This is a genomic window from Pseudotabrizicola alkalilacus (assembly GCF_003443995.1).
Lineage (GTDB): Bacteria > Pseudomonadota > Alphaproteobacteria > Rhodobacterales > Rhodobacteraceae > Pseudotabrizicola > Pseudotabrizicola alkalilacus.
The window spans coordinates 1-57,671 of the sequence record NZ_QWEY01000016.1 but is presented as its reverse complement, the minus strand read 5'-3'; the positions used below and the strand labels follow the sequence as shown (position 1 = coordinate 57,671).

Here is a 57,671-nt window from a genome sequence, read left to right as displayed (position 1 = left end):
CACGGCGAACCTGTCCGCGCGATCCAGAAAATCCCATCCAGAACAAGACGATGGTTTGTGGGTTTGCGCCTGTTCGGGGCGCGGATCGCCAGGATGAAGTGCTCATGAAACGCCCATTCTTCGTCCGACATTAGGTCTCGTGCCAAGCTGGTCTCTATCGCAGATACCAGCTTGAAGCACGATCAGCGCGTCCTGTGAATCCCTTTCGTAAACGCGGCCTAGGAAGCACCTTCGCGTTTTGTCGTTGCCGGCATCTTGGAGAGAAAGGCGCGCAAATGTTCGCCAAAAACCCGACTGGCTCCGCTTAGGGCTTTGCCGCGCAGGTGAACGTAATTGAAGTTGTAGTCATGTTCGGTGCCTTCTATCGGACGCCAACTGATGTTGGGGCGCCCGCCACGCACGACATAGCAGGGAAAGATCGCAACGCCGACCCCAGCACTTGCAAGGGCAATGGCCGTGTTGATCATCGTAACGCTCATGACATAGCGTTCACCAAGATGACCAAGTTGCTCGATCACTCCGGTGACATGACCGATGCCGAACTTGCTGCGCAGACCAATGCGCGGATACGCCGAGACTTGTTCCCATGCGACACGCTCGAATTTCTCAAGCGGATGACCGTGGGCAAAGCAGACGATCATAGGCTCGCGCACCATTGCGATCTCGGTAAGATCAAATTCTCCTGACAGTTCGTGATCCTGGTTCGGCAGCCCGCCGATCAGGCCAACATCGCTTGATCCGTTGGCGATGTGTTCGATCATCTGTTTGCGGGTCTGGCAGTCATAGAGAGAGAGCCGAACCCGCGGATTGGTTTCGATGAAGCCGCCCACAACCGGGGCGACGATCTGGGTCGACATGTTTGAAGCCGAACAGAGCCGGAGTTCGCCGGTCGAGCCCTGCGCGAGGCTCCGCAACTGGCCAACCGATTGCTCGAACTGCTGCAAGATCGCTTCGGCAGAAATAACGAAGGCGCGCCCTTCTGCAGTCAGTTCAAGCCGCCGCGTGGAACGATCGAGCAGGCGCACCGCAAGCTTTTGTTCAAGTTCAGCAACGCGCTTGCTGACCGCCGATTGAGTGATGTTCAGCATCCCGGCTGCGGCGGTAAAGCTTCCCGTGCGGATCAATGCCACGAAAGCCATCAAATCGCGGGTGGAAATGTTTTCCTTGAGGATGTTCACATTGGATTCCGAAGGGATGAGGCGCGGAGTGTGTCGACCGCGCCTCATTCTAATACGTTGTGAAGCGATTATGCAACTTCATGGGGGGGTTGCGGCTGCACGCCTTCAGGAATGGGAGAGACATAGGGTTTGCCCCCAAGCCGACGGTGCCACTCCGCTTTGGCGGCCTCCATCTGTGCCGGGTTCATCAGCAGCTCGGCCGCACCAGCGGCAAGTGTCTTGGCGGCATGAACCATTGCCTTGTGGGCTGCCGGGGTCTTGCCCTGAGCGACGACCTGCCAGGAATGACCCGGCGTGCCTAGCGCCCAGGTCGCCGTCCAGCATTGCGCGGTGGGAGTAACCCAACTTACATCGCCAACATCCGTCGAACCGGCGCGGAAATGCGGGGCACCTTCATAGCGGCGAATGCCGGTATGCAGAGGCGCGTCCCGATCAACCCGGTTATGCACCGCGTCTTCGGAAAAATGGTAGAGTTCGAGACAGGCATCGACGGCGTTGGGCGGGAATGTCTTTTGCAAGGCGGCGGCATAGGCGTGGTCGGACTCGTCGAACGGGATCGGGCCTAGTTCCAAGAGCTTGTTGTGCAACACGCTTTCCATCACCGGATTGGGGATCAGGTTGGAAGAGCCGCGCTCGACAGTGATTTCTACCGAAGTGCCGGTCATCAGCGCCGCGCCGCGGGCCACGTCATGCAGCCGTTCGGCAACCTCCAGAACGTCGGCCAGATCCGTTGCCCGCACATAGAAAAGCGTTTCTGCCGCCGCTTGCACGACGTTGGGCGAGCTGCCGCCGCCATTGGTGATGGCGTAGTGCATGCGCACGTTGGGGCCCACATGCTCGCGCAGGAAGTTTGCCCCGACATGCATCAGACCCATCGCATCCACGGCACTGCGCCCCAGATGCGCTGAATGGCTGGCGTGGGCAGAGCGGCCGCTGAACTTGTAATAGACGCCAATGACAGCAAGATTTTCATTGGAGCGCGCGCCGGTAATCGGCGCTGGATGCCAGGTGAAAGCGACATCGACATCATCGAACAGCCCATCCCGCGCCATGAAAGCTTTGCCGGAGCCGCCTTCCTCGCCGGGGCAGCCGTAATAGCGCACACGCACCGGATGACCGGTTTCCCGCGCGACATCTGTCAGGGTGGCAGCGGCAAGCATTGATCCTGCGCCAAGAAGATTGTGGCCGCAGCCATGGCCAGTGGCGCCCGGCTTGATCGGTTTCTGCTCGGAGGCGCCAGCCTCCTGGCTCATTGCCGAGAGTGCATCGAACTCACCGAGGAAAGCGATGACGGGGCCTTCGTCGCCTTTTTCGGCGATGAAGGCGGTGTCGATCCCGGCAACCTGCCGGCGGATGGTGAAGCCGTATTTTTCGAGCACGCTGATCTGGGCTGCTGCCGACTGATGCTCGACAAAGCGCAGCTCAGCATGGCCCCAGATCTCGTCGCTCACCTTGATAAAATCGTCGCGCAGCCGCTCGGCAGTCGCGGCCACAAGCGCGGTCGCACTTTGCTTTTCAGACATTGGAAACCTTTGTATTGCATGTGGTCAACGCCCGCGTGCGCAGTAAAGCATGCGGGCGTTAAGGGCTGGACTTAGTCCAGCGCGACATTCCAGAGACGCGGATAGCTTTCCCAGACGGGCATGCCGGTCAGGGATTTCGGAGCCAACCAGTTATAGACCATGTTGTAGATGAAGACCGAGGGAACCTCTTCCATCATCAGCAGGTGCAACTCGTCAAAGATCTGCTGGCGCTTGTCCGGGTCAGTCTCGACATAAGAGCGGTCCATCAGCTCGATTGCGCGCGGGTCTTCCCACATGCGGCTCGGATCGTCGTCCTTATTGCCGATAAAGAAGGTATAGGTGAAGGACGGGTCAAGCCGCGGGGTCACCGAAACCGACGAGATCTGGCCCAAGCCTTCGCGGCGCTGGTCGGTCTGGATCGCAAAGTCCAGAACCTCGATCTGCGCATTGATCCCGACAGCCTGCAGCATGGCCTGGGCGACGATGGCGGCCGGATAGCTCGGCACGTTGCCGCGGCGATTGGCCTTGATGGTGATCGGCTCTCCCTTGTAGCCAGCAGCGGCAAGGCGAGCCTTGGCGCTTTCCGGATCATATGCAGGGCGTTGTGCCTGAATGTCCGAATACCACGACGAGCCGACCGGGATCAGCGACATGTTCGGCGTGCCGGTGCCATTGGAGGCAGCGGCAACCAGTTGGTCAAGATCGATTGCTTCGGCGATGGCGCGACGGATTTCCACATTGTCGAGCGGCGTATTCCGGGTCTGGAAATAGAGGATGTTGTGTCCACCGGTGGGGACGTTAAGCAGTTGCAGGGTCGGGATATCCCGGAATTCGTCGATCTGCTCGGCGGCAATCGAGCCAAAATGGATGGCTCCCGACCGGATGCCAGCAATGACGGTCGCACCATCAGGCACCACCATATAGCGCAGAAAACCTACCAAGGGATCCTTGTTGCCAACGAGACCATCCGCCGTCCCCTCATTGGACGGAGAGACATAGTCGGCAAATGCTTCAAGCTGGACATACTCGCCCTTGCGCCATTCCTGCCACTTGAAGGGGCCGGTGCCGATCGGGAACTGGTACTTGCCCGAGTCGTCAACGCTGTCCGGGTGCAAAATTGCCGTTTGGCCGCACTCGGGACGCGCCAGAAGTGCGAGAAAAACCGGCGATGGTTCGGCGATGGTCATAACCACCGTCTTTGGATCGGGCGTTTCGACCGATGTCACTTCAACGACGCGCGACCCGTCAAAGTCCGCGCGGCAAGACCATTGGGTCGCCGGGTCCATGTAACGGTTCCAGCTCCAGAGAAATTCGGCCGAGGTGACGGACGCACCGTTATGGAACTTGAGCCCATCGCGCAGGACGAAAGTGAAGGTTTTAAAATCGTCCGAAACATCGACCTTCTCTGCCAGCATCGGCGCAATCGACATATCGTTGCGGGCGCCGACGAGACCTTCGAGAATATGCATCAGCAAGCCGTCGGAATTGCCGTCGCGGTTCACACCCGGATCGTTGGTCCGAAGATCGGCGTTAAGAGACACGTTCAGTGTCGACTGCGCCTGCGCCGCGCCCGCCAGCGCGAGTGTGGCCACTGTTGTCAGTAATAGATGTTTCATTCCATTCCTCCTGGGCGCCCTGCCCTCTGCTGATTTCGGTCGGCCAAATCGAACCTGGCCGGAGTGCTTTTGCGGCGTGTCATCCTGCGGCCTGACGCCAACGCATTTCGATGCCGCCGCCCGCTGTGGGGGCCAAGGCAGGGATCGCGGACAGCAATTTGCGCGTGTAGGCATGCTGGGGCCTGTCAAACACGTCGTCCCGACTGCCCTGTTCGACGATTTCACCGTGCTGCATGACGATCACGCGGTCTGCGACCTGCTCGACCACGCCGAGATCATGGCTGATGAACAGGCAGGAAAATCCGTACCGCTTTTGCAATGCCGCGAAGAGGTCCAGAACCTGAGCCCGCACTGTGACGTCGAGCGCGGAAACCGGCTCATCGGCGATCAGAAACCGTGGGTTGCAGATCAAGGCACGGGCGATGGCAACGCGTTGCCTCTGACCTCCGGAAAGCTCATGGGGAAAACGGTCGAGGAACTGTTCGCCCAGCCCCACTTCGGTCAGCATGGCGGCGACACGCTCGCGCTTCTGCTGCCGGTTGATCCGCTTTTCATGCCGCAGCGCCTCTCCCACCAGCGCTTCGATCTTCATGCGCGGATCAAGCGAGGAATAAGGGTCTTGAAACACCATCTGGCTGTTGGCCCGCCAATCGGCATAGCCGGAGGCGCCGGGCAAGACAGGCTTGCCGTCATAGAGCAATCGGCCGGATGTTGCCGGGACGAGCCCGGCAATGACATTGCCAAGCGTTGTCTTTCCCGAGCCGGAACCGCCGACCACTGCGACGATTTCGTTGGGCTGGACGGAGATGTCTATGCCCTTGAGCGCGCGTTTGGATTGGCTGCGGCTGAAGAGCCGCTGCTGCCCGCCATAGTCGACCACAAGGCCTTCGACCGCGATCACCGGTGTCTGCTGCATGTCGACCGCCCGCGCCGGGCCGCGCCAGGAAAGGGCTGCCAGCAGTTTGCGGGTGTATTCATGCTGTGGACGCGCCAGAATATCGCTGGCTGCGCCCTCTTCCACAATCTCGCCAGATCTCATGACAAGGATACGGTCGGCGTAGCGGGCGACCATCGGAAGATCGTGGCTGATGAGCAGGACAGCGGTATTGGCGCTGCGCGTCAGTTCGACCATCAGCTCCATCACGTCACGCTGGATCACCGCATCCAGTGCTGTTGTCGGCTCGTCTGCAATAAGCAGCGCCGGCTCCAGCAGCATGACAGAGGCGAGCATGATGCGCTGCCGCATGCCGCCCGAAAATTCGTGCGGATAGGCGCGCATGGCATGGTCGACATCCTGAATTCCGACCCGTCGCAACATCTCGGCCACCTTGGCGAGGCGTTCCTGCTGGGTCAGCTTGCGGTGCAGCTCCAGCCCTTCCAGCAATTGCCGCCCGATGGTCAGGGAGGGGTTGAGACTGGTCATGGGCTCCTGAAAGACCATGCCGATCTGGCTGCCGCGGATGGCGCGCTTTTCGCGGTCAGGCAGGGCAAAAATATCCTGCCCGCGAAAAAGGCTCTGTCCCGCGCGGCGGCGGATGGCGCGGTGGTTCAAGGCCATGACGGCGCGCGCCACCTGCGTTTTGCCTGAGCCGGATTCGCCGACGATGGCGACGATCTCGCCCGGTTCGACCGAAAGAGAAACGTTTTTGACAATCGCCAGATCGGTGCGCGCGATCTCAAGCGTCAGATTGCGGATTTCCAGAAGAGACATCAGACGGCTCCCCGCATCTGGGGATCGAGCCGGTCGCGCAAGGCGTCGCCGAGAAGGTTGATCCCAAGGAGTGTTAGTGAAATGCAAAGCCCCGGGAAGATCGCGAGCCAGGCGGCCTGTTCTATAAAGGGACGCCCGGCTGCGAGCATGTTGCCCCAGGTCGGGGCTGGCGGCGGAACACCGAGGCCCAGGAAGGACAGCGCGCTTTCCGAAAGCAGCGTCCAGCCGAACATAGAGGTTCCCAGAACGATAAGCGGTGCCAGACAGTTGGGCAGCACATGGCGCAGCATGGTGTAAAGCTCGCTGTTGTTCATAGTGCGGGAGGCGCGGATGAACTCCCGTTCGCGCAGTGACATCACAGCGCCACGGACCACACGTGCGACCGATGGCGTGTAGGCAAGGCCCAGTGCGACGATAATCCCGTATTGATTGGCACCAAAGACACTGAGCAATCCGAGGGCCAGAAGCATGCCCGGAAAGGCCAGAAGCGCATCGTTAAAGATCATGATGACACGATCAATCAAGCCGCGGTTGTAGCCGCTGATCAGACCGATCGTTGTGCCAAGCACCACGGCGAGGCCAACCGTCATCAGCGAGATAGACACGCTGGTGGCGGCGCCCATCATCAGGCGGCTGACGATGTCGCGGCCGAACTCGTCGGTGCCAAGCAGGAATTCGGCCGACGGTGGTTGCAAGCGCGAGGCGAAGTTCAGCTTCATGGGATCGTGCGGCATCCAGAACGTCTGAACAATCGCCATGAGGAACAGCAGACCAATCAGCAGCCCGCCGATCAGCGCATTAGGGGCAAAGCGCCTCATTGGGTCACCACCTTGGGGTCGAAGAAGGAATAGAGCAGGTCGATGCAGAGGTTCACGAGAACATAGATAAAGGCGATGAACAGCATGCAGCCCTGGATCACCGGATAGTCGCGGGCATAGATCGCATCGACCATCAGCCGTCCGAGGCCAGGAATGGTGAAGACGGTCTCGATCACCGCGATGCCGCTGAGCAGATTGCCGAGGATCAACCCCAGCAAGGTAAGCGTCGGTCCGAAAGCGTTCTTGAACGTGTGCCGCCAGAGGATCATGCCCTCGGAAAGGCCTTTGGCCCGTGCATGGGTGATGTAATCGAGTCCCAGCACTTCCAGCGTGGAGGCGCGCGACATGCGAATGATAGTGCCGATTTCGTGCAGGAAGAGCGTGACGACGGGTAGGACCAGATAGAGCAGGCCGCCCACGAAATCCGTGCGCATCGAGACGTAACCGACCACCGGCAACCAGCCGAGATGCAGGCCGAAGACCAGCAGCAGCAACAGACCCAGCCAGAAGGTCGGAACGGACAGCAGCAGCGTCGCGATCGAAATCAGACTGACATCGACCGCGCTGTTCTGCCGCGCTGCTGCAAGAATGCCGGCAGGAACGGCAACCAGCGTCGCAAAGATCACGGCCGGAATGACCACCTGCACGCTGACCATAAAGCGTTGGAGGATCAGCGGCAGCACCGGATCGCCAATCCAGATCGAGGTGCCGAAATCACCCGAGAGCAGGTTGAAGAACCAGATGCGGAACTGAGTCAGAACAGACTGGTCGAGGCCGAGCCGTTCGCGCAGCTCGGCGAGTGCAGCCGCGTCGCCATGGTCCCCCATAAGCAACGCTGCGGGATCGCCGGGCACCAGCCGGATCAGGAAAAAGACGGTGACGCTAACGATCAGCAGCGTGGGAATCGCCGACAGGATGCGGCCAAAAGCAAAACGCAGCATTGGCCTACCCCGCCTGTTTGGCGGAACGACGCGCCTGTGTCGCCGCGGCCAGAGCGTTGGCCTGCGCCACAAAGCTTGTCACGGCGCGGCTGAAGGCTGCCGGTTGCTCCCAATGGGGGAAATGGCCCGCGGCGTTGAATATCCGCAACTCAGTGTCGCGTTGGCGCACCGCCAGCAGTTCCATCAGATAGCGGGCGTTTTCAAACGGCGCGATGGGATCATCGAACCCCCAGACAATGAGCGTGGGGCATGGCAGTCCCTCGGCGTGGATACGCCGGTGCATCGCGGCGCGACGCATATTCCACTGGCCAACCTGCTGACTCAGATAGCGGTCCTCATCAGCCATGACGCGCACAGCGTCATGGGTCTTTTCCAGACTGGCGACCGCCGTCGCTTCGTCCATCCAGACATCGGAGACCGCAAGATGTGAACAACTCGTCTTTTCGTAGTGCCAGCGCAGACTTGCCGGCGATAGCATCGGCAAGACCGGATCAGAGAGCACAATGCTGCGCCGGTCCGAGCCGGGTGTCAGCGTGTTTGCCGCAACCAGCGTGACACTGGCAATGAGATCGGGATGGTCGAAGGCCAGTTGCGCAGCGATAAAGGCCCCCTCGTCATGGCCGACAAGATGGAATGGCCCGCCGCCGAGCGCTTTGAGAAAGGCCAGCGTATGGGCAGCACTGGCATCATGCCCATAAAGTTCGGGTCCGGCGGGATTGGCCGTGCGACCCTGGCCGAGCCGGTCCAGCGCGACAACGTGGAACTGTGCGGCGAAGCTGCCAAAAACGCTGTGCCACATCAGCGATGAGGCCACCTCGCTCGACGTACCGGCATGGCCATTGTGGAGCAGGACAACGGTTTCGCCGGTGCCGGCGCTGTAATACCGGGTTTCGATCCCGTCCAGCAGCATGGTTTGCGCGGTAGAGTGCATCGGTTCAATTGCCATCGTCGACAGCCTCAAGATGATTGCCAAGCACCCGCATGAAAGGCTCGAACCGCTCGCGATAGGCCGAATGGCCCGACTGGTTCACGACATGCATGGAGACGCGTGGCTGGTGACGGGCGATGAGCGCGAAGAGATTGTATCCCATCTCGATCGGCGCCGTGGGATCGTTGAAGGCCCAGATGATCTGTACCCGTCGCTTCAGCGGTTCGTGCTTGAGACGCATGAACAGCTCCTCCCGCGCCTTCACGAGACCGGGCAGATAATGCTTTACCCGATACCCGCCGGGCCCCATACGCGCGATTGCGGCACGGATCTTGGGCGTTGCCAGAATGTCGAGCTTTTTCTGCGCCAGGTCACGCGACAGCGCTTCGGGTGAAAAATAGTAAAGCTTGGTCGTGAACTCCATCGCCTCGATCGTGCCAGGGGGATGGGGATTGCGCAGATGAATGCCCTCGTTGCGCGCGCCACCGGGGGCCACGGTATTGCTGTCGCCGATGGTCAGAGAAGCCACCAGATCGGGACGCTCAAGGGTGGTTCTGGTCACGACATAGCCACCGCGCGACTGACCCACGAGATGATAGGGGCCAGCGTTCATCACTTCGAGAAAGCGGATGAAATGTTTGACCGACCCGTCCATGGTCCAGCCTTCGAGATCATCTTTGGACGGGTTGTCGGTATAACCGTGGCCCAGCCGATCGACGGAGATCGCGCGCCGGGTCGCTGAACAGGCTTGGACGAGCGGTAAAAAATCATCAGCGCTTGAGGCCGAGCTCGCATCCCCGATGGTGCCGCCATGCACGAAAACCACCGGCACGCCGCCGCTTCCCGCCTCCAGATAGCGGGTCCGGATCTCTCCGACACCGATAAATTGGTTCTCCATCATCCCTCCGCGAGTTCTTTGCGTAAATTCGGTGAAAGAGTTAAGGTAGTCAAAGGAATTAATTAGATGTATTTATTCCTTTATGGACTGTACTTGAGTGAACGCAGCAACACTGTGGTGACCCTTTGGTCCAGCCGTTGGGGTGGCTTTGGCACCATCGACGCTGCCGAAATCGAAAACGGATCAGGCGGCGAAACTGCCCGATGACCTTAAGCGCCCAATCCGCAACCAGCAGCCAACCGGATGCACAGAATAAACGGCCATCGCGGTGAGCGACCCGCAACTTGTGTGGGCGAGGTAGTTAAGCGCTTCGATGTGAAAACCGCGTTCAGGCGGGATTATTGCGGCCTACCCATGGATTGAATTTTATGGGGCGGTCATGATCGGTCGCAGACGCAATTTGCAACATGGTCTAGCGTTCAAACCGCACTTCGAACACCAGGCCACGTTCGTCAGAGTAGCATTGCGCATTCCCGTCATGCGCACGCGCCACATCGCTGACAATCGCAAGACCAAGGCCGCACCCGCGCGACTGGTCTTCATCAAGGCGGAAGAAGCGGTCAAATATCCGCTCTCTCAACTCCGGAGGAACGCCCGGACCGTCATCGGCAAACCGGATAGTTACCGATTGAGGTTCGAATTCAACAGACACATCCAGATGGCCGCCCGGCTGAAGCGCATATTTTGCCGCGTTGTCGAGCAGATTTGCCACCATCTCTTCGACAAGAACGGGGTCGCAGTCGACAGGTCGGGGATGCCCGATAACAGAAAACGCGACATCAACATCGCGCCGCAATTGTACTTCCGCAAAAGGGCGCACCCGGTTTCTGACCAGAGCCACCAGATCAACTGGTTGCATCAGCACCTTGAGACTGCGACCGCGCACACGCTCCAGCGAAAGCAATTGCGATGTCAGACGGCTTGTGGCTCTTGCGCTTTCGGTCAGAGCGATGACACGGGCGCGCAGTTCCATCTCGGTCGGAGCGCTGATCGCGGCCTCGGCCTGACTTTGAATTGCGGCCACAGGATTTCGCATCTGATGTGCAGCATCCGAGATGAAGCTGTCCCGCAGCGCGAAGGCTTTCGACAGCCGGTCAAACAGAACATTTGTCGTGCTGACCAGAGGGCGCAGTTCCGGTGGCACCCAGCGGCGGATCGGACGCAAGTCGTCGGCGCTGCGCTGACCAATGGCCTCACGCAGATCCAATAGCGGCTTCAGACCCAGTTGAATGCCGAACCAGAGGATCAGAGCTGCCGTCAGCAGGATCGAGCCAAGGAGCATGACAGCTTGCGTCACCAGCTCGCGCGACAGCGCATGGCGCTGGCTGATGGTTTGCCAGACTTCGACGGTCACCCAGCCGCCAAACTGCGGCTCGCTGATAAATTCCCGCAACACCACCGTCCGGACCGGACGCCCAAGCGAAACGCTGTCGAAAAAGACGGGTCTTCCGCCTTCGATCAGCGCGTCCTGTGGCAGATCAGGGGGGTCGGAGTAACCGGTCACGAATCTTCCACCTGGTCCTGTGATGCGATAATAGACCGGATCGCCCAACACGGCTGTCAGATCATCCAGCAGTTGTTCGGTCAGCATATCGCCTTCTGAAATGACCACATCGCGTGAAATCGTCAGGGCAACCACCAGCAGTGTGTTGTCATACAATTCCTGAGACAGCTGGTTCGCAGCCTGATAGCGCGCAAAAGAAGCCGCCGCTGCGACGATGACAAGAGGCAGGATCAGAAGCAGGAACAACCGCCCCCGCAGCGAAAGCCGCCGCAGCATCAGGATTCGTCCAGCATGTAACCCAGACCGCGCGCAGTCCGGATCGTGACGCCGGATCCGTCGATTTTGCGGCGCAGGCGTGATATCAGCAGCTCGATGGCATTTGCCTCGACCGAAGTTCCCGTCCCATACAGCGAATCCGCAATCCGGTCCTTTTCGATCAGCCGGCCCCGGTTTTCCAGAAGCAGCTCGAAAAGCGCCAGTTCACGCCGCGGCAAATCAAGGTTGCGCCCGGCATGCAGAACGATGCGCTGCTCGCGGTCATAGAGCAGTTGTCCGACGGTCTCATGCAGCGGGGCGACCTGGGGGCGTCGTCGGAAGAGTGCGCGCAGCCGTGCGACAAGTTCCGCCATATCGAACGGTTTCACCAGATAGTCGTCAGCCCCGGCATCAAGCCCCGTAACCCGTTCCGAGGTTTTTCCCTGAGCAGTCAGTACAAGAACCGGAATGGTGTCGCCCCGAGCCCGAAGTCGGCGGATGATCTCGATCCCGCTCAGGCGCGGAAGGTTGATATCAATGATGGCCACATCCGCAGAATGGCGGCACAAGAAATTGTCGGCATCCAGTCCATCATCAAGATGATCAACAGCATGACCTTGATCCTTGAGAGCGTTCTCGATGCCCTTTGCGAGGCTAAGGTGGTCTTCGACCAGGATCACACGCATGAAGTGCCTTTTTTGAACACAGGACAGGTTGCCGACAGGAACCACTCTTAATGGTCCCATCAAGCCGTTCTTGGGAGGAGAAATCAAGAACGGCAAAATACCGGACCGCATGGAAACGCGGCATGGTATACTATTATGAAAACGGGAGGACGACATGGAAAATAGAGTCAACATCGCCAGGCGCGTGATGCTTGGTCTTGCGGCGGGTGCTATGGCGCTCGGTCTGGCGGGACCGGCGACGGCAGAGGTGAATCTTTCTGGCAAGACGATTGAATGGATTATTCCGTTCTCGGCTGGCGGCGGGTCCGACACATGGGCGCGTTTCAACGCGCCGCTTTTGTCGAAGTACCTGCCGGGCAACCCGGTCGTTGTTGTGGTGAACGAGCCCGGCGGCGGCTCGACCAAGGGCACGAACCTGTTTGCCGCCCGCGCAAAGCCCGACGGGCTGATGCTGCTGGGCACTTCGGGTTCGACGCAGTTCCCCTATCTTCTGGGTGATCCGCGCGTGCGCTATGAATACAAAGACTGGAAGATCGCGATGGCCGGCCCGACCGGCGGCGTGGTCTACACCACTCCGTCTCTGGGCCTGACCGGCCCCGACGACATCGCGATGCTGAAGGACAAAGAGCTGGTTTATGCCAGTCAGGGTGCAACATCGCTTGATCTTGTCCCGCTGCTCGGCTTCCGCCTGATGGGCTTTGACGTTCAGCACGTCTTTGGCTTCAAAGGCCGTGGCGATGGCCGTTTGTCGTTTGAGCGGGGCGAAGTGAACATCGATTACCAGACCTCATCCGCTTACATCAAGAATGTGCAGCCGTTGGTTGAGGCCGGACAAGCCGTGCCGCTGTTCAGCTGGGGTGTGCTGAATGAGGCAGGCGAAGTCGTCCGCGACCCAACCTTCCCAGACTTGCCATCCTTTGTTGAGGCTTATCAAACCCTTACCGGAAATGTGCCGTCGGGGCCAGAGTATGACGCCTATTTCGCATTTTTTACCGCCGGGTTCCCGGCACAAAAGATGGCGTTCCTGCCCAAAGGCACACCCGATGAGATCGTGGCCGCCTATCAGAAGGCCTTTGAGGACATGAAGACTGATCCGGATTACCTGGCCAATGCCGAGGCGGTTCTGGGCAGCTATGAACAGGTGACCGGCGCGCTGGCGCAGGCGCTGTTTGAAAAGGGCACCACCATCTCGCCAGAGCTGCGCACTCAGGTAGGGACCATGCTTGGTGCCGAATATGGCGTGAAGCTGGGCGAAGACTGATCCTCCTCCTTCGCCTGTGGCGGGTGCCCTCGTGGTGCCCGCCGCTTTTCGTCTGACACATCCTTGACACGTCGCTGTCTTGTGCGACCAACGCGGGAGTATGCGCCGTGATTGATACCCTTTTAACTGCCTTTGCAACACTGCTGACATTCCAGCATCTGTTCTACATGCTTGTCGGCGTGTCGGTCGGGCTTGTCATTGGCGTGATTCCCGGTCTGGGCGGGATCGCTGGTCTGTCGCTTCTGATCCCCTTTCTGTATGGAATGGATGAGATCACGGCGCTTGCCATGTTGATCGGTCTGGTGGCGGTCATTCCCACATCCGACACGTTTTCCTCGGTCCTGATGGGGATTCCGGGGTCTTCTGCCAGTCAGGCAACTGTGCTTGACGGCTTTCCGCTTGCCAAGCAAGGGCAGGCGGCGCGAGCGCTCTCTGCGGCGTTCATCTCGTCTATGGCGGGCGGGATCTTCGGCGCAATCATCCTGACCGGATTTGTTGTTATCGCACGCCCGATCATCCTGTCATTTGGATCGGCGGAATTGTTCATGCTGGCGTTGTTCGGCCTGTCGATGGTGGCGGTTCTCGCGGGCCGTAGTCTTGCCAAGGGTCTTGCCGCCTGCAGTATCGGTCTGATCATCGGGTCGATCGGTGGGGCACCGGCGACCGGCGAATTCCGCATGATTTTTGGCTTTGACTATCTTTATGACGGCATCCCGCTGGTCGTGGTTGGTCTTGGCTTTTTCGCAATTCCCGAGATCGCCGACCTTTTGCGCAAGAACTCGGCCATTGCTTCAGGTCATACGCTGGGGACCGGCTGGTTTCAGGGGTTCCGTGACTGGTGGGCCAATGTCTGGCTGTCGATGCGGTGTTCCGGCATTGGCTGTATCATCGGGGCCATTCCGGGCCTTGGTGGTTCGGTGGTGGACTGGATCGCGTATGGTCACGCCGTTCAGACGGTGAAGAAAGACCCGCAGTTCGGCAAGGGCGACATCCGGGGTGTGATTGCACCAGAAAGTGCGAACAACGCGATGCAGGGCGGGGCGCTGCTGCCCACCATGTTGTTTGGCATTCCCGGTTCTGGCGCGATGGCGGTGTTTCTGGGCGGCATGGTTCTGTTGGGAATCCAGCCCGGCCCCTCGATGGTCGGGGCTGACCTGCACATCACCTATTCGGTGGTCTGGTCGTTGGCGCTGGCAAACGTGATGGGGGCGGGCATCTGCCTTGCGCTGGCCATACCGATTTCCAAGCTGACGCAGATTCCGTTCCAGCGGCTTGCGCCCTTTATGATCGTGCTGATCTGCTTTGCGGCGTTTCAGGCGACTCGTTCGCTGGCCGACCTGACCGCCCTGATTGGGCTTGGGGTATTGGGCGTCCTGATGAAGCGCTTCGGCTGGCCGCGTCCGGCGCTGCTGATCGGCTATGTGCTGGCCCCGCAGGCCGAGACCTATTTCTATCAGGCACTGCAGTTCAATGGCTGGTCATTCCTTGGCCGCCCCGGTGTGATCATCATCGGTCTGATGACACTTGCCTCAATCTGGTTCGGCTTGCGGAACCGGGTGGATGAAAATGGTCAGGTCGTGCCAAAGGCAGATGACGCTCCTGACGTGCCGTCATTCAAGGCGCATCTGCCGCAGATCGGCTTTGCCGTGGCAATGGCGGTGATCCTGCTGGTCGCATTTGCCGACTCGCTGAAACACGATTTTCTGGCACAGGTCTTTCCGCTTTCCGTCTCCATCATCGGGCTTGTGATGCTGGCGATCCTGATCCCGCAACTGGTGCGCGGCAAGACCGGGCATCATGCGCATTTCGATGCGGAACTGACGGGGGATCATGTAGGTCAGGCGGGGATCGGCAGCTTGTGGGGTGGTCTGGCGTGGATCGCCGGACTGGTCGTGCTGACAGCGCTGCTCGGCTTTTATGCGGCGCTGCTGATCTTCTTTCCCTTCTTCCTGATCGTTCGTGCAAAGGCGGGGCCGGTGGCCGTGGTGCTTATGTCGGCTGCAGCTGCGGGATTCATCCTCTTGCTTGCCTGGGCCTTGTCGCTTAACTTTCCATCAGGTGCTTTGCAGGACGTAGCCGATTTACCCTGGCCGTTCCGCTGATCCCGATCCAGAGATCCGGCCCGCGCAACCTGCGCGGGCCCTTTTTTTCCATCTGACATCCAGGAGGATACGATGGCTCAGACTGCCATTCCCTTTCACTTCTTTCGTGGCGGCACTTCGCGCGGCCCCTATTTCCGGCGCGAGGATCTGCCCGAAGACCGCGAGACGCTGGCCCGCGTTCTGGTTGCGGCTATCGGATCGGGGCACAAGCTGAACATTGACGGTATCGGCGGTGGTGCTGCGGTCACGACCAAGGTGGCGATGCTGTCGCTGTCGGATGCCGAGGATTGCGACATCGACTATTTTTTCGCTCAGGTGAGCGTCGAGGATGGTCTGGTGGATTTCAAACCAACCTGCGGCAACATCCTTTCGGGCGTTGGGCCGGCTGCGTTGGAAATGGGCCTGATCATGCCGCAAGGTGACGTGACGCGCGTCCGCATCCGTTCGGTCAATACCGGTGCAACGGTCGAGGCTGTAGTCCGTACCCCAAACGGGCAGGTGGACTACAGCGGTGATGCTGCGATTGATGGTGTGCCGGGAACGGCAGCGCCGATCTATCTGAATTTCATGAATGTGGTGGGGTCATCGACCGGGTCGCTGTTGCCCACCGGCGCGGTACGAGATGTGATTGACGGAATCGAGGTCACTTGTATGGATGTGGCCATGCCCATCTGTATCGCGCGCGCGGCCGACTTTGGCCTGACAGGGTTTGAAACCGTCGAGGAACTGGACGCGAACCGAGACTTCTATGCGCGGATGGAGCCGATCCGGCTTGAGGCGGGGCGTCGGATGGGCATGGGCGATGTCTCGAAATCGGTCACGCCAAAGTTTGCCCTGCTGGCCGCGCCGCGCCATGGTGGCACGGTGACGGCGCGCTATTTCATGCCGTGGAACTGCCATCCGACGATGGCCGTTACCGGGGCGCAATGCCTTGCCTCTTGCGTCCTGACGCCGGGCACCGTGGCTGAGGGGTTGTTCACGCCACCCGAAGGGGTTCCTGCGTTGGTTCTGATCGAACATCCGGGCGGTGCAATTGACGTGACTGTGGACTATGAAAACGGACCCGATGGTTTTGCGCTGAAATCGGCCGGGTTGCTTCGCACTGCGCGGCTTCTGGCGCGGGGTGAGGTCATGGTCCCGGAGGCGATCTGGCCCGGGAAATGAAGGTCCATATTCTTGACGACTGGTCCGATACCCTGCGCCATCTGCCCTGCTTTGACAGGTTGAGCGGGCATGAGGTCACCGTCTGGACCGATCATGCAGAGGGCGCTGATCTGGCGGCCCGTGTGCAGAGCGCCGACGCGCTCTGCCTGTTTCGTGAACGCACACGGATCACGGCAGACTTGTTGGATGCGCTTCCGAATCTGCGCCTGATTTCCGCGCGCGGGCCTTGGCCGCATGTCGATGTGGCGGCTTGTGCGGCACGCGGAATCGCCTTTTCCTCGATAAAGTCGGCCGAAGTGCCAAATCATGCCGCCGCCGAACTGACTTGGGCGCTGATCCTCGCTGCACTGCACGATCTGTCGGGGCAGGTTACCCGCGCGAAGGCTGGCAATTGGCAGGCGGGGGTGGGCCGCACGCTGCACGGTAAGACCATCGGCATCTATGGCAATGGTCGGATCGGTCAGCTGATTGCGGGCTATGCGGCAGCGTTTGGCGCACAGGTGCTCTGGTGGGATTCAGAGGCGGGTCGCGCCCGCGCCACCGCACAAGGCGGTGCGGTTGCAGCCAGCCGGGCGGCTTTCTTCGCCCGATCCGATATTGTGACCCTGCATCTGCAGCTGACTGCGGGGACGAAAGGAATTGTCACTGCCACAGACCTCGCGCAGATGCAGCCGCAGGCGGTTCTGGTGAACACCTCACCCGCCGGGCTGATCGCTCCGGGCGCTCTGCTTGCGGCACTTGATCTGGGCAGGCCAGGACTGGCCGCGCTGGATGTGTTCGACGTTGAACCCTCGGCGAATGCCGCCGATCTTTTGCTGTCACATCCGCGCGTGATTGTAACCCGCCACATCGGTTTGGTCACCGAAGAAGAGTTTGATCGGCAATTCGCAGACATTTTTGATCAGGTGAACGCTTTTGCTGCAGGGCGGCCTATACATCTTGTGACCCCGCAAGCTGTTACTCTGGAGGGCGCCTGACTCCCATCAATCGCGCAGCGACCGGCGCGCCAAGAATTACGACCACGATCCGAGTCAGGTGGTGCAGGATGACAAAACCAAGGTCCGCCCCGGCAACCAGTGCAAGCACCGTCATTTCCGCCTGACCACCGGGAGCAAAGGCGAGGAACCCCTCGACAGGCTGGGCCAGTCCGGACAGGGTGACGATCTCGGTGAAGATTGCCGCCAGCACGGCCAGCACCAAGACGAACGCCAGCCCTGACAGGATAAAGCTGCGCAATTCGCGGAATGTGACACCCACATATTGCACGCCGATCCCAAGACCAATGAACAACTGTGCTGTCAGTATTGCTTCGGCCGGAGGCCGGCTGTGGATCAGTCCGGCAAGAGACAGCACGGCAGTCACGATCATCGGCCCGAGGATGGATGCCCCGAACAAACCGATCCTCTCTGCCCCTTTCCAGCCAATGACGGCGGCTGCGGCCATTAGTGTCATTTCAACCACGGGCAGCTCGCGGGCCGGTTCGCCAAGCGCACCAGTCAGGCTGGAGCCATAAAGACCGGTCAGGATAAGCGGTGCCAGCGTCACGATGATCAGCACGCGCGTCGCATGAATCAGCGCAAGGGCCCGTCCATCGCCGCCAGCCTCTTTGCCAAAGGCAACCATGTCCTGCAATCCGCCGGGCATGGCGGCGTACCACGCCGTTACCGGGTCATAGCCGAGACGGCGGAAAAAGGGCACTCCGACCAACCCGATGATCACAACATAGACCGGCACCAGCGCGACGCTTCCCACCATCTGCGGGATGCGGCCCACTACCTCCGGTGTGAGTGAGGCGCCGACCGCCACGCCAAGCACAGTGCGTGCAAGCGTGCTGACAGTATGCAGGCCCTTCAACGGCGCACCGGCAAGTGCGGCGAGCAGGCAGGCCGTCATCGGGCCGAACAAAAAGGGAAGTGGCAACCCAAGCAGCAGGAACAATCCGGCACCCAAAAGAGCCAGAGCCAGCGTCGCGACCTGTTTCCGCATCTGTAAGATCCGCACGATCTGTCTCCTTGCGTTACTATGTATCCACGTGTATACGCTTGGACACAAAAACGGCAAGCGAGTTGTTGCATGAGTGATGAAACCGAGATTCCGCAGGGACAGGGGGCTTATCGGCGCCTGCTGGAGGAAATCAGATGTGGTGCGCTTGCCCCTGGCGCACGGCTGCGTGAGACGGAACTGGCTGACAGGCTGCACATCAGCCGCACCCCTGTCCGTGAGGCGATCCGGCAGCTGGAGGCGGATGGGCTTGTCGTGCATTTGCCCCGGCAGGGAGCTGCAATCCGCAGTCTGGATCATGCCGAGGTGGTGGAGCTTTACGAGATGCGCGCCGTGCTGGAGGGCACCGCAGCGCGGCTTGCAGCCCGTGCGGCGTCGGACATCGAGCTTGCGGAACTGGCGGCGCTGAACGCAGAACTGGCAGGAGCCCCGGCAGGGCCGCAGGCCCGTGAGATCAACCGGCAGTTTCACCGCACGATGCTGGATGCCGCGCGCAACCGCTTTTTACTGAAATCCATGAGTGCACTGCAAAAGACCCTGCTGATCCTGGGGCCGACCACGCTGGCCGATCCGGGCCGTGCGAATCTGGCCGTGGCCGAGCATGCGGCCGTTCTGACTGCGCTTCAGGCGCGTGATGGCGCCGGGGCCGAGGTGGCAATGCGAGCACATGTCGAAGCTGCCCTGTCGGCCCGTATCCGCAGCATGCGGGGCCGTGAACTGCCAATGGAGGACGAAGCATGAAAGATTGGCCGGATACATTTGATCTTGCCGTTGTGGGCGGCGGCAATGCCGCGCTATGTGCTGCCATTACGGCAGCCGAGGCGGGGGCAAGCGTTCTGATCCTTGAGGGTGCGCCGGTGCCATACCGGGGTGGCAACAGTCGCCACACCCGCAATTTCCGCTGCATGCACAAGCAGCCGATGTTCCCGTTGACCGGCAGCTACGATGAGGACGAGTATCTCGACGACCTGATGCTGGTGACCAAAGGCAGGACGGATGAGGGACTGGCGCGCCTTGCGATCCGTTCATCCGAAGAATGCCTGCCGTGGATGCAGGCACATGGTGTGCGGTTTCAGCCATCCCTTTCCGGCACGCTCAGCCTGTCGCGGACCAATGCCTTTTTCCTTGGAGGCGGCAAGGCGCTGGTGAATGCGTATTACAACACCGCCGCCGATCTGGGCATAAAGATCGCCTATGAGGCGCAGGTGCGCCATGTGCATCGTGAAGCTGACCGGATTACGCATCTGGAAGTGGAGATCGCAGGGCATCCAGTGACGGTAAAGGCGCGCGCCTTTGTGCTGGCCTCTGGTGGGTTTCAGGCAGATCTTGACTGGCTGGCACGGGCATGGGGGCCTGCGGCGCGGAACTTCCTCATCCGCGGCACGCCATATAATCGGGGTGTCGTTTTGCGCGACATGCTGGATCAAGGGGCAGAGTCGGTGGGCGATCCGACCCAATGCCACGCGGTTGCCATTGACGGTCGCGCGCCGAAGTATGACGGCGGCATTGTCACCCGGCTGGATTGTGTGCCGTTTTCCATTGTGTTGAACCGGGATGGCGACCGCTTTTACGACGAGGGCGAGGATGTGTGGCCCAAGCGCTACGCCATTTGGGGCAGGCTGGTCGCTGCGCAGCCCGATCAGGTGGGCTATGCACTGATCGACGCCAAGTCCATTGATCTGTTCATGCCTTCGGTGTTCCCGCCGGTCAAGTCTGACACGATCGAAGGACTTGCCGTGCAGATGGGGCTTGATCCTCAGGCCACCCGTCGCACGGTGGATACGTTCAATGCCGCTTGCCGCCCCGGTCCGTTTCATTCGACCACATTGGACGGGTTGCGAACCGAGGGGTTGAATGTGCCGAAAACCAACTGGGCGCGGCCCTTGGATACCGCCCCGTTTTATGGCTACCAGCTGCGCCCCGGCGTGACATTTACCTACCTGGGGTTGAAGGTCGATGCCCGCGCGCAGGTTCACTCTGCCGAAGGTCCGATCCAGAATCTCTGGGCCGCTGGTGAAATCATGGCCGGGTCGATCCTGGGGCAAGGCTATCTGGCCGGCTTTGGCATGACCATCGGCACCGTGTTCGGACGTATCGCAGGCAAGGAGGCCGCAACCCATGTCGCTTGATCTATCCCCGATGGACGAAGCCCGCCGTCAGATCGAGATCTGCAATGCGTGCCGCTATTGCGAAGGGTTCTGTTCGGTGTTTCCGGCCATGACCCGGCAAAAAGCCTTTGCCGACGGCGATCTGACACAGCTTGCCAACCTGTGTCACAATTGCCGCGGATGCTATTACGCCTGCCAGTATACCGCACCGCATGAGTTCGCTTTGAACATCCCGGCGGTTCTGGCCGAAGTGCGCGTGGAAAGCTGGGAAAGACTGGCCCGGCCGCAGGCCGTTGCGCGTCTGTTCCAGACGCATGGGGTAGCCATGGCCGGACTGCTGGTGATCGTTCTGGCGTGGTTTTTCTGGGCGCTGACGGCGTTTCGGCCAGAGGCGGGGGCGGGCTTTTATGCCCATCTTGGGCACAATACTCTGGTGGCGATCTTTGTGCCCGCCTTTTTAACGCCGCTTGCCCTGATAGCGTTGTCGGTGCGCGACTACTGGCGTGAAGTGGGGGGGGGGCGTGTGCGGTTGTCGCATATTGTGTCAGCCTTTGGCTCCGCCGCGCGGATGAAAAACCTGTCGGGCGGCCATGGTGAGGGTTGTAATTTTGAAAAGGGCGACCGCTTCAGCGACCGGCGGCGGGTGTTCCACCAGCTGATGATGTATGGCTTTCTTTTGTGCTTTGCGTCCACTGCCAGCGGAACGGTGATGCACTATGCGCTCGGCTGGGAAGCCCCCTATCCACTTTTTTCCTTGCCCAAACTTCTGGGCCTGCCGGGCGGGCTGATGATGGTGGTTGGTGCAGCTGGTCTGATGTGGCTGAAGCTGAAGGCCGATCCCGCGCTTGGTGCTGCGCGGGTCTGGGGTGGAGAGATGGCCTTTGTTCTGTTGTTGGGGGTCGTCGCCCTCACAGGCCTCGGGCTGTACGCCGCGACCGGCACGGCACTTGTCGGACCAATGCTTGCAGTCCATCTGGCAACCGTGATGGTGCTGTTCCTGCTGATGCCGTTTTCAAAGATGGTGCACGGCTTCTTTCGCCTTGCTGCGCTGATTGCCGAAGCAGGCAAGCCAGCGCCCGCAGGCGGGGGCGAATAATCCCCCGCCGCAAGCAGATCGGTCCCCGGCAGGGCGAATGAGGCCAAAGTTGGGCAGGGGTGCGTTTGCTGTCCCGTGCAACAGGGTGATGGTGCTGGATTGGCACCGTCACCAAGGCTTATGCTGGCCTCGAATGGCGTGACTGATGCAAAGCCCCCGACACACACCACGGAGCCATCCGGCCATGCCGGCTTTCTCAGTGCCGACTGGCTGGAGCAGGCGCAGACCGGCAGGGAAGTCTCTGCATTATTCTCTGGTCGAATGAATCTCCAAAAAAATATGAATTTGATAAATGTTTTATATTGGGTGAACATCTCCGGCAATCGGATCTACCCGGTTCAAGCTGGCGCCAGATCAGCACCAACCAGCCCTGTTCGCTATGGATCATCAGGGCGCGACCAGCGTCAAAGGGATGCCAATGAAACTTCGACCTATACTTCTCTCCGCACTTTGTGCGGCCGCGCTTGCTATGCCCGTCAATGCCGAAGATCTGATGATTGGCGTGGGTGGCACTGCCACGTCGATCGACCCGCATTTTTACAATGCCTCGCCCAACAACAGTATCGCAATGCAGATCTTTGACCGCCTGACCGAGCGCGACGCCTCCGGACAATTGCTGCCAGGTCTGGCTGAGCGCTGGGAAGCCGTGGGCGAGCTGCAATGGCGGTTTTTGCTGCGGCCAGACATCAAATGGCACGATGGCGAAGCGTTTACAGCGGATGATGTGGTGTTTACCTTTGATCGCGCCAGAGATGTACCAAACAGCCCCGGCGGCTTTGGCGGCTTTCTGCGCGCTGTGGCAAGTGTCGAAGCGGCAGATGACGCCACGGTGCTGATCACCACCAAAGCGCCGGCACCGAACCTGCCGGGCGATCTGGCCAATATTGCCATTGTGTCGCGCCATGCCGGAGAGGGTGCAGATACCTCGGACTACAATTCGGGCAAAGCTGCCATTGGCACCGGGGCGTTCCGCTTCAAGGAATTCCGTCAGGGCGACCAAATCACGCTGGAGCGCAATCCGGACTGGTGGGGTCATGATGTGGCCTGGGACACTGTAACCTATCGCGTTATTTCCAGTGCTGGCGGGCGTACGACAGCGATGCTGGCGGGCGATGTGGACATCATTGATACCCCTGCCGCTGCAGATCTGGAGCGTCTGCGAAGCACCGCCGGAATTTCCGTTGACAGCACGCCGGGCCTGCGGGTGATTTATCTGGTGGGTTCCCCCCTTACCGGCGCGCAGATGCAGTTCATACGCGGTCCGAATGGCGAAGACCTGTCAGAAAATCCGCTTGCCGATGTGCGTGTACGCAAGGCACTTTCTATCGCGCTGAACCGTCAGGCAATTGTGGATCGGATCATGGAGGGCACGGCCACCGCGTCGGGACAATGGCTGCCAGAAGGCGCGTTTTCGTATTCGCCCGACATTGCAGTGCCGGAACAGGACGCAGAGGCGGCAAAGGCCCTGCTCGCCGAGGCAGGATATCCTGACGGGTTCCGGTTGACCGTTCATGTTCCGAATGACCGCTACCCCAATGCCCCGGCTGTGGTGCAGGCTGTCGCGCAGATGTGGACACGGATCGGCGTACAAACCACGGTCGAGTCTTTGCCATGGATCACCTATTCGGCCAAGATGTCGGAATTTGCGATAAAGTTGCTGGGGCTGGGCAATGCCACCTTTGATGCAAGTTCGATGCTCATCAATGTGTTGGGCACAGCCGACAAGGAGCGTGGGCTGGGGGCGTCAAATGACAGCGGATATTCCAACCCCAAGCTGGATGAGATGACGGCTGCGGCTTTGTCGATCTACGATGATGCGCAACGGGAACAGGCCCTGATTGCGGCGGTAAAGCTTGCACTGGAAGATGGCGCCATTCTGCCGTTGTATCAGCAGACCAATACCTGGGCGATGCGCGAAGGCCTGACCTATGCCCCCCGCATAGATGAACGTACCCTCGCCAAGGATATCATGGTGAAGTGAACCTCTGTTGGGACAGGGCCACGCCCTGTCCCAACCTCTGCGCCCGCAGCGATACAAGCTTTGTGGCACCCTAACCCGCGCCAGACGCGTTATCGCGCAGCAGCCAGACCGGACATCATATGACACTTTGGATCGTTCAACGGACCCTCCAGGCGGCCCTTGTCGCTTTGGCGATGGCGTTGATTGTTTTTCTGGGGCTCAATCTTATCGGCAGCCCGATTGAGACACTTCTGCCGCCCGAGGCAACGCATGAAGAGCGGCTGCGTCTGATCGCTGATCTTGGTCTCGATCAGCCGATGCATACCCAGTTCTTCCTGTTCCTGAAGGGAATGGCGCAGGGCAACCTGGGCATAAGCTATGTCTACAAGGAACCGGCGATTGAGCTGATCCTCTCGCGGCTGCCCGCTACACTGGAACTGGCTCTGTTTGCCGTGCTGCTTTCGCTTGTGATCGGGTTTCCGTTGGGGCTGATCGCAGGCTATCGGCCAGACAGCTTTGCAGCCAAGGCCATCATGACCGGGTCTATCCTGGGGTTCAGCCTGCCGATTTTTTGGGTGGGTATCCTGCTGATCATGGTCTTCAGCGTTACGCTGGGCTGGTTGCCAAGCTCCGGGCGCGGCAGCACGGTCACGATACTGGGCGTGGGCTGGTCTTTCCTCACGTGGGATGGTCTGCGCCACATGATCCTGCCCGCCTTCAGCCTGTCGCTGTTCAATATCTCAATGGTGACGCGACTGACCGAGTCGGGCGTGCGTGAAGCCATGTCGAGCGAGTATGTCAAATTTGCCCGTGCAAAAGGTCTGTCACCGAGGCGCATCATGTCTGTGCATGTGTTCAAGAATATCTTGATTCCGATCGTCACGGTGGTGGGTCTGGATATCGGCACGACCATCGCCTTTTCGATTGTCACTGAGACCATTTTTGCCTGGCCAGGCATTGGCAAGATCATCATCGACAGTATTGCCGCGCTCGATCGTCCGGTGATCGTGGCCTATCTCATGCTTGTGGTGCTGATGTTCGTGCTGATCAATTTCGTGGTCGATATCCTGTATCGCATCCTCGACCCGCGCATCCGTCTGCAGGGAGAGTGAGATGAAACCGGACCTGACTTCGTTTGTCCGCTTCCTGCGGGTCTACTGCCGCTCGCCGTTGGCTGTCTGCGGCCTGATCGGCACAGTGCTGGTGCTGTTGGCCGCGATCTTTGCGCCGCTGCTGTCGCCGCAAAACCCCTATGACCTGATGCAGCTTGATATCATGGAAAGCCGGCTGCCGCCGGGCGAGACGGCTTTTGCCGGGTTTACTTTCCTGCTGGGATCAGACGGTCAGGGGCGTGATATGCTGTCGGCGATCCTGTACGGGCTGCGGATCAGCCTGATCGTGGGCATCGGATCTGCTGCTCTCGCCTTTGTCTTTGGCACACTCTTCGGGCTGACCGCCGCGTATATCGGTGGCCGGACCGAGACGGTGATGATGCGGCTGGTCGACCTTCAGATGTCGTTTCCGACGATCTTGTCGGCCTTGCTGATCCTTGCGCTGATGGGCAAAAGCGGCGGCAATGTGGTGCTGGCCATCGTGATCGTCGAATGGGCCACCTATGCCCGGACCGCCCGCGGTGCCGCGCTCAGCGAACTGCGCCGGGAATATGTCGAGGCGGCGCGGTCCTTGCGCATGGGGCATCGGAATATCATTCTGCGCCAGTTGCTGCCCAACTGCATATCGCCGTTGATTGTGCTGCTGACGATGCAGATCGCCCGCGCCATCACGCTGGAGGCCACGCTGAGCTTTCTGGGGCTCGGGGTTCCGATCACCGAGCCGTCGTTGGGGCTGCTGATCTCCAACGGGTTCGAGCTGATGTTGTCGGGCACCTACTGGGTCAGTCTGTTCCCCGGCATCGCCCTGCTGGTCACCATCTTTTCCATCAACCTTGTCGGCGACCGGATGCGCCAGATCCTTGACCCAAAGGCGGCGCAACGATGAGCAATCCCATGCTGGAAGTCCGCAATCTGCGCACGGAGTTTGGCTCTGAGGCCGGGCGCGTGACAGTGATCAACGATGTCAGCTTTTCGCTGGAGCGGGGAAAGATTCTGGGGCTGGTCGGGGAGTCCGGTTCAGGAAAATCCGTCACGGGTTTTTCAATCATGGGCCTGATTGACCCTCCGGGCGAAGTGACGGGCGGAGAGATCCTGTTCAACGGACAGGATCTGCGCCAGTTGCCAGAGCACCAGATGCGGAGCCTCCGCGGCAACCGCATTGCTATGATCTTCCAGGACCCGGCCATGACTCTGAACCCGGTCTTGCGGATTGATACCCAGATGATCGAGACAATTCTTGCGCATGAGACTGTCAGCAAATCCGTTGCGCGCGACCGGGCACGCGATGCGTTGGGAATGGTCGGCATTCCCAGCCCCGAGGAACGCTTGCACGCCTATCCGCATCAGTTTTCGGGTGGTATGCGGCAGCGCGTTGCTATCGCGATTGCCCTTCTGCATTCCCCAGATCTGCTGATCGCGGACGAGCCGACCACCGCACTGGATGTGACCATTCAGGCGCAGATATTGGCGGTGGTTCAGCGCCTTGCCCGAGAGCGTGGCACCGGGTTGATCTGGATCACGCATGACCTTTCGGTGGTGGCAGGACTCGCCGACCATGTTGCGGTTATGTATGCGGGCCGCATTGTTGAATATGGTGATGTGGGCACGGTCATAAACCGGCCGCGCCATCCGTATACCAATGGGTTGATTGGCAGCCTGCCCTCGAACAACCAGCGCGGCACCCGTCTGCGCCAGATCGCCGGCTCGACACCCGCTATTGCTCAGCTGCCGCAGGGCTGCGCGTTCCATCCGCGCTGCACACAGGCCAGCGATGCCTGCCTGATCATGCCCCCGCAAACCGAATATGACGGGCGGCGGCTGCGCTGTTTCCACCCCGTGACAAATGGAAAAGCAACATGACCCCCCGTGTAGAAATCCGCCACGTCACCAAACGCTTTAATCGCAAGTCGGGGCTTGTCGAACGTCTGGCCGAACGTGCCGGACTCAAAACGCCCAATCCGGTGGTTCATGCGCTGGATGATGTCAGTCTGAGTGTGAACAACGGCGAGGTTGTCGGCATTGTCGGCGAGTCGGGCTGCGGAAAATCGACCCTTGGCCGCGTGGTCGCCGGTATCATCGAGCCCAGCGAAGGTGACGTTCTATATCACGGCAAGACCTGGCAGGACATGTCGCCGCAACAGGCCGGACACGCCCGGCTTGCCGTGCAGATGATCTTTCAGGACCCGTCCTCGTCGCTTAATCCACGGCATCGGGTGGACGAGATTGTCGGCGCGGCTGCCCTGCGCCATGACAAGACCACCCGCCCGGACCTACAGGCCTATGTTGCCGAGCAGATGCGCAGGGCGGGCCTTGATCCTGTGATGAGCCGCCGGTTTCCACATCAGTTCAGCGGCGGCCAGCGGCAGCGCATTGGCATCGCGCGGGCGTTGGCGGTGCAGCCTGACATGCTGATCTGTGACGAATCTGTGGCGTCGCTTGATGTGTCGATTCAGGCGCAGATTCTGAACCTGTTTCTGGATCTCCGGCGTGAGCTGAATTTGACTTACATGTTCATCAGCCACGATCTGGCCGTCGTCGAACATATCTCGGACCGGGTGGCGGTGATGTATCTGGGGCGGATCGTGGAAGAAGCCGCCGTGGCCGATCTGTTTGCGCATCCGGCGCATCCGTATACCCGCGCACTGCTTCAGGAAATTCCCCGGCTGGATACGACCCGCCGCCAGTATTCTGCCATATCCGGCGAAATCCCCAGCCCGCTGGCCCCGCCATCCGGGTGCCATTTCCACCCCCGCTGCCCGTTCGCCATGCCGCGCTGCGCGATTGAGCGGCCAAAGCTGCGGGAAATCGGCAGCGCTCACCGGGCCGCCTGTCATCTGAACGACTGACGCCCCTTCTTAATCAAACAGCTCTTCTACAAGGAACAACCGTGTCATTTACATGTCTGAAATCCGATGAGAAAATCAATGGCCGTGTATTTCCCCATGGCACCTGGCAGCCCGTAGCAGATCCTGAGAAAAACGGCATCACCCCAGCCTTTCGCGCCGATCTGGATGCGACGCTTGACGCACTGCCAACAACCTCCTTCATCGCGATCAGCGGCGGAGAAACGCTCTACACCTATGGCGATGTATCAGAGGTCAGCTATCTTGCCTCCACCCGGAAAAGCATCTTGTCGATGCTGATGGGAAATGCGGTCTGCGATGGCAGGATCGACCTGGATCTCACGATCGGTGAGCTTGGCATTGAAGAAGATGTTGGTCTGCTGGCCATCGAAAAATCCGCCAGATTGCGCGATCTGCTGATCAGCAGCTCTGGGGTCTACCATCCTGCTGGCAGCCCGGGCGGCGACATGAAAGATGTCCCTGCGCGTGGATCAAAGACGCCGGGTGAATATTTTCACTACAATAACTGGGATTTCAACGTCCTCGGTGCCGCATTTGAGAAATTGACCGGGCGTTCGGTCTTTGCCGCACTGGAAGAGGATCTGGCACTGCCGTTGCAGTTCGAAGATTTCGACCGCGACCGCCAAAGGATGCTTGGGTATAACGGGCAGTCGCGGTATCTGGCCTACCATTTGTTTTTGTCCGGACGGGACATGGCGCGGATCGGTCTGCTGATGGCACGTGGCGGCACATGGGGCGACCGGCAGATCGTGCCCGCAGAATGGGTCGCCAAAAGCACGCAGATCCGGGTTCCCGCTGAGGCCATGAACGGCAGCCGGAAACAGCGCGTGGCGGGCTACAGCTATCTCTGGTGGATACCCGTTGTCACGCCAGAGACACCGGAATGGCAGGGTGCGTTTGTGGCGGCAGGGCACTTCGGCCAGTTCATTCTTGGGCTTCCCATGCTCGACATGGTATTCGTGAATCGCCGCGCCATTTCAGACGACATGGCTGTCGCCCGCAACAACGGCACCTTCACAGACGAGCCCGCAACGGTGAAGATGGAGGAGTTTCTGGCTGTCGCCGACAAGTTCATCGCAGCGAGACAGAAGGTCGACTGATGCGATAAGACTGTCCCGCCGGGAAGCCACCGGGCTTGCCTGGCGAGACACCGACAAGGTAGAAAGCACCCATGCAGCGTTTTCCTCTCGGCGGCCTGGATTTCAACCTGTTGAAGGTACTCTACGCCCTGGCGGTCAAAGGAAACATGACTCAGGCCGGGGCCTACATCGGCTTGTCTCAACCTGCGATGAGCCATGCTCTGAAGCGTCTGCGCGCGATGACCGGAGATGAGTTGTTCATTCGAAACGCGCGCGGGCTGGTGATGACACGCCACTGCTCCGATATCTTTCCCAGCGTAAAACGCATCGTCGATGAAGCTGAAACGGTCATGCTGGCGCATCGGAGCTTTGATCCGCTCCAGTCGACCATGACGTTCCGCATCGGGATGAACGACTATTTTTCGGTTGTTCTGATGCCCCGCCTGCTGGAACGTATCCGCGCACTTGCGCCTGAGTGTGTTATCGAAGTGCAGCATATGCCGAGGACCGTCACACAGCCGGTGCGGAGCAACCGGACCTTGATGCAAGACTACCTGGAGGACGGCACGATAGACGTTGCCGTGATGACGGCGGACACCATTCCTCCCCGCTTTCAATCAATGCCGCTGTTCACCGAACGGCGTGTGTGCATCATTTCGGCAAATAATCCCGCAGCGCAGTCTGAATTCACCTTCGAGAAGATGCTGGAGCTCGGGCATGTAAAGGTCACGTCTTCTGCCAGCCGTCGTGGCTGGATTGACGAACATCTGGATACGCTGGGCCGGAAGCGGCGGGTTGTCGCGCTTGTTCCGCACTTTTCCTCTGCTGTGGCCATCGTCGGTCGTAGCGACCTGATTGCCATTATGCCCGAAAGTGTGGCCCGACTTTTTGAACGATCCCACGACCTTATCTTGCTTGATCCCCCATTTCTTGAACAGAAGCAGTCAACCAGCATGATCTGGCTCGCAGAAAATCAATCCACGCCGGCCAATAAATGGCTTCGGGATCAGATTGCCGGGTGCTTTTGACCGTGATGGCAGGTGGCTATTGAGTTCACTTTACACCGCAACGACGCATTGGATCGCCTCTGTGTGCGCGGTCGGAGCCTAAAATCCCTGGCCGGAAGAAAACCGCGTCAGACGGATCTTGTAGCCGGAAACGATGTGATTGCGAGCGTTCAGTTCGGCCGCGTCCCCGTCTCCGGCTGCGATGGCAGCGACGATCGCCTCATGTTCTTTTTGCGCAGAGTCTATCCGCTCAGCAAGATGATAGGTCGAGCTGGGCAACAGGCTCAGGTGTATGCGCAGGCTGTCAAGCGCTTCGATCATGTACGTGTTGTGTGAAGCCCGCGCGATTTGCTTGTGAAAGAGTTTGTTGCGGCGGCTGAGTTCTTTCGGGTCGCGCACGCCCCGGTCATCCTCGACCATCTCTTGCAACACGGAAATCTCATGGCGTGAAGCATGTTCGGCAGCCAGACGTGTGGCCATGCCTTCCAATCCCTGACGCACGGCAAAAAGCTGGCGCAACTGCTCATAGCTGAGGTGGGCAACGATCAGCCCCCGCTGCGGCCCATGTTGCGCCAGACCCATCGCGTGAAGCCGGTGCAATGCCTCACGTACCGGAGTCCGGCTTATCCCAAGCGTTTCCGCAAGCTCGGTCTCGCGCAGGCGCGTTCCTGGCGTAAGCTCCCCTGACTCGATTGCCGCGAGCAAGTAATCGTAGGGCGACACCTGCTCTGTCGCATTTTTATTGCTTGCCGTCATTTGATCATGCCCCGAATCCTAGCGCCACTTCCTATCTCTACCGCCGAAGCAAACGCTTATCCACCGATCGGATGCAAATGTTCCCAGAGTTGAGCAATTGTGTTCTCTATGGATGGCCTGAGCTATCAGGCGATAGCAGGCTGTAGTCGGTCAAAGCCTGCTCGGATTTCGTTCATAAGGTCTTTCGGGTCCTCTAGCCCGACATGAATGCGAACAGTCTGACCGCCAGGATTCCATGTCGAGGCGCTTCGATAGACGGCTGGATTCGAAGGCGTCATAAGGCTTTCATAGCCACCCCAGCTTGATCCCATACCGAAAAGGGTGAAGCCGTCGAACATTTTCGCAAGGTTGGTGCGATCTGTTTCGGCGATGACAAAGCCGAACAGACCCGAAGAGCCGCTGAATTGTTTTGCAAACAGCGCGTGATACGGGTCTGAGGGCAGTCCGGGGTGCATCACTTGCAGCACTTCCGGCTGGTCCTTCAGCCAATGACCGATTTCAAGCCCGCTCGCGTTGTGCTGCTGCATCCGCACCGCCATGGTTCGCAAGCCGCGCAGGGCCAGAAAGGCATCGTCGGCCCCGACACAAAGACCGAAGCGCAGGTAGGTTTCGCGCAACGCTTCATAAGACGCTTCTGTGCACGCCAAGGTGCCAAGCATCAGATCGGAGTGCCCCGAGATATACTTGGTGCCCGCCTGAATCGAAATATCCACCCCAAGCTTCAGCGGCTGAAAGAAATATCCACCGCTCCAGGTGTTATCTATTGCCGTAGTCACCCCGTGGCGTCTGGCGACTGCGGTGATGGCAGCGACATCCTGCACCTCAAAGGTTTGAGAACCGGGGGACTCCATCCAGATCAGCTTGGTTTCGGGACGAATCAGGGCTTCGATTTCTGCGCCCTTCGTCGGGTCATAATATGTGGTTTCCACGCCGAACTTCTGGAGCAGTTGATTACAGAACTTTCGGGTCGGCCCGTAGCTGCTGTCGACCACCAGGAAATGCGCGCCGGGTTCGGCATAGGTCATCAGAACCACCGAAATCGCCGAAACGCCCGATGGCATGGCAAGGGCCCGATCCGCAGATTCCAAGGCACAGATCGCATCTTCCAACGCATGCGTACTTGGTGTGCCGCGCCGCCCATAGCGTAGTCTGGCGCCTTCTTTGGCGTCCAGTGCGGCCAAGGTTGGGAACAGGATCGTGGAGGCTCGATACACAGGGGTATTCACAGTTCCCGAGTGCGCAGCTGGGTGTCGTCCACAGTGCGACAATACAGTGTCACGTCCCAATAGGCTGTCAGTCATTTTCTCTCACCCCACGCATTGCGCGTATTGATCTTCATTGGGAACATTTGTATACAATGATTCATGCGACGTCAACTTGTGGAGCGTCACGTCAAAAAGAATGCGGCAGAAATCGCCGACCCCAGCAATCAGAGAGGTAATGAAATGAAGGACTTGACCAAGGTTTTCCATTCCGGCGTCGCCAGTGCAACGCTTGCGGTTATGCTGTTGTCCGTCGCACCGGCTGCAGCAGAGAGCGGTGATACCATAAAGGCGATCATAGCGCGCGGCGAGCTGCTGTGCGGTGTTCACCCCTCACGCCCCGGATTTGCGGCCCCCGATGACAAGGGCAATTGGGCGGGTTTTGAGGCTGACTACTGCCGCGCACTTGCCGCCGTTGTGTTTGGCGATGCAACCAAGGTCCGCTTTGTTGCTCTGTCCTCTCAGCAGCGCTTTCCGGGAATCCAGTCCGGTGAAGTCGACGTTCTGGCGCGAAATGTTTCCGCCACCATGGGCCGTGACGTGTCTCTGGGCCTGAACTTCACGCCGCCGATCTTCTATACCGGCACAGGGTTCCTGGTTCATGTGGACAGCGGAATCGAGAAACTTGAAGATCTGGATGGTGCCACTATCTGCATGGCGCCAGGGTCTACGACCGAGCAGAATATCGCATCACTGTTTTCAGCACGCGGCATGAGCTACACGCCGATTGTGATCGAAGACAACAAGCAGCTTGTTGCAAACTATGTCGAAGGCCGCTGTGATGCGCTGGCAAAAGACAAGGCTGCGCTGCCGGGTGTGAGGGCGATCGATACCGAAAACCCTGAAGAGCATAAAATGCTGCCGGGTATTTTCTCGAAAGAACCGCTCGCTATGGCGGTGCGCCAGGGCGATGACCACTGGTACGATCTGGTCAAGTGGACCGTCTACGCCACATTCGTCGGCGAAGAGATGGGCGTGTCTCAAGCGAATGTTGATGAGATGCTGCAATCGCCCGATCCTGATGTTCAGATCATGCTGGGCGTCACCGGAGATCTTGGGGAAAAGATGGGCGTCTCGCAAGACTGGGCCTATCAGGCCATCAAACAGGTCGGCAACTACGAGGATATTTATCTGCGCCATTTTGGGCCCGGCACTCCGATCGAGCTAGATCGTGACCTGAATCAACAGTGGGTCGACGGTGGAATCCTGTACGGTTTCCCGATCAAGTAAACACTGACCTGCCAGCGCCCCGTTTTGGGCGCTGGCCCACTTTATGCCCTCTGACTATGAAGTGAGGTTATATGCAAGATCACTACCATGCTGCGCCGACGGGTCGAAATAAGCCGCGCAGCTTACATGACCTGCTTTACAGCAAGGCGATCCGGACAACGTTTTATCAGGTGCTGATGGCTGTGGCGATTTGTGCGCTTGGCTTGTTTCTTTACAACAACGTCGTCGACAATTTGACCCGTCAGAACATTGCAACAGGTTTCAGCTTCCTTGGTCAGGTCTCAAATTTTGAGATTGGCGAAAAACTGATCCCCTATACGCCGCGCTCGACTTACCTGAATGCACTTATGGTCGGACTGGTGAACACACTTGTCGTTTCGGCAGCGGGAATTATCATCGCGACCGTGGTTGGATTCATGGTCGGGATCGCGCGGGTTTCGGGCAACTGGATGCTGGAGCGTCTTGCCCTGACCTATGTGGAGATCGTACGCAACGTCCCGGTCATCTTGCAGGCTATTTTCTGGATTGTTGTGCTGCGAAATTTGCCACCACCGAAGAATGCCTTTGTTCTGGGAGAGTTTGGGTTTCTGACCAATCGCGGTCTTTATTTTGCGGCACCGGCGTCAACCCCCGTGCATTTCTGGATGTGGCTTGCGCTGGCTTTCGGGATTGTCGCCTGCATCATCGGAACGGTGGCTGCCAGGCGATACCGTGAGGTGACGGGCAGATATGTGGATATGCTTCTTCCTGGTCTTGCTTTGATCCTGGGCCTGCCGTTTCTGGTGTGGCTTGTCGCTGGTGCGCCGACTGAAATCAGTTATCCGGTTCCCAAGGGTTTCAACTATGTCGGTGGGGTTTCGATAAGCCCGGAATTTACGGCATTGCTGATCGGTATTTCGATGTATGCCTCGGGCTTTATCGCTGAAATCGTCAGATCAGGAATTCAGGCGACGCCAAAAGGACAGGTGGAAGCCGCCCGCGCCATTGCATTGAAGCCTCGTTTTATCATGCGCTATGTCATTCTGCCGCAAGCGATGCGGGTGATCGTGCCACCTCTGACAAGCCAGTATGTAAGCCTGATCAAGAACAGTTCGATCGCAGTTGTGGTGGGCTACCCAGATCTTGTGAACATCGGCAACACCATGATGAATCAGACCGGGCAGGCTGTTGAAGCCATTGCTGTAATGATGATTGTTTATCTCGGCATCTCTCTGACGGCATCGCTGGTGATGAACCTTTTCAACCGCTTTGTTGCGATCAAGGAGCGCTGACGTCATGGCATCCCCTTCTCTGGCCAATCCCGCACCTTTTGATCCTGACGCAAGAATGCCTGCTGTTGAATGGATGAAACGGAATCTGTTCAAGAATGCCTTCCAGTCGGTCCTTACAATCATCGTCAGCTTTGCAATCATGTCTCTTGCATGGCTCTTGTTTCGCTGGGGTGTGCTTGACGCAGTCTTTGTGACCAATGATCCACAAGTCTGCCGCGAAGCAGCGGGGGCCTGTTGGGCAGTCATTGGTGTCAAACACCGTCCAATGCTGTTTGGCCTTTACCCTTATGAAGAGCATTGGCGGCTGGTGCTTATGATTGTGGTCTATCTTGCCACGGTAGTCATTTCGCTTTGGCCCCGTTTCTGGAACCTTCGCATTCTGGTCCCCCTCTGGATTGCGTCTGTCACCGCGATCACTGTTCTGATGTTTGGTGGCGTGTTCGGTTTGCGCTATGTGCCCTCGAACGACTGGGGTGGCCTCCCACTGACGATCATCCTGTTCACTGGAACTGTGCTGATCGGCATGCCAGTCGCGGTCTTGCTGGCGCTTGGGCGTCGTTCGCCTCTGCCCTTTGCGCGCGGCATATCGGTCATTTTCATCGAGTGCCTGCGGGGTGTGCCTTTGATCACCATCCTCTTTGTGGCCGTGAATGTGTTTCCGTTGTTCCTGCCGCAAGGCATGGAAGTGAACAAGCTGCTTCGTATCACTGTGGGCATCGCGATCTTTTTCGCCTGCTATCAGGCAGAGGTTATTCGAGGCGGGTTGCAAGCAGTGCCACGAGGTCAATACGAGGCGGCCGCTTCGATCAATCTGAGCTATTGGCAAACAACACGGCGGATCATTCTGCCGCAGGCCATGAGGATCGCATTGCCCTCGATCACCAACCATATCGTTGCGGCAATGAAGAACACCTCGTTTGTTATCATTATCGGGTTGTTCGACATACTGACCGCCACCTCTGCTGTCATGCAGGATCCACTTTGGCGCCGTTATTATATCGAGGCCTACCTGTTCATCGCCTTCATCTATCTTTTCTTTGGCTATGCGCTGTCCCGCTATGCGCGCCAGGTTGAGAAATGGATCAACATCGGTCGTATCTGATGACCCAATCCTTGGAGACAAGAATGCTAGACACACACGATACCAATGACGCCGTCATCAAAATCAGTTCCCTGTGTAAATGGTTCGGCCAATTCAAAGTTCTGACAGATGTTGATCTGGAGGTTCGGAAAGGCGAGCGGGTGGTGATCTGTGGGCCTTCTGGTTCAGGAAAATCGACCTTGATCCGTTGCATCAACCGGTTGGAAGAGCATCAAAGCGGTCATATCTGGGTCAATGGGCTGGAGATGACCGACAACATCAAGAATATCGAGGCCATTCGCCGCAATATTGGCATGGTGTTTCAGTCGTTCAACCTTTTCCCCCATCTCACAGTGCTAGAAAACCTGACGCTGGGGCCAACTTTGGTTCGTCAGATGAAGAAAAAGGATGCGGATGCGCTGGCAATGCAGTTCCTCGAAAAGGTTTGCATTCCCGAACAGGCACATAAGTATCCGCTGCAACTGTCGGGCGGGCAGCAGCAGCGCGTGGCCATTGCACGCTCGCTTTGCATGGAGCCGGAGATCATGCTGTTTGACGAGCCGACTTCTGCACTTGACCCCGAAATGATCAAGGAAGTGCTCGACACCATGATCGAGCTCGCAGACAGCGGCATGACCATGATTGTGGTCACCCATGAAATGGGCTTTGCGCGTACCGTCGCGAATAATGTTGTGCTGATGGCTGACGGGCAGATCGTTGAAACGGGTCCGCCAGAGAGTTTCTTTGGCAATCCGCAGCATGAACGCACCCGTACCTTCCTCGATCAGATCCTGAAGCACTAGTTCAACGCCAGGAGAACAACTTGTCTTCTTTTACACTCTCCCTGGCGGGTCTTGCCGCCGGGCTGTCTTTTCGTGACCTGAGTCCAGTGGCCATCGGCTGGGCGAACCGTGCCTTTGCCGATACTGTCGGTTGCGCCCTTGCCGGGGTAGGGGAGGAGGTGCTGCAGAAGGTCAGTTCCGTGGTGCCGGGCAACTTAGGCCCCGCGATGACCTTTGGTGAGGCCCGTCGCCTGCACCCTTTGGATGCGGCGCAACTGAACGGTGTGGCCGCTCATGCGCTGGATTTCGACGACTGCAACATGGAAATGGACGGGCATCCTTCGGTCTCAATTGTGCCAGCCTTGTTGGCGCTTGGCGACCAGCTTGACAGCAACGGCGAAGATCTTCTGGTGGCCTATGTTGCGGGGCTCGAAGCAGAGATCCGGCTGGCACGAGTCTCGAATCCGGCCCATGCAGATCGTGGCTGGCATCCGACAGTTACCTTTGGCGTGATCGGGGCGGCAATCGCGTGTGGACGACTTTTGCGGCTGGACGCGTTGCAGATGGCAACTGCGATAGGCATTGCGGCTTCCTCCGCTGCGGGATTGCGGGCCAATTCTGGCACGATGACAAAGCCGTTCCACGCGGGTCAGGCCAATCGAAACGGGCTGCAAGCGGCATTGCTGGCGCAGGCAGGAATGACGGCCAATCAAGGCGTTCTGGAGCACCGTTTTGGTTTCATGGCCTGCTTCGGCGGCGCCGTACCCGAAGGGCCGGAGTTGGTTCTGGAAAACTGGGCACAGGACTTTGCACTGCTGTCGCCGGGTCTGGCCATCAAGCAGTATCCCTGCTGCGCCTTTGTCCACTGCGCCATTGATGCTGCTGCAGAACTGCATACGCTGGTGGATGTGGCGCAGATTAGCGAGATCCGGGTAGTGCTGCACCGTAAGCGGTTGAAGAATATTGATCGCCCGCGCCCAAAAGACGGTTTGGATGCAAAGTTCTCGACACAATATCTGACTGCACGCGCCCTGATCGACGGCACGGTGACGCTGGAAGATTTCAGCGCTGCCCGGGTCTTTGATCCGGGTTGCGCCGCCCTTTCCCAGCTTGTGCAGATCATCCCACATGAAGCCGCCGATCTGTCATCTGCCACGGTCCGGCTTTGTCTGACCGATGGCCGGATGCTTGATGCAAGCGCGAGTGTCGCAATGGGGCGCGGTCCCGCGAACCCGATGACAGAGGCACAATTTGCCACCAAGTTTCTCGACTGTGCCGCAGTCAGCCTTTCGAAAGATCGGGCAAAAACGCTTCTTGGCGCTCTGCTGGATCTGCCGGCACAACGCTCGGTCCGCCGCCTGACCGCAATGATGCAGCCAATTGCCGCCCTGGAAGCGGCCCTGACGGAGTGAGCCCGGATGTCATTTTCACTTGAGTTTGCAAACCATATCATTGCGCTGGACCCTGCCAGGTTTGAAGACGAGGCAAAACGCTGGGCGATCAATGCCATCGCCGACATGATCGGCTGCACCCTTCTGGGCGCACGGTCCGACGCCGCAGAAGCAACGCTGTTATCCGGCATTTATGGTGCCGGAGATTGCCTTTTGCTGGGCAGAAAGCAGCGTTTGTCCCGGCTTGATGCCGCGTTTGTCAATGGAACTGCGGGCCATGCGCTTGACTATGATGACACCAGCAAATCGCTGTCAGGACACCCTACGGTGATTATCGTTCCGGGCCTGCTGGCTTTGGCAGAAACAACGGGCGCATCGGGCAAAGACTTTGTCGATGCCTATGTCATTGGCTTTGAAGCGGCGACCCGCTTTGCACGGGGCGTCAACTTTCAGCATTACGAAAAAGGCTGGCACCCGACGGCCACCTTGGGCATTTTCGGGGCGGCGGTTTCGGCGGGGTATCTGTTGAAACTGAACGCTCAGCAATACGCACACGCCCTTGCGATGTGCGCCTCCCTTGCCTCGGGCATCAAGGCGAATTTCGGCACATCAACCAAGCCGTTGCACGCGGGTATCGCGGCGCGCAACGGATTGTTTGCAGCGCTGATGGCGGCAAAAGGGGTCAACGCATCCCCCGTCGCCTTTGAACATGCGCAGGGTTTCTGGGAGGTGTTCAACGGTGCCGGCAACTATGACCCCGAACGCTCGCTGAAGGATTGGGCGCAGCCACTTGACCTCTTGGCTCCTGGCATTTCGATCAAGAAGTATCCTTGCGTCTATTCGGTTCATGCCGCGATTGATGCGGCTATCGCGCTGCACACTTCCGAAGTGCCTGACAGCTCGGTTGTCACTGATATCCTTGTCCGCATGCACCCGCGCCGGATGCTACCGCATGTGATGAACCCTGCCACCTCGGCATTGAATGCGAAATTCTCGTTGTCCTATGCCGTCGCTCGGGGTCTGGTGAATGGCGCGGTGCGACTGGATCACTTTGAGGACGCAGCGCTGCACGATCCCGAAGTCACGCGGATCATGGGCCTGATCCGACTGCAACCCCTGGACGATTCCGCCAGCGATTATGGGGGGGAGGTGCATGTGACCCTTGCCGATGGTCGAACGGTCTTCCACACGGTTGATGCGCCTTTGGGCCGTGGGCCCGAAACGCCATTGCCACAAGACATGCTTGCCACCAAGTTCCTTGATTGCGCCGCAGCCACCTTGACCGACGCCGGTGCCGCGCAAGTCTTTTCCATGCTGATGGATCTCGACCGTTTGGAAAGCATGTCCAATCTGACCGCCGCCATCGAATCCGTAACACGTTAAGCCGCTGGAGAGACAGAAATGACCTTTGCAACCGATCTCGCCACCCGTGCCCTGAGCATTCACATCGACACCGTTCCACCAGAGGCAATCCATATCGCGCGCCGCGCTTTTGCTGATACGGTCGGCGTGGCTTTGGCGGCGTTGGATGCCCCCTATCTGGCCACGCTGGAAGACGTGCTTGATGCCTCGCTGTCAGCCAAACAGGCAACGCTCTGGGGACGGGGCGGGCGGAAGACCTCTGTGCTGCACGCCGCCCTGATCAATGGAACCGCGGCGCATGCGCTGGACTTTGACGATTGCTCGACCACGATGGGGGGGCACCCCTCTGCGCCCATCGTGCCGGTGGTGCTGGCCTTGGCCGAGCATCAGGCGGCCACGGCGGGCGAAGCCATCGAAGCCTATCTGACCGGGGTGGAGGTCTGCACGCGGATGGCACGCGGGCTGTTGCCGCATCACTATGAAAAAGGCTGGCACCCGACCGCGACGCTGGGCGTATTCGGCGCGACAGCAGCTGCGGCCCGGATGATGAAATTTGACGAGCACCAGATGGCGACGGCCCTGTGTGTTGCGGTTTCGATGGCCTCGGGCCTGAAGTCCAACTTTGGCACGCCTGTCAAACCGCTGCACGTGGGTCAGGCAGCGCATAACGCGGTGATGGCAGCGCTGCTGGTATCACGCGGCATGGATGCGAACCTGTCTGCCTTTGAACATACCTATGGGTTCTTCAATCTGTTCAACGGCGAAGGCACCTATGACGCCGAAGCAATCCTGGCCGACTGGCAAGGCGAGATGGAGGTGCTCAATCCCGGCATCGCGATCAAGCAGCATCCTTGCTGCGGCTCTGCGCATTCTGCCATCGACGCCGCTCTGAAACTTGTCGCCGAACACGGGCTGTTCGATCCTGACAACATCGTAGCCATCGAAACAGAAACCCACACGCGCCGGCTGGCCCATACCAACCGCCCGGAGCCGCGCACGGGCCTTGACGCAAAGTTCTCGGTGCAGTTCCTGACCGCCAAAGCTCTGGTTGATGGTCATATTCGGTTGAACGATTTCGACGATGACACCTTCCTCACGCCTGTTCTGTCTCGCTTGTTGCCAAAGGTCAGCTCCGCCGCCCATGACGACGCCAACGCCTATCTGGGTCGAGTCAAGCTGACGCTCCGCGATGGCCCTATTCTGCAAGCCGAGGCAGAGACACGGTTTGGCCGCGGTCCGGGCAACCCGATGAGTGACGCAGAGCTGTTCGGGAAATTCAGCGATTGCACCGCGCAGGCTCTGCCGGGCGAGCGGGCCAGAAAGACCTTCGCGGCCTTCATGGCATTGCAACCCCATGACAGCATGAATGCCGTCTTCGGCATGATCGGAGGAGAATGATGATCCGGGTCTTTGGACGGAGCGGATCGTCAAATTCCGCAAAGGTGTTCTGGCTGCTTGACGAATTGGGTCTTGCTTACGACCTGGTCGAGACAGGGGGCAAACATGGCGGCAATGATGCGCCCGACTTCCGTGCCAGAAATCCCTTTGGCAAAGTGCCGGTGGTCGAGGACGATGCAGGCAGCTTTTGGGAATCGAATGCGATCCTGCGTTATCTGGCCTCGCGCCATGGCAATGGCGCGATCTGGCCAGAAGCGGCGGCCCAGCGGGCGCAGATTGATGGCTGGATGGATTGGGCCTCTCTTTCTCTGGCCGCGCCGCTGACACGGCTGCGGAAATCACGTGCGGCCGGAAAGGGGGACGGCGATTTACCCGCCGTCGTCGCGGCCTTTACGCAACTGGATGCGCAGCTTGCCCGTGAACCCTTCATCGCTGGCAAGGCGCTCACCTTGGCCGATATCACCGCCGGGCCCTCGGTGCACCGTTGGTTCCTTCTCGAAGGCGCGCGCCCCCCGCTGCCCTGTCTGGAGGCATATCATACCATGCTTCTTCGCAATGCGGGCTATCAGACCCATATCAGGATCCTGACATGACAGTGCAGCGTAGGCAGGGTGCGCTCGTCTTTTGAGTTGCAGCGTTTGTCGGGGCGCACATTTGCGAGATCTGTGGCAGCAATAGGCAAGCGCTCGGTGCAAGTGTTCCTCGGCTGCACGCCTGTCGCAATCTGGACTTGCCCGGAAAATGTGGAGAGCACCAACTGAGGAACTAGGAGGTGTTCTATGGGAAACGGGAACAGACCGACGCCGGAGTTTCGGCGTGAAGCGGTGCGGCTGGCACTGACCAGCGGCCGGACGCGGCGGGAGATCGCGGTGGATCTGGGCATCGGGCTGTCGACGCTGACGCGATGGCTGAGCCAAGAGCGCGATGTCAGGGAGCCGAGTGAGGCACCGATCGATCTGCATGCCGAGCTGAAGCGGCTTCGGCGTGAGAATGCGGTCCTGAAGCAGGAGCGCGACATTCTAAAAAAAGCCGCGGCCTTCTTCGCGAGGGAGGGAAATCGGTGAAGTTCGCCTTCATCGATGCAGAGAAGGCCAGCTTCCCGATCAGCCAGATGTGCCGCGTCCTTGGGGTCAGTCAGAGCGGCTTCTTTGCCTGGCAGGAACGGCCCGCTTGTCGTCGCCAGCAGCAGGACATGGTCTATCTGACGCATAACCGGACGGCCTTCGCGCTGTCGAACGGGACCTATGGCAGCCCGCGCATGCACCGCGACCTCGTCGACGAGGGCCATGAGATCGGGCGGCATCGCACGGCACGCCTGATGCGCGAGAACCAGTTGATCGCGCGGCAAAAACGGCGCTTCAAGCGGACGACGGACAGCGAACATGCTTGGCCCGTCGCGCCGAACCTTGTGGCACAGGACTTCACGGCGGACGGCCCGGATGTCTGTCGAAACGATGGTGCTCACGTTTCGTGCAGAGCGGGGCGTCAGGCACCTATCTGCGGTCTTTTCGCAGATGCAGAATACTGCATTTACTGCTCTGCACTGCAGCATTTGGAATCGCGTTCCGTCACACCATTGATCACAGATTGAAAGGCCAGCTGGATTTTCTCATAAAAAATTCATTTCTAACAACATGTTAAGAGACATTTTTGCGAGCCACATTCAAAGTTGTTGACAATCCGAGCATCTCTTGGCCCTCTTAAAGCAGCATTAGTGGTAAAATATCACATTTGCTGTAATAACGGAACTCACCGCTTCTGAACTTGCTCGTTCCAGGGAGGAACCCATGATCAATCGCCGCACTGCTGTGGCCGGCCTTGCCGCTGCCGCCTCCATCCTTGCACTTTCCGTTCCGGCGTATGCCGAAGGGCTGAAGATCGGCTTCAGCCAGGTAACTCTGCAATCGCCGTTCTATGTCCAGTTGAAAGACGGTGCCGAAGCGGCAGCAACGGCGGGCGGAGACACGTTGATCTTTCTGGATGCCAACGGCGATGTTTCCAAACAGAATGATGACATTCAGGATCTCATCACCCAAGGTGTGAACGCCATTATCATCAACCCGGTCAACCCCGACGCAGTTATCCCGTCGTTGGAGGCTGCGGCGTCCGCAGGTATCCCGGTCATTACCGTTGACCGTTCGGTGAACGGCGGCGGGGTCAAGGCCCATATCGGTCGCGACAACAAGGCCATGGGCCAGATGGTTGGCGAGGCGGTCTTGGCCCGCCTGAAGGCCGACGGAATTGAAGCCGCCCAGATTATCGAAATTCAGGGTGATGCCGGTGGTTCGGTCATGATGGATCGCCGCGACGGCTTTCATGCTGCCTTTGAAGGCACGGGCCATACCATTCTCGCTGGACCCTATGCCGAATACATCCGCGCCAATGCCGTGACTGCGATGCAGGATCTTTTGCAGGCCAATCCGGATGTGAAGGTCGTGTATGCACACAACGACGACATGGCGCTTGGCGCCATGCAAGTGCTGACCGAAAATGGCCGGGACGGTGTACTGGTGGCGGGCGTCGATGGTCTGTCCGAAGCTTTGCAGGTCATGGCGGATGGGGGATCGTATGTGGCGACGGCGCTCAACGACCCGAAATATCTGGGCGATGTGACCATTCAGGTTGCCCGTGAAGTGGCGGCAGGCAAAGAGGTCCCGGCCTTTGTCGATGCAGGTTCGCAGGCAGTGACCGCGGCCAACGTGGCCGAGTTCCCGCGCGACGCCCTTTTCGCAGAGTTCCGGCCAGAGGTTCTGGGGAACTGAGTCGACTGTGGGGCGAAAGCCCTGTCAACCGGGCCGCCGTTTGCTCCCCGGCGGCCCACTTTCATTTTCAGGAAAGTCTAGATGATGCGCGCAGCTGTGCTTTACACTCCCGGTGATATCCGGCTGGAAGATGTCGCCAAACCCAGCCCCGCCCCTGGAGAGGTGTTGCTGCGCGTGGCCGCAGTTGGCGTCTGTGGTTCTGATCTGCCGCGCATGCTGACAAAGGGTGCGCACAAGATGCCGATCATCTGCGGGCATGAATTTTCGGGTCACATCGAGGCCCTTGGCAACGGTGTCACAGGCTTTGCCGAGGGCGATTTGTGCACGGTCCCGCCCATGCTGCCCTGTGGGGTATGCGACCAGTGTGCGACAGGCGATTTTTCGCGCTGCCGGAACTATGATTACTTTGGTTCTAGACGGGACGGAGCCTATGCGGAATGGGTGGTTGTGCCGGATGCCAACCTGATGAAGGCCCCTGCAGGGACAGATCCACGCGCTGCCGCGATGGTGGACCCTGCCTCGATCGCGCTGCATGCGATCTGGAAGGCGGGCGGCGTCAGGATGGGCTCTCGCGGTGCTGTCATCGGGTGCGGACCCATCGGGCTTTTCGCGATCCAGTGGATGCTGCTGATGGGCGCAACAGAGGTCGTGGCAATTGATGTGTCGGCTGAAAAGCTGGCGCAGGCCCAACAGGCCGGAGCTACGCACACATTCCTTGCAGGCGAAACGATTCCCCCCGGTCTTCTTGCGGATATCATTGTCGAGGCTGCCGGCCATCCGTCATCTGTGAACGCAGCGGCCTTGCTGGCTGCGCCGGGGGGGCATGTCGTGTTCATCGGCATTCCGGTTGGTGATGTGACTTTGCACAACAAGACTTTTCAGCATTTCCTGCGCCAGGAAGTCTCGCTGCACGGATCGTGGAATTCGTTTGGCGCCCCTTATCCCGGCCCGCAATGGACGGTGACGCTGGACAAGCTGGCGTCAGGTGCCCTCAAGTGGGATTTCATGATCAGCCATGAGCTGGGACTGGAAGATCTGCCCGCAATGTTCGACCGCTTGAAGTCGGAAAAAGGCATGTTCTTTTCCAAGATCATGTTCCGCCCGTAACGGGCAGCTTTGGGGGGAGCCGTGGGTTATATTCTGAGCTTTGATTTCGGCACCGGGGGGGTGCGGGCAGGCGTATACGATACCAATCGTCGCTTTATGGTGGCGATGGCCGAAGCGCCATATCAAACACTCTACCCCCGCGCCGGTTGGGCGGAACAAGATCCAGCCGATTGGTCTGCGGCACTTCGGGTGGCCGGGCGCGATGCGCTGGACCGTGCTGCTGTGCGCTCGGTGGAGGCCGTCTGCTGTGGCACGACGGCATCTACAGTCGCCGTCTGCCTGCGCGACGGCACGCCCCTGCGACCCGCCCTGTTGTGGATGGACTGCCGCGCTGAAGCCGAAGCACGCGAAACCGCCAGGTTGACGCATCCTGTGATGCAATACTGCGGGGGTTCCGATGCCGTTGAATGGCTTGTGCCCAAGGCAATGTGGCTTAAGCGCCACCAGCCTGACATCTGGTCAAGGGCAGAGGTGATCTGCGAGGCGCTTGATTATGTGAATCATGACCTTACGGGGAAATGGGTTGCCAGCCGGATGAATGCGGCGTGCAAGTGGAACTATGACAGCGCCAAAGGTCAGTTCTGCCCCGAAGTCTACGATGCGCTTGGCATCGCCGATCTGCTGAACCGCCTGCCACAGGACGTGATCCCCGTGGGTGGCCGTATCGCGCCGATGCGGGCCGAAATGGCCGCTGATCTGGGTTTGACCAACCTGCCCATGGTCGCGCAGGGCGGCATAGACGCCCATATTGGAATGCTTGGTGCCAATATCGTTGCACCGGGCGGCATGCTTTTCATTGGCGGAACATCGGTGGTGCAGCTGACGCAACTGGGTGGCCTGGCAGATGTTTCGGGCTTTTGGGGGCCTTACCCCAATGCCTTGACCGATGGCCATTGGCTGGTGGAATGCGGGCAGGTTTCTGCCGGGTCGGTCATGCAATGGCTGGCAGGCACCATTTTTGGCTTGGACGGGACAGGGCAGGGCGCGCTGATCGCTGAAGTAGCGGCGACCCCTGCGCGGGCCGAAGGACTTCTGGCGCTTGACTACTGGATGGGCAATCGCACGCCCTATCGTGATGGTGCCCTGCGCGGTGCAATGCTGGGCCTGACGCTTGGCCATGGGCGCGCCGATATCTATGCGTCGGTTGTCGATGCAGTGGCCTTGGGGTCAGCGAATGTGTTGGCCTGCCTGAACGAGCGAAAGGTGCCGATCGGCCGCGTGGTGCTGGCGGGTGGAATCGTCAAGAATGCGGCGTGGTTGCAAGCCACGGTAGATGCCTTGGCGCGTCCGGTGCACGTGGCGCGTGAAGACAATTTGTCATTGGTGGGGGCTGCGGTCGCTGCTGCCTCGGCCGTCGGGCTCTATGGCTCTGTGGCGGAGGCGGCGCGGGCCTTTGAATCGCCAAGCCACGAGATTCTGCCAGATCCTGCCCGCTCGGAGTATTTTGCCCGCACGCTGCCGCTCTATCGTCAGGCGACAGAGGCTCTGATGCCAGTGATGCACGAGCTATCCAGCCGCCAGACCGAGAACAAGCGATGAGCAACCGCGCGCCCTATTCGCAACGACTGCCGTCGGACGAAAGCCGCGATCATCTGATGGTACAGGTGGCCAAACTGTATTTTGACATGGACCGGACGCAAGCCGAGATTGCGCATGAACTTGGTCTGACCCGATGGCAAGTTGGCAAGCTGCTGACCAGCGCCCGCGCGGAAGGCATCGTCAAGATCGAGATCACACCGCGTTCCAGCCGCAAAACTTCGCTGGAGGTTGCGTTGCAAAATCGGTTTCAACTGCGTGACGCAGTTGTTGTTCCGATGGGGGACATCACTGACCCGTCACTGCTGATCGACTCGGTCGGGCAGGCCGCTGCGCGTTATCTGGCGGGAATGAACCCGAAACCAGATCTGCTGGGTGTGAGTTGGGGGCGGACGATGGCGGCGGTTGCGCGGGCCCTGCCACAGGACTGGAACATTGGCGCACAAGTGGTTCTGGTGAACGGCAATTCGGCCTTGCATGTCACGTCAACGCGCACTTCGGCGGTCGCGGAGGAGTTTGCGCAATCAGCGGGCGGGCAGGCCACGCTTTTGCCGGTGCCTGCGATCCTGGGCAAGTCTTCCACCCGCGATGCGTTGGAACAAGACCCGATCATTGCAAGAGTGCTTGCCTTGGCAGAAGCCGCGCCGGTGGTCTGTTTCGGCATGGGGGGGCTGTCGCACCAGTCGGTGCTGACCGACTCTGGCTATCTGACCCAAGATGATATCGCGCGGCTCAAGGCATTGGGGGCAGTGGGTGATATCCTTGGTCGCTTCGTCGATGCCGAGGGCAGGGTCGTGGATGCAGATCTGGACAACCGGACCCTTGGCCTGCGGCTTGATCATTTGTGTGAAAAGGAATGGGCCATCGGGGTAGTTGCAGGGGCCGAGAAGCACTCTATCGCCCGTGCGGCGTTGCTGGCCCGATATGTTTCTGTCCTCGTAACGGATGAGACCACGGCCCACAACATTCTGGAGGAGACGCCATGAGGCCTGTGTTGGAACTGCAGGCGCTGTCAAAGCGCTTTCCGCCCAATATCGTGGCCCTTGAAGAGGCGCACCTGACCGTGTTTCCTGGCGAGGTCCACTGCTTGCTGGGGGCCAATGGTGCAGGCAAATCGACTTTTCTGAAACTATGTGCCGGAGCGATGATGCCATCTGGTGGCGACATCCGTGTCGAGGGCCGTGCTGTGACTTTCCGGTCGCCCTCGGATGCTGCAAGAGCCGGGATTTCGATGATCTATCAGGAGCTTGACCTTGTTCCCCAAATGACCGTCGCAGAGAATCTGTTTCTTGGCCATCCGCCCCGCCGTTTTGGCATTCTTGACAAGGCGGCGCGTCGGAGGCGTGCGCTGGCGGCACTCGCACGGGTCGGTGCGACCTTTTCGCCTGATGTGATGGTTGGAAGCCTGTCTGTCGCCGGGCAGCAACTGACGGCGATTGCACGGTCGCTGACGCGTGAGGCCAAGGTTATCATCATGGATGAACCCTCGGCTGCGCTGAACGAAACAGAGCTGAAATCTATCTTCCGGGTCATCCGCGAGCTGACGTCGCAGGGTGTGGCCATTGTCTATGTCAGTCACCGGCTAGGGGAATTGCGCGAAATCGGCAATCGGGTAACGGTGCTGCGGGCAGGCAGGACGATCGAAACTTTTGACGTGGCGGGCACGCCGGATTCCGTTTTGGTTGATGCCATTCTGGGTGACAAACGCGCGTTGGTCGAGCGCCACGAACGGCCTGCACTGTCGGCAGATGTTGTGCTTGAGGTTGATCGACTGACCGGAGCAGATGGCCTGGATATCCGCGGCTTTGACCTGCGGCGCGGCGAGATTGCGGGTCTGACCGGTCTGAACGGCGCGGGGCGCACGTCATTTCTGAAGGCTCTGTTCGGTGCATTGCCACATCAGGCGCAAATGCGCCTGAAGGGACAGGATTATGCACCGCGCAGCCCGACAGATGCGATCCGGGCGGGCTTTGGTCTGGTGCCGGAAAACCGCAAGACCGAAGGTCTGATGCTGGATGCCGCGATCTACAAGAATGCTACCCTGCCGGCGATGCAGGGTGACTTCTGGACGCGCCACGCCAAACGCCGGTCAGATGCCGTGGCGGTGTTGCGGCAGCTTTCTACCAAGTACGGCCATCCGGACCAAAAGGTGATCCAGCTTTCCGGCGGCAACCAGCAGAAGGTTGTGCTGTCGAAATGGCTGATCAAAGGGTCAGAAATTCTGCTTCTGGATGAACCCTCGCGCGGGCTGGACATCGGGGCCAAGGCCGATCTTTACCAACTGGTTGATGGCCTGTCACGCAAAGGCGCTTCGGTGATCGTCGCGTCCTCTGAGTTCGAGGAAATCTATGCCGCCTGTGACCGGATCTGGGTCTTCCATGAGGGTCGCAACATCGCCTGCTACAATCCTGCCGACACAGATCAGGACACAATCCTGAAATGCCAGATTCTTGGGGAAAGACCAAATGACTGACCAGACCAGACCCTCTGCCGCCAGGCGTTTGATTGATCTTTGCATTGAATACAATTTCATTGTGATCTTTCTTGTCGTGGTCATCATTGCGACGCTGCTATCGCCGAATTTTCTGACAAGCGGAAATATTTCGAACCTGTTTCAACAGGCTGCGGTCACGGGTGTTGTGGCGGTGGGGATGACCTTTGTCATTCTGACCGGCAATATCGACTTGTCTGTCGGCAGTGTCTGCGCGCTGTGCGGCATGGTTGTGGCGGTCCTCTTGGTTGGGGGCTGGCCGATCTGGGCCGCTATTCTGGCCACCATCGCCATTGGCGCGGCCTGCGGCGCCGTTATGGGGGCGATAACGGCTTTGGCGCAGGTGCCAAGTTTTATCGTGACCCTGGCTGGTCTGGTTTCGTTTCGTGGTGTTACTTATTTGCTGACGGATGGCGTTCCGGTGTCGGGGCTGCCCGCCAGCTTCGCCGCCATTTCGGCCACTCAGATACCGCTGTTTCCGGGCTTTTCCCTGAGTTCGATGGCGGTGATTTTCCTGCTTCTGTGTGTGCTGGCAGGGGGGCTCTTGCGGCTGACCGTGGTGGGTGAGACGATCTATGCCACCGGCGGCAATCCCGAAGCTGCACGTTTGTCGGGCCTGTCGACCCGGGCGGTGCTGATTTTGGTTTTCGCCATGTCGGGCGTGATGAGCGCCCTTGCCGGGATCCTGTTGACTTCGCGTTTGCGCATTGGCCAGCCAACCGCCGCGCAGGGTCTGGAGTTGGATGCCATTGCGGCAGTGGTTCTGGGTGGAACGTCACTTTTCGGGGGGCGGGGCGGCATTTTGGGCACCTTCTTTGCGGTCATGCTGCTGCAGGTTTTGCGAAACATCTTCAACCTTCTGGGGCTGGGATCTTTCTATCAGATGACTGTTACCGGATTGATCATCGTGGCCGCCATCCTTCTTAACCGGTTTATCGACTTGCGCCGCGGGCGCGGCTGACCCAAGGAACCTTATCACATGACACATGAATTTCCCCGGATGACCGGGTCTGCCTTTGCGCCGGACTGGTTCGAAACCATGGCGGTCAATGCCTCCGCTGCCGAACGCAGGGCCGCGACCCTGACCACGCGCAGGACGGTAAAGAAAGAATTTCAGGCGGCCTGGCTGGCGCGTGCCATCACCTGCATCGACCTGACCACTCTGGCCGGAGATGATACAGCAGGACGTGTGCAAAGGCTTTGTGCAAAGGCGCGGGCACCTTTGCGCGGTGATCTTATGGCGGCTTTGGGTCTGGATCAGCTGACGGTTGGTGCCGTCTGTGTCTATCCGACAATGGTGAGCCATGCTGTGCGTGCGTTGGAAGGGTCGGGTATTCCTGTCGCGTCGGTCGCTACGGGGTTTCCGGCCGGGCTGACACCTCTGCCCCTTCGACTGGCAGAGATCCGTTATGCGGTTGAACAGGGGGCGGCAGAGATCGACATTGTGATCACGCGCGAACTGGTGCTGACCGGAAAATGGCAGGCCCTGTATGACGAAATTCGCCAGATGCGTGAAGCGTGTGGACCGGCGCATATGAAAGCCATCCTTGCGACCGGTGATCTGAAGACGCTGACCAACGTTTACAAAGCCTCAATGGTCGCCATGCAGGCCGGGTCGGATTTTATCAAGACATCGACTGGCAAAGAGGATGTCAACGCCACATTGCCGGTGTCACTTACGATGGTGCGTGCGTTGCGTGATTTTCGTGAAAGAACCGGCCAATGGGTCGGGTTCAAACCGGCAGGCGGGCTGAAAACCGCAAAGGACGCCATGAACTGGCTTGTCCTGATGAAGGAAGAAGCCGACGTCCGCTGGACGATGCCGGATCTGTTCCGCATCGGGGCGTCCTCCATGTTAGGCGATATCGAGCGTCAGTTGGAACACTATGTCACAGGCCGTTATTCTGCCGCAAACCGCCACGCGCTGGCCTGAGGGTAACAAGATGAAGATCAAGGATATCATGCAGACCATGGCTTACGGACCCGCGCCGGAATCCAGTGCCGAAGCCCGGGATTGGATCAAGACCCGCTCAGTGATCCCCCATTTCATTGGTGGAAAATTCCCTGCGCCCGAGGGGGAAACCACAGAGGTTTACAACCCGGCCACAGATGAGGTGCTGACCCGTGTTGCCCTAGGCACCGAAGCAGAAGTCGACGCAGCAGTTAAGGCGGCCCGTGCAGCGCTGCCAAAATGGACAGCGCTGGCCGGCCATGAGCGCGCGACCTACCTTTATGCGCTGGCCCGTCATGTGCAAAAGCGCGAGCGTTTTCTGGCTGTGCTGGAGACACTGGACAACGGCAAAACCATCCGCGAGACACGTGACATCGACATCCCCCTTGTGGCCCGCCATTTCTATCACCACGCTGGTTGGGCTGAGATGATCGAAAGCGACTTTCCCGGCCTTTCCCCTGTCGGGGTCTGCGGTCAGATTATTCCGTGGAACTTTCCGCTGTTGATGCTGGCCTGGAAAGTCGCCCCTGCATTGGCGGCCGGCAATACAGTGGTTCTGAAGCCAGCGGACCTGACACCGCTGACGGCCATGGCTTTTGCAGAGATTTGTGTTGAAATCGGCCTGCCTGCGGGCGTGGTCAATATTGTTCAGGGGGATGGCGCGACCGGAGCCGCGCTTGCGGGGCACTCGGATGTGAACAAGCTGGCGTTCACTGGTTCGACCGACGTCGGACGTGTGTTGCGCCGCCAATTGGCGGGTTCAGGAAAAAGGCTGTCTTTGGAACTGGGTGGAAAATCGCCCTTCATTGTGTTCGAGGACGCCGATCTGGATGCCGCAGTGGAAGGCGTGGTCGATGCGATCTGGTTCAATCAGGGTGAGGTTTGCTGTGCCGGCTCGCGCATCCTGGTACAGGAGGGCGTCGCCGAACGGTTCTTTGCGAAACTTGATGCACGGTTGCAAACCCTGCGGGTGGGCGACCCTCTGGACAAGACGATGGACATGGGCGCCGTCGTCTCACGCAAGCAACTGGCAAGGATCACAGCGCTTTTGGCTCAAGGTGAGGCAGAGGGGGCGACGCTGCGTCGTGCGCCGGTGATCCTGCCTGAAACCGGAGCGTTTTGCGCGCCGGGTTATTTTTCCGGCACGGCTCCGGCCCATACAGTCAGCCAGACCGAGATTTTTGGCCCGGTGGCCACGACGCTGACCTTCCGCACCCCCGATGAGGCAGTGACACTTGCCAATGACACGCGTTACGGCTTGTCGGCAAGCGTGTGGAGCGAGAACATCAACCGCGCGATCGAAACGGCGGCGGCGGTTAAGGCGGGTGTCGTATGGATCAACGCGACCAACATCTTTGATGCGGGTGCGCCGTTCGGTGGCATGCGTGAAAGCGGGTTCGGGCGTGAGGGTGGCCGTCTGGGGATGCTGGAATATCTGACCCGCCCGCAGATCGCCCGCAAACCGCGCCTGGAGCCTTCCGCGCCGGACATTGCGCCGTTCACCGGCAAAGCGGATCGTCCTGCTATCGACATCACGGCAAAACTTTACATCGGTGGCAAGCAGGTCCGTGCTGATGGTGGGCAAAGCTATACAGTCATGGGCAAGAACGGTGCCATCGGGCAAGCGGCCATGGCCAACCGGAAAGACATCCGCAATGCCGTCGAAGCTGCCGCCAAAGCAGGGGGCTGGGGCGGGGTTACGGCCCACAATCGCGCGCAGGTACTTTATTTCCTTGCCGAAAACCTTGAGCAGCGTCGGGCAGAGTTCGTCGCGGCTTTGACAGCCGCTGGCACACCCAAGCCGGGCGACGAAGTTGAGGCCGCAATCCGCCGCGCGTTTTGGGCCGCTGCGCAGGCAGACAAATTCGACGGGTCTGTCACGGCGACAAAATCTCGCCATGTGACGATGACGGTGAACGAACCCTTTGGCGTGATGGGCATTGTGGCACCGGATGAGGCGCCGCTGCTGGGTCTTTTGGCATTGATCCTTCCGGCCGTTGCGATGGGCAACCGCGTGGTGGCCGTGGCCAGTCAAAGCCATCCTTTGGTCGGAGCACGCCTGTATCAGGTGTTGGAAACCTCGGACGTACCAGCGGGTGTGATCAACCTTGTCACCGGCGAACGCGATGTGTTGGCAAAGACTCTGGCCGAACATGATGAGGTTGCGGCACTCTGGTACTGTGGCAGCGCCAGCGGCGCAGCGATGGTTGAGACTGCTTCGGTGGGGAACCTCAAACCGGTCTGGGCCGAGACTGGTGTGCGGGATTGGCAGACCCCAGACCCGGACCTGTTGCGCAAGGCCACCCAAGGCAAGACGATCTGGATTCCCTACGGAGCCTGATCTGCGGCGCATCATCGCTAAATTTGGTGGTATCCGTGCTGTCAGCATGGATACCATAGTCGAAGACCTTGAGCGCCCGGTAAAGGCTTTTGCCTGCTAGATGGGCATGCATCCCCCGCAAACCATTTACAACCCAGACTCCGGCTGAAAGGCCGAAGTCGCTGTCATAGACCTCAGCGACCAGTTCGGCGGCATCCGCAAAAGTCATGTACCACAGGAACGGGCCAGGCATTTCCTTCTGTGCTGGCGCGGTTGGCGGATGAATGACGCCCAGACCCAGGAACTCGGTCAAATCCTGTGTGAACGGATTGAACCCAGGCTTACACCGCTGCAAACCTCGTGCAGACGAACTGCCTCGACAGATGGGGGCCTTGGGCCTCTTGCCCGATAGGCCGACCAAGATCCACAGCGTGAACTTCAGAAAGAACCCGCAGGCACGTCTGCGGAGGTATTTTCAGAAACCGTCAGGAACATAAAGGCGAGCCGCAGGTTCGCATAGGACCATCGGCCTTGTTGTCTGCTTGCATGCGGGATTTCTGAAGGCGCTCAGGTCACCCGACCCGCCTCCGGATTCGTCAAGGCCTTTACCGCTCGCTACCGGGAGAAACTCATGAAAAACATTCTCATTCCGACGCGCCGGGCATTCCTGCAGGCGGGCGCAGCGGGCGTTGCTGCATCCGGCTTTCAGCCATTGTGGGCTCAGGAGCCGGTCGTCCCTCTGGATCAATACCAACCGGAGTTTCTGAGCGGCGCGGAATGGTCCTTCATCATGGCCGCGACAGCGCGCCTTATCCCGTCCGACGGTGATGGACCCGGCGCGATCGAAGCCCGTGTGCCAGTTTTCATTGATCGCGACCTGGCGGGGCCATTCGGGCAGGCCGCAGACTGGTACATGGAAGGCCCGCACGAGCCCGGCGCAAATCCTGACTTCGGCTATCAGACGCCCCTGACCCCCGCCGAAATCTACCGTGGCGGGATCGCGCGGTTCGATGAATGGTGCGTTGCGGAATATGGTGCCGCCTTTGCCGATCTTTCAACAGAAAGTCAGGATGCTGCACTGAACGCATTGGAGACTGATGCCGAGCGCGCCGAAGAAGCACTTGGCCCGGCTGCAGGCGAAGGTGAACAAGCGACCAATGAAACGGCAGCGTCGCCCGCAGGGCAAGGCGGTCAAGGCGGGGCAGGGGGCAATGAGAACGGCGCGCAAACGCAAACGACAGTGCGCATCATGCCTGATGAATTGCGCGATTTCTTTGCCTTGCTCGTTCAGAACACCAAGGAAGGGTACTTTTCGGACCCGAAATACGGCGGCAACCATCAGATGGCGTCCTGGGTCTATATCGGCTTTCCCGGTGCCCGCGCCAGCTTTCTCGAATGGGTAGACAAGGACAACATCCCCTACCCGCTCGGACCGGTATCCATAAACGGCGAGAGGGCATAAGCATGGCACGGCAAGATCCAAGAAAAGATGTCGTGATCGTGGGGCTGGGCTGGACCGGCGCGATCATGGGGATGGAGATGTGCGAAGAAGGGCTGGAAGTTCTGGCACTGGAACGCGGCCCTGACCGCGAAACGGTGCCGAACTTCCGGTATCCCGAGGTTGCGGACGAACTGCGCTTTGGTGTCCGGTTTGATTTCATGCAACGCGCGCGTCAGTCGACATTGACGATACGGCATAACACAAACCAGACCGCGCTGCCCTACCGCCGGTTCGGGTCGTTTTTGCTGGGTGACGGGGTGGGTGGTGCGGGCATCCATTGGAATGGCGTTCACTGGCGCCCAATGGCGGAAGAATTGCGCCTGCGCAGCTATGTCGAAGAAACCTTTGGTGCCAACATTATTCCCGAAGACATGCAGCTGCAGGACTGGGGAGTAACCTATGAAGAGATGGAACCCTTTCTCTATCGGTTCGAACAGGTAGCGGGGATTGCCGGGGTTGCTGGCAACCTGAACGGTGAAATCCAGCCCGGAGGAAACCCTTTTGAGGCACCGCGCGCGAATCCGTTTCCGATGCCGCCTCTGCCGACGACGCTTTCCAACCGGATGTTTGCCGAAGCGGCACAGGCAGCAGGGTATCACCCCTTCATAAAGGCAGCAGCCAATGCCAGCCAAGCCTATGTCAATCCTTATGGCATGCAGCTAGGCCCCTGTAACTTTTGCGGATTTTGTGAGAGATATGGTTGCCTGAATTACTCGAAATCGTCGCCACAGACCTGCATTCTGGACGCGCTCAAGCGCAAGCCCAACTTTCAGTATCGCACAGGTGCCGAGGTGTTGCGGGTCGAACTGGCAGAGGACGGGGAAACCGCAACGGGTGTCACCTATTTCGACGAGACCGCACAGGAAGAGGTGTTTCAACCAGCCGACATCGTGATCCTTGCCGCCTATCAGATGCACAACGTCCATCTCATGCTGCTGTCGGGCATCGGACAGCCCTATGACCCTGCGACCGGCGAAGGCGTGACGGGGCGGAACTACTCCTATCAGATGATGGGCAGCACGGCGGCATATTTTCGCGACATTGATTTCAACCCGTTCGTCGGCGCAGGCGCAAACGGCATCGCAATTGACGATTTTGCCATCAACCAGATCGACTTTGCCGCCGAGGGTTTCATCGGCGGCAGCTATATCAGCAACAGCCAGACCAACGGCCAGCCTATCCGGTCCTTGTCCTTGCCCGAAGGCACAAAAACATGGGGTGCCGAATGGAAACGAGGCATCGGCGAATGGTACGGGCGGTCGATGGGGGTCGGCACGCATGGGTCCAACATGGCCTATCGCGACACTTATATGGACCTTGATCCGACCTATACAGACCGGCACGGCAGGCCGCTGCTGCGGCTGACCTTTGACTGGAAACCGAACGAGATCGCGATGACGCAATTCATGCGCCAACGGATCGAACCGCTGGTGGAGTCGATGAATCCTACAAGCTGGACCTCAAGCTATCGCGAAGATGGGGCAAGCTACGACACCACCAGTTATCAGACCACGCACAATGTCGGCGGTACGGTGATGGGGAACGACCCGGCAACGTCTGCGCTCAACCGCTATTTGCAGTCGTGGGACGTTCACAACGTGTTCGTCATGGGGGCTGGCGCGTTCCCGCAAAACCTTCAGTACAACCCCACAGGGATGGTGGGTGGCCTGACCTATTGGTCTGCCGATGCAATCCGGCGCGACTATCTGCCGAACCCGCGCCCGTTGGTATAGAGGAGCCTTGCGATGAAAGCTTTTCTACGTGTCATTATTGTCGTAGCTGTGTTTGCCGTTATCGGGCTCGCATTGTTCATTTTGGTGCCGGTCCAGACGACTGGCCCCCAACAGGCTGTTGCAGGTGACTGGGAGCCTGCCGAAGGCGAGGGCTATTACGCGATGCGGCTGGCCGATTGCGCGGCCTGTCATACGGCAGAGGATGGCGTGCAATTTGCGGGTGGCCGCCCCATCGAAAGCCCGGTCGGCACGGTCTATTCCTCTAATATCACACCCGATCCAGAAACCGGGATCGGCAATTACACACTCGATGAATTCCGTGCGGCCCTTTACGATGGCATCCGTCAGGATGGCGCGCATCTTTATCCTGCGATGCCCTATGACAATTACAGGCTGATTTCAGAAACGGACGTACGGGCGCTTTATTCGTATTTCAAGGAGGAGGTGGCACCCGTCCAAAACATCGTCCCAGACAACGACCTCCCGTTTCCGTTCGATCAGCGCTGGGGGCTGCGGGCATGGAACTGGATCAATCTGCCCGATCCAGGGTTCCAGCCGATGTTCGATGACGAACAACTCAATCGCGGTGCCTATATCGTGGAAGGGCCGGGACATTGTGGTGCCTGCCATTCGCCGCGAAATGCGGTCTTCGGCCAAAACGGCTTTACCGCGCACGACGCTCCGTTTCTTACCGGCGGTGAAATTGCAGGCTGGACAGCGCCGGATCTGCGCGGGCCCGATAGCCCGCCGCAGCGCTGGGATGGCGAGCAACTGGCGCGTATCCTTGCCACAGGACGCAACGCACATGCCAGCATCGTGGGCGAGATGGCACTGGTTGTCGAGGATTCACTGCAATATCTCACCCCTGATGATCTGGCCGCCGTTGTCGCCTACCTGCGCCATATTGGAAATGACGGCCCTGCTGACGACGCGAGCGAAGATGGCAAGGCCGTCGCCGAAGACCCAGGCGCAACCAAGTTCGACATGCTTGTCGCGAGCGAAACCTCTGCAATGCTGACCTCTGCCAACCCGGAAATGGCACTTGGCGCGCGGCTTTATCTTGATAACTGCAACGCGTGCCATTTTGTGGACGGTCTTGGCGCAAGCGAGGTCTTTCCCGAACTCGACGGCAACCATCTTGTCAACGCGGATCAACCGACAGGTTTGATTCACATGATTATGTTCGGAGATACGCTTCCTTCAACCGGAATGCGGCCCATGCGTCTGCAAATGCCCGGCTTCGCTCATCGCCTGAGCGACGAAGAAGTGGCAGAACTCGCCACCTTTGTCCGCAGTGCCTGGTCGAACACCGCGGGCGCCGTCAGCGCCGACAACGTCGCCGAGATGCGCGACAACGGTAGCCTTAGCCTTGCGGGCGATATTGCGGCTCAGGCCGGACAATTTGTGACGGAAGAGAAAAACTGACCAATGAGCTCCTCTCCGATCTTTGGACAGCATTCCGGCTGCGCTATACTACGGCCTGGACGTGCTGATCGGTTTTGATCGCTCTGAAGTGGAGCAAGACGGCCAGATGTCAGTCTTGGGTCATGTGTGGGCGGCGGTCGTTGCAGAAGGTGGGGTTCATCGCCGTCTCGTCCTGCGGCTCACAGGAGAAAACCGCGAGATGGGCAGCAGGCGGTATTGCGCTCCGACCAACAGGCTTGGGTGTTTCTTCTCGATGATCCCGCGTCTTGCTTGCCGGTCCAGGACAGATCGCAGGTTCCGTCACTTTCTATTTCCGCGCGGAATGTCATCCTTCGAAGAACAGTTACATAACTACCATTATCGGATTCTTGCGTGTAGGCGCAAAGTAGAAATGTCCCATGTGAGCAAAGTTAAAGTGTCACCCTCCCTGTGTTGCCAGCTTGGCGCTTTGGAGGATGCACATGGGATGGGTCATGATGAGCGAGCGCGAGCTTGGGCGG

At 59.2% G+C, this 57,671-nt stretch carries 46 protein-coding genes and 2 pseudogenes (1 of these 48 running past the window's edge); 34 read left to right on the top strand and 14 right to left on the bottom strand.

From position 1 onward, the window contains the following. The 11 genes and pseudogenes from D1012_RS20205 to D1012_RS20155 all read right to left on the bottom strand — a co-directional run. Positions 1–158: pseudogene (locus D1012_RS20205) on the bottom strand (IS5 family transposase); its annotated part reaches 347 nt to the left of the window's first position; the annotation flags it as partial. A gap of 60 nt (positions 159–218) precedes the next feature. After that, positions 219–1,178, bottom strand: a complete 960-nt coding sequence (locus D1012_RS20200) for a LysR family transcriptional regulator (RefSeq protein ID WP_158569410.1) — start codon at positions 1,176–1,178, stop codon at positions 219–221. 68 nt (positions 1,179–1,246) lie between these two features. Next, positions 1,247–2,701, bottom strand: a complete 1,455-nt coding sequence (locus tag D1012_RS20195; RefSeq protein ID WP_118155936.1) for an amidohydrolase — start codon at positions 2,699–2,701, stop codon at positions 1,247–1,249. Positions 2,702–2,772: 71 nt separating this feature from the next. Next, on the bottom strand, positions 2,773–4,317 hold the full coding sequence (locus D1012_RS20190) for an ABC transporter substrate-binding protein (protein ID WP_118155935.1): 1,545 nt from the start codon (positions 4,315–4,317) through the stop codon (positions 2,773–2,775). 79 nt (positions 4,318–4,396) lie between these two features. Continuing rightward, the gene (locus tag D1012_RS20185; RefSeq protein WP_118155934.1) at positions 4,397–6,028 is read right to left on the bottom strand and encodes a dipeptide ABC transporter ATP-binding protein; all 1,632 of its coding nucleotides are present in this window, start codon (positions 6,026–6,028) and stop codon (positions 4,397–4,399) included. Further along, positions 6,028–6,846, bottom strand: a complete 819-nt coding sequence (locus D1012_RS20180; protein ID WP_118155933.1) for an ABC transporter permease — start codon at positions 6,844–6,846, stop codon at positions 6,028–6,030. Before D1012_RS20180 ends, D1012_RS20185 begins: the two co-directional genes overlap by 1 nt. Next, positions 6,843–7,787, bottom strand: coding sequence for an ABC transporter permease (locus D1012_RS20175; RefSeq protein ID WP_118155932.1), 945 nt, complete (start codon positions 7,785–7,787; stop codon positions 6,843–6,845). The genes D1012_RS20180 and D1012_RS20175 overlap by 4 nt, the downstream gene beginning before the upstream one ends. A gap of 4 nt (positions 7,788–7,791) precedes the next feature. Next, positions 7,792–8,733, bottom strand: a complete 942-nt coding sequence (locus D1012_RS20170; RefSeq protein ID WP_118155931.1) for an alpha/beta fold hydrolase — start codon at positions 8,731–8,733, stop codon at positions 7,792–7,794. Then, positions 8,723–9,613 (bottom strand): alpha/beta fold hydrolase, encoded by an 891-nt coding sequence (locus tag D1012_RS20165; protein WP_158569409.1) that lies wholly within the window; start codon positions 9,611–9,613, stop codon positions 8,723–8,725. The genes D1012_RS20170 and D1012_RS20165 overlap by 11 nt, the downstream gene beginning before the upstream one ends. A gap of 412 nt (positions 9,614–10,025) precedes the next feature. Continuing rightward, a complete protein-coding gene (locus D1012_RS20160) occupies positions 10,026–11,393 on the bottom strand; it encodes a sensor histidine kinase (RefSeq protein ID WP_233517214.1) in 1,368 nt (455 codons plus the stop codon). Further along, positions 11,393–12,169: a response regulator gene (locus tag D1012_RS20155; protein WP_354002052.1), complete on the bottom strand. Its 777-nt coding sequence runs from the start codon at positions 12,167–12,169 to the stop codon at positions 11,393–11,395. Before D1012_RS20155 ends, D1012_RS20160 begins: the two co-directional genes overlap by 1 nt. 43 nt (positions 12,170–12,212) lie before the next feature. Here D1012_RS20155 and D1012_RS20150 point away from each other — a divergent pair, with 43 nt between their 5' ends. The 4 genes from D1012_RS20150 to D1012_RS20135 all read left to right on the top strand — a co-directional run bounded on the left by D1012_RS20150 (position 12,213) and on the right by D1012_RS20135 (position 17,562). Beyond that, on the top strand, positions 12,213–13,319 hold the full coding sequence (locus D1012_RS20150; protein WP_118155928.1) for a tripartite tricarboxylate transporter substrate-binding protein: 1,107 nt from the start codon (positions 12,213–12,215) through the stop codon (positions 13,317–13,319). A gap of 167 nt (positions 13,320–13,486) precedes the next feature. Beyond that, the gene (locus D1012_RS20145) at positions 13,487–15,421 is read left to right on the top strand and encodes a tripartite tricarboxylate transporter permease (protein ID WP_435530937.1); all 1,935 of its coding nucleotides are present in this window, start codon (positions 13,487–13,489) and stop codon (positions 15,419–15,421) included. Positions 15,422–15,493: 72 nt separating this feature from the next. Then, on the top strand, positions 15,494–16,585 hold the full coding sequence (locus D1012_RS20140) for a 4-oxalomesaconate tautomerase (protein WP_118155926.1): 1,092 nt from the start codon (positions 15,494–15,496) through the stop codon (positions 16,583–16,585). Then, positions 16,582–17,562, top strand: coding sequence for an NAD(P)-dependent oxidoreductase (locus tag D1012_RS20135; protein ID WP_118155925.1), 981 nt, complete (start codon positions 16,582–16,584; stop codon positions 17,560–17,562). Before D1012_RS20140 ends, D1012_RS20135 begins: the two co-directional genes overlap by 4 nt. On the opposite strand, the gene D1012_RS20130 is transcribed toward D1012_RS20135, so the two are convergent. After that, entirely contained in the window at positions 17,543–18,571 is a 1,029-nt protein-coding gene (locus tag D1012_RS20130) for an AbrB family transcriptional regulator (protein ID WP_199489579.1), read from the bottom strand. The genes D1012_RS20135 and D1012_RS20130 overlap by 20 nt on opposite strands. Before the next feature lie 87 nt (positions 18,572–18,658). On the opposite strand from D1012_RS20130, the gene D1012_RS20125 reads away from it, so the two are divergent. The 10 genes from D1012_RS20125 (at position 18,659) to D1012_RS20080 (ending at position 29,833) form a co-directional block, all read left to right on the top strand. Further along, on the top strand, positions 18,659–19,327 hold the full coding sequence (locus D1012_RS20125; RefSeq protein ID WP_118155923.1) for a GntR family transcriptional regulator: 669 nt from the start codon (positions 18,659–18,661) through the stop codon (positions 19,325–19,327). After that, complete coding sequence (gene tcuA, locus D1012_RS20120) at positions 19,324–20,715, top strand: FAD-dependent tricarballylate dehydrogenase TcuA (RefSeq protein ID WP_118155922.1); 1,392 nt, start codon at positions 19,324–19,326, stop codon at positions 20,713–20,715. Before D1012_RS20125 ends, tcuA begins: the two co-directional genes overlap by 4 nt. Continuing rightward, positions 20,705–21,790, top strand: a complete 1,086-nt coding sequence (gene tcuB / locus D1012_RS20115; protein ID WP_118155921.1) for a tricarballylate utilization 4Fe-4S protein TcuB — start codon at positions 20,705–20,707, stop codon at positions 21,788–21,790. Before tcuA ends, tcuB begins: the two co-directional genes overlap by 11 nt. A gap of 418 nt (positions 21,791–22,208) precedes the next feature. Then, the gene (locus tag D1012_RS20110; RefSeq protein ID WP_118155958.1) at positions 22,209–23,771 is read left to right on the top strand and encodes an ABC transporter substrate-binding protein; all 1,563 of its coding nucleotides are present in this window, start codon (positions 22,209–22,211) and stop codon (positions 23,769–23,771) included. A 119-nt stretch (positions 23,772–23,890) separates the two neighbouring features. Beyond that, on the top strand, positions 23,891–24,862 hold the full coding sequence (locus D1012_RS20105) for an ABC transporter permease (protein WP_118155920.1): 972 nt from the start codon (positions 23,891–23,893) through the stop codon (positions 24,860–24,862). A gap of 1 nt (position 24,863) precedes the next feature. Beyond that, positions 24,864–25,748 (top strand): ABC transporter permease, encoded by an 885-nt coding sequence (locus D1012_RS20100; protein ID WP_118155919.1) that lies wholly within the window; start codon positions 24,864–24,866, stop codon positions 25,746–25,748. Then, complete coding sequence (locus D1012_RS20095) at positions 25,745–26,722, top strand: ABC transporter ATP-binding protein (protein ID WP_118155918.1); 978 nt, start codon at positions 25,745–25,747, stop codon at positions 26,720–26,722. Before D1012_RS20100 ends, D1012_RS20095 begins: the two co-directional genes overlap by 4 nt. Beyond that, the gene (locus D1012_RS20090) at positions 26,719–27,708 is read left to right on the top strand and encodes an ABC transporter ATP-binding protein (RefSeq protein WP_118155917.1); all 990 of its coding nucleotides are present in this window, start codon (positions 26,719–26,721) and stop codon (positions 27,706–27,708) included. Before D1012_RS20095 ends, D1012_RS20090 begins: the two co-directional genes overlap by 4 nt. A gap of 41 nt (positions 27,709–27,749) precedes the next feature. Continuing rightward, positions 27,750–28,826, top strand: a complete 1,077-nt coding sequence (locus tag D1012_RS20085; RefSeq protein ID WP_118155916.1) for a serine hydrolase domain-containing protein — start codon at positions 27,750–27,752, stop codon at positions 28,824–28,826. A 71-nt stretch (positions 28,827–28,897) separates the two neighbouring features. Further along, positions 28,898–29,833 (top strand): LysR family transcriptional regulator, encoded by a 936-nt coding sequence (locus tag D1012_RS20080; protein WP_118155915.1) that lies wholly within the window; start codon positions 28,898–28,900, stop codon positions 29,831–29,833. 78 nt (positions 29,834–29,911) lie between these two features. On the opposite strand, the gene D1012_RS20075 is transcribed toward D1012_RS20080, so the two are convergent. Continuing rightward, positions 29,912–30,568 (bottom strand): GntR family transcriptional regulator, encoded by a 657-nt coding sequence (locus D1012_RS20075; RefSeq protein WP_118155914.1) that lies wholly within the window; start codon positions 30,566–30,568, stop codon positions 29,912–29,914. A 125-nt stretch (positions 30,569–30,693) separates the two neighbouring features. Further along, complete coding sequence (gene metC / locus D1012_RS20070; RefSeq protein WP_118155913.1) at positions 30,694–31,869, bottom strand: cystathionine beta-lyase; 1,176 nt, start codon at positions 31,867–31,869, stop codon at positions 30,694–30,696. Positions 31,870–31,932: 63 nt separating this feature from the next. Here metC and D1012_RS20065 point away from each other — a divergent pair, with 63 nt between their 5' ends. The 20 genes and pseudogenes from D1012_RS20065 to D1012_RS19965 all read left to right on the top strand — a co-directional run bounded on the left by D1012_RS20065 (position 31,933) and on the right by D1012_RS19965 (position 57,171). Further along, entirely contained in the window at positions 31,933–33,060 is a 1,128-nt protein-coding gene (locus D1012_RS20065) for an amino acid ABC transporter substrate-binding protein (RefSeq protein ID WP_233517213.1), read from the top strand. 71 nt (positions 33,061–33,131) lie between these two features. After that, on the top strand, positions 33,132–34,331 hold the full coding sequence (locus D1012_RS20060; RefSeq protein ID WP_233517212.1) for an amino acid ABC transporter permease: 1,200 nt from the start codon (positions 33,132–33,134) through the stop codon (positions 34,329–34,331). Positions 34,332–34,335: 4 nt separating this feature from the next. Further along, a complete protein-coding gene (locus D1012_RS20055) occupies positions 34,336–35,433 on the top strand; it encodes an amino acid ABC transporter permease (RefSeq protein ID WP_118155912.1) in 1,098 nt (365 codons plus the stop codon). A gap of 23 nt (positions 35,434–35,456) precedes the next feature. After that, positions 35,457–36,215: an amino acid ABC transporter ATP-binding protein gene (locus D1012_RS20050; RefSeq protein WP_233517211.1), complete on the top strand. Its 759-nt coding sequence runs from the start codon at positions 35,457–35,459 to the stop codon at positions 36,213–36,215. 20 nt (positions 36,216–36,235) lie between these two features. Beyond that, positions 36,236–37,606, top strand: coding sequence for an MmgE/PrpD family protein (locus D1012_RS20045; RefSeq protein WP_118155911.1), 1,371 nt, complete (start codon positions 36,236–36,238; stop codon positions 37,604–37,606). 6 nt (positions 37,607–37,612) lie between these two features. Further along, positions 37,613–38,968, top strand: coding sequence for an MmgE/PrpD family protein (locus D1012_RS20040; RefSeq protein ID WP_118155910.1), 1,356 nt, complete (start codon positions 37,613–37,615; stop codon positions 38,966–38,968). An 18-nt stretch (positions 38,969–38,986) separates the two neighbouring features. Then, a complete protein-coding gene (locus tag D1012_RS20035) occupies positions 38,987–40,345 on the top strand; it encodes an MmgE/PrpD family protein (protein ID WP_118155909.1) in 1,359 nt (452 codons plus the stop codon). Then, a complete protein-coding gene (locus tag D1012_RS20030; RefSeq protein WP_118155954.1) occupies positions 40,345–40,938 on the top strand; it encodes a glutathione S-transferase family protein in 594 nt (197 codons plus the stop codon). Before D1012_RS20035 ends, D1012_RS20030 begins: the two co-directional genes overlap by 1 nt. A 186-nt stretch (positions 40,939–41,124) precedes the next feature. After that, positions 41,125–41,816 (top strand): annotated as a pseudogene (locus D1012_RS23070) (IS3 family transposase); the annotation flags it as partial. A 316-nt stretch (positions 41,817–42,132) separates the two neighbouring features. After that, entirely contained in the window at positions 42,133–43,107 is a 975-nt protein-coding gene (locus D1012_RS20015) for a substrate-binding domain-containing protein (RefSeq protein ID WP_118155906.1), read from the top strand. Positions 43,108–43,188: 81 nt separating this feature from the next. Next, positions 43,189–44,214: a galactitol-1-phosphate 5-dehydrogenase gene (locus D1012_RS20010; RefSeq protein ID WP_233517210.1), complete on the top strand. Its 1,026-nt coding sequence runs from the start codon at positions 43,189–43,191 to the stop codon at positions 44,212–44,214. 21 nt (positions 44,215–44,235) lie between these two features. Continuing rightward, the gene (locus D1012_RS20005) at positions 44,236–45,753 is read left to right on the top strand and encodes an FGGY-family carbohydrate kinase (RefSeq protein ID WP_118155905.1); all 1,518 of its coding nucleotides are present in this window, start codon (positions 44,236–44,238) and stop codon (positions 45,751–45,753) included. Next, complete coding sequence (locus D1012_RS20000; protein ID WP_118155904.1) at positions 45,750–46,736, top strand: sugar-binding transcriptional regulator; 987 nt, start codon at positions 45,750–45,752, stop codon at positions 46,734–46,736. The genes D1012_RS20005 and D1012_RS20000 overlap by 4 nt, the downstream gene beginning before the upstream one ends. Beyond that, positions 46,733–48,223, top strand: coding sequence for a sugar ABC transporter ATP-binding protein (locus tag D1012_RS19995; protein ID WP_118155903.1), 1,491 nt, complete (start codon positions 46,733–46,735; stop codon positions 48,221–48,223). Before D1012_RS20000 ends, D1012_RS19995 begins: the two co-directional genes overlap by 4 nt. Beyond that, on the top strand, positions 48,216–49,202 hold the full coding sequence (locus tag D1012_RS19990) for an ABC transporter permease (RefSeq protein WP_118155902.1): 987 nt from the start codon (positions 48,216–48,218) through the stop codon (positions 49,200–49,202). The genes D1012_RS19995 and D1012_RS19990 overlap by 8 nt, the downstream gene beginning before the upstream one ends. Before the next feature lie 18 nt (positions 49,203–49,220). Further along, the gene (deoC, locus tag D1012_RS19985) at positions 49,221–50,174 is read left to right on the top strand and encodes a deoxyribose-phosphate aldolase (protein ID WP_118155901.1); all 954 of its coding nucleotides are present in this window, start codon (positions 49,221–49,223) and stop codon (positions 50,172–50,174) included. Between the two features lie 10 nt (positions 50,175–50,184). Next, entirely contained in the window at positions 50,185–52,533 is a 2,349-nt protein-coding gene (locus D1012_RS19980; RefSeq protein ID WP_199489578.1) for an aldehyde dehydrogenase family protein, read from the top strand. 610 nt (positions 52,534–53,143) lie between these two features. Beyond that, positions 53,144–53,974, top strand: a complete 831-nt coding sequence (locus D1012_RS19975; RefSeq protein WP_118155900.1) for a gluconate 2-dehydrogenase subunit 3 family protein — start codon at positions 53,144–53,146, stop codon at positions 53,972–53,974. A 2-nt stretch (positions 53,975–53,976) separates the two neighbouring features. After that, positions 53,977–55,746, top strand: a complete 1,770-nt coding sequence (locus tag D1012_RS19970) for a GMC family oxidoreductase (RefSeq protein WP_118155899.1) — start codon at positions 53,977–53,979, stop codon at positions 55,744–55,746. Between the two features lie 12 nt (positions 55,747–55,758). Further along, positions 55,759–57,171 carry a cytochrome c gene (locus tag D1012_RS19965; RefSeq protein ID WP_118155898.1) on the top strand — a complete coding sequence of 471 codons (1,413 nt, stop codon included), beginning with the start codon at positions 55,759–55,761 and terminating at the stop codon, positions 57,169–57,171. Positions 57,172–57,671: the final 500 nt, after the last annotated feature.

Excerpts from the sequence above, each read along its gene's own strand:
- D1012_RS20010 (WP_233517210.1), top strand. The coding sequence starts at position 43,189 with ATGATGCGCGCAGCTGTGCTTTACACTCCCGGTGATATCCGGCTGGAA.
- D1012_RS20135 (WP_118155925.1), top strand. The coding sequence starts at position 16,582 with ATGAAGGTCCATATTCTTGACGACTGGTCCGATACCCTGCGCCATCTG.
- D1012_RS20155 (WP_354002052.1), bottom strand. The coding sequence starts at position 12,169 with ATGCGGTCCGGTATTTTGCCGTTCTTGATTTCTCCTCCCAAGAACGGC.
- D1012_RS20060 (WP_233517212.1), top strand. The coding sequence starts at position 33,132 with ATGCAAGATCACTACCATGCTGCGCCGACGGGTCGAAATAAGCCGCGC.
- tcuA (WP_118155922.1), top strand. The coding sequence starts at position 19,324 with ATGAAAGATTGGCCGGATACATTTGATCTTGCCGTTGTGGGCGGCGGC.
- D1012_RS19970 (WP_118155899.1), top strand. The coding sequence starts at position 53,977 with ATGGCACGGCAAGATCCAAGAAAAGATGTCGTGATCGTGGGGCTGGGC.
- D1012_RS20030 (WP_118155954.1), top strand. The coding sequence starts at position 40,345 with ATGATCCGGGTCTTTGGACGGAGCGGATCGTCAAATTCCGCAAAGGTG.
- D1012_RS19990 (WP_118155902.1), top strand. The coding sequence starts at position 48,216 with ATGACTGACCAGACCAGACCCTCTGCCGCCAGGCGTTTGATTGATCTT.
- D1012_RS20000 (WP_118155904.1), top strand. The coding sequence starts at position 45,750 with ATGAGCAACCGCGCGCCCTATTCGCAACGACTGCCGTCGGACGAAAGC.
- D1012_RS20150 (WP_118155928.1), top strand. The coding sequence starts at position 12,213 with ATGGAAAATAGAGTCAACATCGCCAGGCGCGTGATGCTTGGTCTTGCG.
- D1012_RS20095 (WP_118155918.1), top strand. The coding sequence starts at position 25,745 with ATGAGCAATCCCATGCTGGAAGTCCGCAATCTGCGCACGGAGTTTGGC.
- D1012_RS20055 (WP_118155912.1), top strand. The coding sequence starts at position 34,336 with ATGGCATCCCCTTCTCTGGCCAATCCCGCACCTTTTGATCCTGACGCA.
- D1012_RS20100 (WP_118155919.1), top strand. The coding sequence starts at position 24,864 with ATGAAACCGGACCTGACTTCGTTTGTCCGCTTCCTGCGGGTCTACTGC.
- D1012_RS20170 (WP_118155931.1), bottom strand. The coding sequence starts at position 8,733 with ATGGCAATTGAACCGATGCACTCTACCGCGCAAACCATGCTGCTGGAC.
- D1012_RS20180 (WP_118155933.1), bottom strand. The coding sequence starts at position 6,846 with ATGAGGCGCTTTGCCCCTAATGCGCTGATCGGCGGGCTGCTGATTGGT.
- D1012_RS19995 (WP_118155903.1), top strand. The coding sequence starts at position 46,733 with ATGAGGCCTGTGTTGGAACTGCAGGCGCTGTCAAAGCGCTTTCCGCCC.
- metC (WP_118155913.1), bottom strand. The coding sequence starts at position 31,869 with ATGACTGACAGCCTATTGGGACGTGACACTGTATTGTCGCACTGTGGA.
- D1012_RS20195 (WP_118155936.1), bottom strand. The coding sequence starts at position 2,701 with ATGTCTGAAAAGCAAAGTGCGACCGCGCTTGTGGCCGCGACTGCCGAG.
- D1012_RS19980 (WP_199489578.1), top strand. The coding sequence starts at position 50,185 with ATGAAGATCAAGGATATCATGCAGACCATGGCTTACGGACCCGCGCCG.
- tcuB (WP_118155921.1), top strand. The coding sequence starts at position 20,705 with ATGTCGCTTGATCTATCCCCGATGGACGAAGCCCGCCGTCAGATCGAG.
- D1012_RS20165 (WP_158569409.1), bottom strand. The coding sequence starts at position 9,613 with ATGGAGAACCAATTTATCGGTGTCGGAGAGATCCGGACCCGCTATCTG.
- D1012_RS20185 (WP_118155934.1), bottom strand. The coding sequence starts at position 6,028 with ATGTCTCTTCTGGAAATCCGCAATCTGACGCTTGAGATCGCGCGCACC.
- D1012_RS20130 (WP_199489579.1), bottom strand. The coding sequence starts at position 18,571 with ATGCGGAAACAGGTCGCGACGCTGGCTCTGGCTCTTTTGGGTGCCGGA.
- D1012_RS19975 (WP_118155900.1), top strand. The coding sequence starts at position 53,144 with ATGAAAAACATTCTCATTCCGACGCGCCGGGCATTCCTGCAGGCGGGC.
- D1012_RS20160 (WP_233517214.1), bottom strand. The coding sequence starts at position 11,393 with ATGCTGCGGCGGCTTTCGCTGCGGGGGCGGTTGTTCCTGCTTCTGATC.
- D1012_RS20145 (WP_435530937.1), top strand. The coding sequence starts at position 13,487 with ATGCTTGTCGGCGTGTCGGTCGGGCTTGTCATTGGCGTGATTCCCGGT.
- D1012_RS20050 (WP_233517211.1), top strand. The coding sequence starts at position 35,457 with ATGCTAGACACACACGATACCAATGACGCCGTCATCAAAATCAGTTCC.
- D1012_RS20065 (WP_233517213.1), top strand. The coding sequence starts at position 31,933 with ATGCGACGTCAACTTGTGGAGCGTCACGTCAAAAAGAATGCGGCAGAA.
- D1012_RS20015 (WP_118155906.1), top strand. The coding sequence starts at position 42,133 with ATGATCAATCGCCGCACTGCTGTGGCCGGCCTTGCCGCTGCCGCCTCC.
- D1012_RS20190 (WP_118155935.1), bottom strand. The coding sequence starts at position 4,317 with ATGAAACATCTATTACTGACAACAGTGGCCACACTCGCGCTGGCGGGC.
- D1012_RS20175 (WP_118155932.1), bottom strand. The coding sequence starts at position 7,787 with ATGCTGCGTTTTGCTTTTGGCCGCATCCTGTCGGCGATTCCCACGCTG.
- D1012_RS20035 (WP_118155909.1), top strand. The coding sequence starts at position 38,987 with ATGACCTTTGCAACCGATCTCGCCACCCGTGCCCTGAGCATTCACATC.
- D1012_RS20105 (WP_118155920.1), top strand. The coding sequence starts at position 23,891 with ATGACACTTTGGATCGTTCAACGGACCCTCCAGGCGGCCCTTGTCGCT.
- D1012_RS20040 (WP_118155910.1), top strand. The coding sequence starts at position 37,613 with ATGTCATTTTCACTTGAGTTTGCAAACCATATCATTGCGCTGGACCCT.
- D1012_RS20080 (WP_118155915.1), top strand. The coding sequence starts at position 28,898 with ATGCAGCGTTTTCCTCTCGGCGGCCTGGATTTCAACCTGTTGAAGGTA.
- deoC (WP_118155901.1), top strand. The coding sequence starts at position 49,221 with ATGACACATGAATTTCCCCGGATGACCGGGTCTGCCTTTGCGCCGGAC.
- D1012_RS20125 (WP_118155923.1), top strand. The coding sequence starts at position 18,659 with ATGAGTGATGAAACCGAGATTCCGCAGGGACAGGGGGCTTATCGGCGC.
- D1012_RS19965 (WP_118155898.1), top strand. The coding sequence starts at position 55,759 with ATGAAAGCTTTTCTACGTGTCATTATTGTCGTAGCTGTGTTTGCCGTT.
- D1012_RS20090 (WP_118155917.1), top strand. The coding sequence starts at position 26,719 with ATGACCCCCCGTGTAGAAATCCGCCACGTCACCAAACGCTTTAATCGC.
- D1012_RS20075 (WP_118155914.1), bottom strand. The coding sequence starts at position 30,568 with ATGACGGCAAGCAATAAAAATGCGACAGAGCAGGTGTCGCCCTACGAT.
- D1012_RS20140 (WP_118155926.1), top strand. The coding sequence starts at position 15,494 with ATGGCTCAGACTGCCATTCCCTTTCACTTCTTTCGTGGCGGCACTTCG.
- D1012_RS20110 (WP_118155958.1), top strand. The coding sequence starts at position 22,209 with ATGAAACTTCGACCTATACTTCTCTCCGCACTTTGTGCGGCCGCGCTT.